This window comes from Flaviflexus huanghaiensis (assembly GCF_014118685.1).
Lineage (GTDB): Bacteria > Actinomycetota > Actinomycetes > Actinomycetales > Actinomycetaceae > Flaviflexus > Flaviflexus huanghaiensis.
Map to the genome: position 1 here is coordinate 114419 of NZ_JACFAK010000004.1, position 57671 is coordinate 172089.

The following is a 57671-nucleotide window of genomic DNA, read 5'->3' on the forward strand; positions in this document are numbered from 1 at the left end:
TCGCGGCTGGGATGATCTCGCGCATGGCGACAAGCTCGAGCTCCGACTGGAGGCCCTCGTAAGGTCGCTCAACGAAAGGTACCCGCTTCTTCTTTGGTGCTTTGTCTTTGAGGCGGCTCTTCTTGCCCATGGCTATCCTTACGCGATCGTCGGGATGTCGCCGTCGGACGACACAAGGGGGAGTCCGTTGCTCTGCCAGGCCGCCATGCCGTCGGTGAGGACCCATGCCTCGATGCCGTGCTCAGCGAGGATCTGTGCGGCATGTGCGCTACGGCGACCCAACCGGCAGATAAGGATGACGTCCGAATCTGGGACGTCTTCGATGCGGTCAGCGAGCTCGTCGACAGGGATGTGGACCGCCCCCGGCGCATGCCCCGCATCCCACTCGTCCTCACTGCGGACATCGACGAGTACAAATCCCTCCGGGATGGGGTCGTCAGCGTCAAGATCGGTCGTGACGAGAGGTCCCGGATGAAGTGGAATAGCCATGCGTCTAGAGTACGGTGAAAGGATGATGGGACGAAACTTCTCACCGTACGTGCTCTTGGTTATCCTCGCCGCATTCCTCTTCGGTGCATCGCCCGCACAGGCCCATGACACCGTCATTGACATCAGCCCCGAGGACGGCGCCCAGGTAGATTCCGCGCCGGCAGAGGTCGTCCTGACATTCTCGGGTGCGCCACTCGATGTGTCCCCGCAGGCCATCCTCCAAAAGGACGGCGAGATCATCGAGACGGAGCCAGTCACTCTTGACGGCTTCGATGTCATCCTTCCACTACCGGAACTCGACGCTGGCGACTACACGGTTGTCTATTCGATCGTGTCCTCCGACGGTCATAGGATCGACGGAACGACGTCCTTCGCTGTCGCCAGCGGTGCAGAAGAGACCCAAGGATCGACGCCAGACGAGACGAACATCGACAGTCAAGCGCCGACCGCGACAGCGACAAGCGATGACCAAGCAACAGACTCCTCGGAGTCAGACGGCGCTGATGATGGAGTCGTGTCGGGAATCCGCTGGGCGGGGATCCTGATCGTTACCCTCGGCATCGCAGTCATTATCTCTCGCTCCCTGCGTAATCGCAGGTGAAATCGGCGTTAGCAAGATCTCTATTCGTCCCCTTATGAGGCCGGATTGACGGGAGTATCTTGGCGTGGGAGACGGAAGTGAAGGAGAGTTGTGGAGAAGCGGCGCAGGGACCTGACCTCGAAGCGAGCTTATCGCGGGATGACGCCCGAGCAGGCAGAAGCAGCCGATAAGAAGCATCGCGAAATCCTCTCCATCCTTACCGGCCTCCTGCTGGTCCAGTTCCTTGGCATGCTCGCCAACACGATCGTCTCCAATGCGATGCCGATCATCGTGGCAGAAATCGGCGGAAACCAGTCCCACTACACGTGGATCCTTACCGCCGGGATTCTCGCGAACACTGTCATGACCGCGCTGACAGGCAAACTCGCTGACCTGTTCGACAAGAAGCGGCTCTTTATCGCCTCGATGCTCATCTTCATCGTCGGTTCGGCCCTGTCCGGTGCTGCTACTAGCCCAGAGATGCTCATCGCGTTCCGCGTCATTCAAGGTCTCGGCATGGGCATGCAGGTCATGATGTCGATGGTCATCATGGCAACGATCATCCCGCCGCGCGAGCGCGGCCGCTACAACGGCTACATGGGCGCGACATTGGCGCTTGCCACGGTCTCGGGCCCACTCCTCGGCGGCCTCATCGTCGACACCCCGTGGCTTGGCTGGCGGTGGAGCTTCTGGTCGATGATCCCGTTCATGCTCGCCGCCATCTGGGTCATCGTTCGCAAGCTTGAGGTGCCGAGCATCCGCACCGGCAAGGTTCATCTCGACATTCCCGGGGCCGCCCTCATCGCCATCTCCGCTGTTTCCCTCCTTCTGTGGGTCTCTCTCGTCGGCCGCGGTATCCCGTTCACCGACCCCGGTGCCCTCGTCCTCATCGCCGTCGCTATCATCACCGCGGCCGTGTTCGTCTTCGTCGAAAAGAGGAGCCCGGAACCCCTCATCCCCATGGACATCCTCACGCACCGCAATACCGTGCTTGCGATCATCGCCGTTATGGGTGCGGGAACGATGATGTTCGGGGCCTCCGTCTTCCTCGGCCAGTACTTCCAGTACGGGCGCGGTTACTCGCCGTCGGCGGCTGGCCTGCTCACCCTGCCGATGATGATTGGCATCGTCATTGCCTCGACCTGGATCGGTCAGCTCATCACCCGCAAGGGCATCTGGAAGCGCTATGTCGTCTCAGGCATGATGCTCATGACTGCGGCCTCGGCTGCTCTCACGTTCACACGGCAGGACACGAACCTTATCCTCATAGGACTTGCTCTTTTTGCTGCCGGATGGGGGCTTGGTGCCGCCAACCAGAACCTCGTCCTTGCCGTGCAGAACACCGTGCCGCTGAGACAGATGGGGGCGGCGACATCGACCGTCACGTTCTTTCGTAATCTCGGTGGCGCCGTTGGCATCCAGGTTCTTGGTGCCGCGTATCATGCCGCGACGGACAGCTACATGGTGCGTGAGTTTGGCGAACTCCTTTCCGTTCCGGCAAGCGGCTCTGGTGCCCTCGATCTCAGCGCACTGCCCGATCCTGTCGAGGATGTCGCCCGCGGCGCCTTCGGTAACTCGCTGTGGTCCGTCTTTGCGGCCTCCGCCGTTCTCCTCCTCATCGGCACGATCGCGTCGAGCTTCATGAAGGGCACGTCCCTACGCGACACCGTCGACATCGAGAACACAGTGCACCGCTCACTCGTGAGAGACGGTGGAGTAGCGGAGACAGACGGGCAGCAACAGGAGTTGCAAGACGCCGAACGGCCTGGCTTCGAGCGTCCTGCGCTTCGGCCCGATCATGACCATGTACGGGATAACCGGGTCACTGGGCTCAAGCCGGTCCTCCCTCACGATGAGGACGAGCCGACGACGGACAAGACCGACTGATTCGTCTTCCCTTGGCCGGTAGCCAGTGCGTCTAATGGGACGTGGAGGTGACGCCATGCGCCACACACCGAATTGAAGGCCGCAAGGCTTTAACGGACAGAGGGCCGACAGCTGTCGGCCCTCTCTTTTCACCACTTACACGATCAGTCGACGACGCCGTAAAGCCTGTCTCCAGCATCTCCAAGCCCGGGCACAATGTAGCCCTTCTCGTTGAGCTTCTCGTCGACGGCTGCGAGAACGACTGTGACGTTCGCACGGTCACCGACGTGGTCCTCCAGGGCTTTGATGCCTTCGGGTGCTCCAAGGAGGCAGATCGCGGTCACATCCTTCGCGCCTCGCTCAAGGAGGTAATCGATGGAGGCGATGAGGGTGTGTCCGGTGGCCAGCATGGGATCGAGGACGAAGCACTGCCGGTTCGACAGATCATCTGGGAGACGGTTTGCATACGTGACCGCTTCAAAAGTTGTTTCGTCCCTCTTCATCCCGAGGAACCCGACCTCGGCGGTGGGAAGGATCCTCTCCATGCCGGACAGCATGCCGAGCCCAGCCCGCAGGATCGGTACGACGATCGGAAGTGGGGTCGACAGTGCGGTGCCAGTTGTTTTTGCAACCGGAGTCTCAATTTCGAGCGGCTCAACATCGATGTCCCTCGTCGCCTCATAGGCCAGGAGCGTCATGAGCTCTTCAACGAGCTGACGAAAGACCGGCGATGGCGTCTCCCTGCGGCGAAGGGCAGTCAACTTATGGTGGACAAGGGGGTGATCGATGACCTGCAGTCTCATGTCCACTAATCTAACGCAGTAAAAGAGCCGACGCAGGGAACGGAGGGCCTATGAGTCCTGAAAGAGTCCGACATTACGAGACTCACATGCGACGCTGCATCGACCTCGCGCGGACCGCCGCGGGACGCTTGGACATTCCGGTGGGGGCATTGGTGCTCGATGAGGGCGGGAACATCATTGGGACCGGCTTCAACACCCGCGAACACGACCACGACCCGGCCGGGCACGCAGAGATTGTCGCACTTCGCGAAGCGGCGCTGTCAAAGATGAGTTGGCGTTTGGACGGATGTACGCTCGTCGTCACGCTCGAGCCCTGCACCATGTGCGCCGGAGCAATCGTTCTCTCGCGCGTCGCCACAATCGTTTTCGGCGCCTGGGATCCGAAGGCTGGCGCAGCCGGGTCGGTGCGAGATGTGCTACGAGATCCCAGACTCAACCATCAGGTCGAAGTCATTGGCGGCGTGCTCGAAGAAGAATGTTCCGCCCAGCTGGCCGAGTACTTCAGGGCGCGCCGATAAGTCCGCCACAATCGGCTAGGAGGATTTGTGAAAGCCGGTCACCTGCCAGTAATCTGAAGTGCGCTGGTGGAGTGTCCGAGCGGCCGAAGGTGCAGCACTCGAAATGCTGTTTGGTGAAAGCCAACGTGGGTTCAAATCCCACCTCCACCGCCAAAAAATTCCCCGGAATACCGATAAAAGGTAGTCCGGGGAATTCTGCACTCTGCAGGAGAAGTCTCTGAAGTTCCCCTGTTTAGAGTCCTGCCTGATCGACGCCGTAGGTGGCCTGTTCGAGAGTGAATCCTTCAAACATGAGCTGGTCGATGAGGCCCTGGCGGGAGAAACCCGAGAATTCCAGGTACGACTGTGCGGATTCAGCCGCTTCTTGATTCCAGTCAACCGCGATGGAATCGACGCCATAGGTTGCCTGCTCCGGGGTGAATTCTTCATAGATGAGCTGGTCGATGAGGCCCTGGCGGGAGAACGCCGAGAAGCTGAGATACGACTCCGCGGAGCCAGCGGCCTGCTCGTTCCAGTCGACAGAGATCGAATCCACAGCGAGTTGAGCATCGGCGTTTGAGAAGCCCTCGTATTCCAGCTGGCCGACGAGGCCGTCTCGGGAGAAGTTCGTGAACGCGAGGTATGATTCGGCCGACCGCACCGCGTTCTGCTGTTCGAGGGTCAGGTTCGACTCCGGAGCCTCGGTCGTCTTTTCCGGCTCAGCCTGCTCACCCTCGTCTTCCGCGGGCTCCGTTTCCTCAGCCGGTTCCTCAGAGGGGCTTTCTGACTCCGTCGCCACTTCCTCTGTTGTCGCCTCGTCTGTCGATTCAGCGACTTCCGTATCTCCGTCTCCAGAGCAGGCTCCGACGAGTAGTCCAAGAGCGAGAATCGCGGCAAGAGGGCCGCGGAAAAATTTGAGAGTCTTTAGATTGTTCATGTCATGCCGTCCTACTCAGCGTCACGTGAGCGAGATCTGGAACAGATCCAGCGCTTCTACTGAAGCGGCTCCATTGCCGCTCCTTAGTTCTAACGATACGGACCTAATCGGGCGAACATTTTGGGCCAACAGCGGGACGCTGCGACGGCATGTGAAACAGTCAATTGCCGGGGGTGATGGGCGCTCTGCGACAGTTTTGCCGTCGTTTAGTTAAGGCTGTGCTCGGCTCCCATCCGGAAGCCGAGCACAGCATGAATCCCTCAAAGTCGACGGTTGGTTGACGTGAGCCAGCTGCCGCGGAGGGTGGGAACTAATCGGTCACAGCGGCATTGGCGGCTGCGATGATGCGGAGGTTATGGGGAAGGGCTCCGTCGAAGCCCGGCGTGGACAGAGTGAGGATTACCGTGTCACGCTCCGGGTTGTTGACGAACTTTGTGCTGAAGAAGCCCTGCCAGCTGTAGGCACCCTTGCCGCCGAGATAGTGCATCGACCCGGAGGGTGCGTTGACGCCCTCCTGGATATCAAGCTGGTAGCCCCACTTGTTCTGCGTGAGCTGCCAGTTCGTGAGGTCACCGATCTGGTTGGTTGTCATCTGCTCGACCGCTGCACGGCTGACAACACGCACGCCGTCGAGTTCGCCCTTGTTGAGGAGCATCTGCGCGAATCGGAAGTAATCATGGGCGGTGCCATGTAGTCCTCCGGCCCCGCTAAAGTACGTCTGGTGCTCGCTGAATGTGTAGTCAGGGCCGAGGTTGCCCATGCCGAGAGGTGACGTTCCCACCTGCTTTTCATCTTTGCCAGCCCAATATACGGCGGCGATACGATCCCACTTGTCCTTCGGTGGGTAGAACCATGTCTCATTCATACCCAGTGGTTCGAAGATGTTCTTGCGCAGGTAGGTATCGAAGTCCATGCCAGAGACAATCTCGACCATGCGGCATAGCGTGTCGACACTGTTATTGGAATAGTCGAAGGCTTCACCGGGGTGGGACATGAGAGGCATCTGCGCAAGAATGTCGATGTTGCTCTCCAGCGTGATCGGAGGCGCGTTGAGGTCGTCCATGAGACCAGCCTCGGCGTAGAGCTTTGGCACAACACGGTAGTTCTGTGGAGTGAACAGGTCATACCACCACGAGTTCGTCATACCGGCCGTCATCGAGAGCAGGTCGTGGATTGTGATCTCCCGCTTGGGAGTGACGAGCTTGACGACTCCCCAGTTGTCGAGTTCTGCGACCTTGACATCGGCAAAGGCCGGAATGAACTTCGAAATCGGGTCCGACAGTGAAATGAGGCCCCGGTCCCACAGCTGCATTACGGCCACGGCGGCCGGCACCTTCGACATCGATGCGAGCCGGAAGATGCTGTCGGTTTTCATTGGAACATCATCATCGGCTTTGCCGAACGATTTAAAGTAGCAGACCTTTCCGTGCCGGGCCACGAGAACCACCATGCCCTGGTAGGCGTTCTCACTCATGTCCGCTTCGACCAGCTTGTCAATATTGCCAAGGTAATCGCTTGACATGCCTACGTTCTCAGGGTCCACCAGCTCGATGTTGTTCACGTTATCTCCATCCTCGACACTCCAATGTGCCGATCAGCTGCCCGCGGCTCATACAATGCGCGGGATTTCTTGACGATATGCCGAGGCGCGGGCCGGGTCAATGGCTTGGCCTGAATGTTCTGGGCTCACACAAAGCCGCGCACCGTGTCCCTGCCGTGGCAGGGCCAGCATGCCAGGAAATTCGAGGAGCCTTCACATTAACTAGCGCCGATCGCCCGACACAACATGGGATCCTTTTCCGATCGCCCGAGCGAAATCTCGCGCCTTATCGAATGCATGCCGCACAATCTCCTCGGCAATGTGGTTCGTGGTCTATCGGAGTGATGACGACATGAGTGCGGCGGTGAACAGCCTCGTGTGTCTTGCGGAGCTCCGACGACATACCTCAATCTCGAGCCTATGCGGACGGGACCAGCAGCTCAGATCAAGATCCGATCAAGCACGTTGACAGCCTGTGAACGTCTTTCTGCTTCCATGAGGCCGTCATGCATGACTCAGAAACGAAGCTGTGCTCGGCCTTCGAAGGCCGAGCACAGCAACGCCACCTACCTAGGGAGGCTATTCGTGGACGGTCCACCCACCGTCGACAACAAGGTTCTGGCCCGTGATCCCCGTGGTGCTGGGAGAGGACAGGAACAGCACAGCGTTCGCAACTTCGTCCATCTCAAGCAGTCGCCCAACCGGGATGCGGTCTTGCATGTGGGCAAGCCACTCCTCGTTTTGGAGGTTGTGCGCCGTCATGGGGGTGAGCACGTAGCCCGGACTCACCGTATTGACGTAGATCCCGTGCCGGGCCCCCGCGACAGCCATATCTCGCGTGATGGCCTGGATGCCGGCCTTCGTCACCGCATAGATGAGATGGCTACCATCTGTCGTGTGGGCGCGGTGAGACGCGATGTTGATGATGCGACCGGACTTCTGTTCGATCATTTGCCGGTAGCCCGCCTGGGCGACGAAAAACGCCGCCTTGAGGTTCACATCATTCAGTAGATCCCATTCCGCCTCGGTGATGTTCTCATGAGGGGTTCGGTTGGCGAGACCCGCTGCATTGACGACGACATCGATCCGTGTGTGATCGTCGACGATGCGGCTCATTGCGCTACTGATTTGCTCGTGGGACCGCAGATCACATTCGTACGGGTGTGCGCTTCCGGGCCCAGCGCTCGTCAGCTCATCGGCGAGTGCGACTGCCTTGTCATGCTGAACGTCGACAATCGCGACTGTCGCACCTTCAGCGCAGAGGCGGCGGGCAATTTGAGACCCGATCCCGCTCGCGCCACCGGTCACGACACATACTTGATCCGTGAATTGCATGCTCATCGCTTACTTGTTGTCGTGAATGTAACGGAAGTAGCCGCCGCCCGATAGGGCCTCGTAACCCTTGACGAAACGTCCGTACGCCTTGTCGTAGGCCTCGCGGTTATCAGGATTGGGCTGGAAAACACCCTTGATGCGAACAGCGCGGCTGACGGCTTCGTCGAGGTCCTTGTAGACGCCGAGCCCGACACCTGCGTAGAGGGCTGCGCCAAGGCAGCCGGTCTCGGACACCTCAAGTGCTGCGACCGGCACCTGGTACATGTCCGCCTGCATCTGGTTCCACACGTCTGACTGCGTCGCACCGCCAGCTGCGCGGATCTCTTGGACCTCAACGCCCATGTTCCGGATTGATTCGAGGTTGTCCCTCATCTCCAGAGTGATGCCCTCCATGACTGCGCGGGCCATCTCAGCCTTTGTCGTGCCGAGGTTAAGTCCGAGGAAAGCGCCGCGAGCGAAAGAATCAGCGCGGGGTCCCGACCCGGCTCCCTGAAGGTACGGCAGGAAGGTCAGGCCGTTGGCACCCGGCTTGACCGATTCGATCTGCTTGTTGAGGAGACGGTAGGGATTGCCGTCCGTGCCAAATTCCCTCGCCATGGCGACCTCGAGTGAGCCGAGAGTGTCGCGGAACCAGCGGTAGCTCGACGCGGAGGCGATGGATGCGGCTTCGACCGTGTAGTTCTCGGGGCCCGAGTTGTTCTTCACGATGAGAGTCCCATTGGGGTCGCGGACCGAGTTCTCGGTCGCCACATAGATCGCGCCGTAGGTGCCGATGACCGAGACAGCGGTGCCGTCGTGGACGAGGCCGCCGCCCAGTGTCGAGCAGTTCTGGTCCATTGCGCCGACACAGATGAGGGTGCCTTCAGCAAGACCGGTCAGCAGTGAGATGTCACGGCTAACCTTGCCAACAACGGTGCCCGCCTTGACGATGCGGGGGAGCGAGACACCCGTGAGCCCGGTGGCGTCGATTATCTCCTGGCTCCAATCGCCCGCTTCAACGTCAAAAATTCCGGTCCTCGATGCGGTGGCCGTGTCATTGACGAACCAGTCGTCAGCGCCGAACTCTTTGAGGAAGAAATCCTGGTGGTGGCTGATCTTGCGGATCTTCGCCCAATTGTCGGGCTCGTTATCTTTGAGCCACATGTACTTCGTCAGGCACGGGACCGTTGCCGCTGGGTATCCCGAAATCTCGTAGAGGCGATCTGGGTCGATGAATTCTCCCCCGCGAATACGCTCGACATAATCGACGCCACGGGTATCCTGCCAGCCGATGAAGGGGCGGATAAGCTCCTCGTCCTCGTCGAGTCCGCCGAAGACGGAACCCTGCGTAGACATCGCCATGGCCTTGACGTCCTCAGGATCAACATCGGCGTCGCGAATAGCTGCTCGGCACGACTCGTACAGGGCCTGAGTCATGTCTTCGGGGATCTGTTCGACCCAGCCGGGGTTGGGGTAGTAGCAGGGATATTCGCGATAATCGGTTCCGATCATCCGGCCTTCGGTGTCAAAGACGCTGGTCTTACAACCTGTTGTCCCGGCGTCGATGCCAAGGAGGTAGGTGGTCATGTGGTTCTCCTCATAGAATTGAGCGTTCGATTTCTGCATGGAGGAAGCGTGCGACGTCGTCGTCGTCAAAGCTCCTACCATCGTGAGGTCCTGCTCGATTGCACGCCGCCATGGCGTGCACGTTTCGCCCGAGCCCTACCTCCGCCGGATGCGCAAAGGCGCACCGGAGGCACTGCACAGGTGCTGTCCCATGCAGTGACAGTCAGTGTTTCGGGCTAAACAGTCAGACCTGCGTCGACATAGTCCGAATACTGCTTAACAAGCTTCGCAGCAGAGCGGGTGCCGATAAGAGAGACCCCGTACTTCTCGATGAGCCACAGCGAAGCTGGCATTGCGAACGTGCGCGGCACGCCCGACACCTTGAGCTTCGTCGCGGGGTTCGTGATGTTGTCCCGCATGATCTTCACCTGAGACTCGGTGGGAAAACCTTCGGAGCCGGTCGCCGTCTTCACATAGTCAATGCCCGCATCGGAGCACATCTTCGTCAGCGTAGCGATCTCCTCATCGCTGAGGAAGCACACCTCGTAGATGAGCTTGCTGATGGCCTTGCCTTGACAGCGTTCGACGAGGCCGTCGAGCTCTTTCTCGACCAACGCGTAATTCTTATCGCGCAGGGCACCGATGTTGAGGACCATGTCAACGGCAGTCGCACCGAGCTCCAGGCCCTCGTCGATCTCAGCAAACTTCATCGCCGTCGACGTGCAACCGTATGGGAAGGAGATCGCAGTCCCGACGTGCACGTCGGATCCGGAGAGGACCTCGGCGACGACGGGGGTCCAATAGGAGTTCGTGTAGCAGGCGGCCACATTCGCATCCCGTGCGCCTTGCGCGTGCTCGCGGATGTCCTTCTCTGTTGAGCTTTGCAGGTGCAGTGCCATGTCGAAGTGCTTGGCATATTCCGCGACGCTTAACGTCATGTTTCTTCTCCTTTGAAGAATCAGTTCCGCCCGGCGGGGTCCCGAGCCTAAGAGAGAGCATATCGCCTATACAAGTATAGTCAAGCCTATTCAAGACATTGATTGCTGTGACTCTGCATCTTCCTGCCGGCCGGGCGTAAGAAGCAGATTCTCGACATCTGTGGCGGGGCAGGGCGTCGTAGCCATAGCGCCCATCGGCAGGGCCAATCCCGCCAGCATCCCAGCGTCGACCCAAGATCGCGACGCTGTCCGGGGAGCAAGACGGGACCGAAAGCACCGGAGGTTGAGGGCACGTCCCAGACCATGGCTCGTCCGCCATGCCGAACGTATCTCGTGTTCGACACGGCGCCCGCACGACGAACGATCGATGTGTTCGTGGCGGGTCGATCCGTTCAGTGGGCCTCTCGCATGTTAGACGTCCGGACTCGCGCTTCGAGGCGATTTCCGATCGTCATCCGTCTCGGTTCGCGCACTGGCGGAGCTCTCACGCAACTCACGGCCGTCCGCGATGAGCTCCTCCTGCCTCTCTTTCAGCTTGCGCACCTTCTCCGTATCTCGTGGGGGAAGCTGAATAGAATCCTCTGCTTCCATCCCGCTTTGAAGCTGCCGTGCGCGTTCGACTTCGGCGTCGATCTCGACTCCGAGCAGGATCATGATGTTGAAGATCCACAGGGCGAAAAGGAGCGCCATGACGGAGCCGATCGTTCCATAGGAGCTGTAGCCGGCAAAGTAGGAGAAATAGAAGTAGAGGGCGGCGGACGCGATCATGATGCCAAGGATGGCGACGGCTGAGCCGATCGTGATCCATCTGAACTTCGGCATCTGAACATTCGGTGTGAAGTAGTAGAGCACCGCGATGACAATGATGACGAGAGCAAGGATAACGAGCCACTTCAGCCACGCCCAGACCGGCAGGAACGTATCGGTGAGGTACGTGAGGACGCCGCCAAGACCAAGAGGCTCCGCGATCGGGCCGAGCACCGCCTCCACCAGAGTGGCGTTGAGTGCGAGTGAGACGAGGATGAGGATGGCACCGAAGAGCATGGCGAGTGTCGTAAGTAGCATCGTGCCAGTTGCCTTGACGAAGCCGCGGCCCTCCTCACGCTCGTAAATGATGTTGGCCGATCGGGAGAACGCCCTGACGTAAGCGGAGGATGCCCACAGGGCGGTCGCGATACCAATGATGAGGGCGATGACACCGCCGCTGGCAGAACCTGCCACAGTGGTGACGATGTCCATGACAAGGTCCTGCTGGTCACCGGGCACATTCTCTCTCACAAGGTCTTCGACCGCAGTCATGACCGTATCGGCTTTCGATGAGAGCACGAGCGTGATGAGGGAGAAGATGACGAGAAGAGAAGGGGCCAGCGACAGCACCGTGAAGAACGTCAGCATGGCCGCCAGATCAGTGCCACGGTCGGATATGAACTCGTGAACGGCTCTCTTGAGGCCGTAGGTCCACGAGCCTTTGTCGAGATGTGGGGGCGAATCGGGCTTCGTGTCGCTGTCAGGGGCGGGGGCGCGCTCCGCGGCGAGTGTCCGATCGATATTCTCGCTATTTGCCATATCTCTCCCCTTTGTCGTCAAAGCCGCTCGGGCCACCGATAGTACCTACCAGCCCGAGCGTGAGTGGGGCGTTCGAGTACCTCTGCCTCTCATCCTTCTGGGCCGCGCTCTACGAATCATTCTAGGGATGAAGGGCGCCGCCTTGACTCTGGGACGCGTGCGGCGCCCTCGGAGGCACCTTTGTGCACAGACGTCGTGGCAAGCTCGGCCTGCCTCGTGAGCTGTTCGCCAGCCTCGTACGACATGTCGCTCGCTCCGTCCCCATCGAGTGATGCCTCTGCCGTCATCTTCTACGCTTGCTCAGCTGTCGTCTTCTTCGCGGAAGTTGCATTCACCGCTCGTCCTTGCATGTCGACGTGAAGGTGCGACGTGCACAGGCTCCGTCAGGTACGACGACGATCGGTGCCGCCGTTACCAGACTCTGCAGTATCAGGCTCCGTGTGGGTGTGTTCACGGATACTGTCGAACGGCTACGTCTACGTGTGCTTGCGGAGTCGGGAACTGCCGTCTGCGTCGCCGTCATCGTCCGTCGGGTCGCCTACATGCTCGCCGCTACGGTCACCCTCGCTGTAGTCGATTCCGTAGTGATCCCAGATACGGAGCTCTTCGCTGTGATCGATGGGACCATCAGCGCCGATGTTCGGCGCATCCTTGATGAAATCTTTCTCGAATGGAACCGTCAAACGGTCCTCGGAGAGCTCCGCATTCGCCAGTGGAATGAACGTCTCCTTCATGCCGAAGAATCCAGTTCGAACCGTGACGAAGCTCGGATCGTTGGTGCGCGCATCGAGGTAGACCTGCTCAACACTCCCGACCTTGTCGCCGTTGACGTCGTAGACAACCGCATCCTTCACTTGGTCAAGCGTGAATTCATTCATCCGCTTTCTCCTTTTTGGGTGATGCACCCGAGTTTCAGGGGCGCCGCCGGCCCGTGATATGCCGCCAGTCTGTGCCCTGATCAGTGGGTTCGCAATCTTTCCTCGCGAGCTCCGGAGGGAACTTCAAGGAAAGGCACCCGCGACACCCAGATTCGTCCTCCCCTGGACATCGCCTGGCGACGCCCTGTCAAAGTTATGCGCGTGAGTCGACCATGAGGGACAAAAAATCTGCACCGTCAAAAACGGTGCAGATTCTTCTTCACTCAGCTACTTCGACAGACTCCGCGAGAAGTCCGCCGCCGAGCGGGTGACAGACGTGCGATCTGAAGAAGTCGAACCGGAAGCTCGGGGAGCGCTTCCGCGCCGACGGCGCGGCCTGCCCGCCTTCCCTGCGGCATTGCTGCGGGCTGGCCTGTTGCGAGTCGCCGTGCCTGACCTGCCTGCTGGCTGGGCGGGGGCAAGTGCAACAGCTTCGGCAACACGCTCTGCACTGAGGAACACGCGCTTGCCGGGGGCGAGCTCAGTGAGAATTGCGTGATCGGGGTCAGCGTCGGTGAATGTCGGGCGGATCTTCGCCTTGCGGAGGAGGTCCTTGACATCTCTGCGCTGTTGCGGGAGCTCGAGGGTGATGACGATTCCGGACTTGCCGGCTCGCGCCGTCCTGCCTGACCTGTGTAGGTATGCCTTATGCTCGACCGGAGGGTCTGCGTGGATGACGCGCGCGACGTCCTCGACGTGGATGCCGCGGGCGGCGATATCTGTAGCGACGAGCGTTCGGACACGTCCCGAGTGGAACGACTCAAGGTTCCGCGTCCGGGCGTTCTGCGAGAGATTGCCGTGAAGGTCGACAGCTGGAACGCCTGTCTTTAACAGTTGCCGTGTCAGCTTCTTTGCACCGTGCTTTGTGCGGGTGAAAACGATGGTGTTACCTGGCGCTGCGGCGAGGGCAGCGACGACACCCGTCCGGTCGTCCGCGCCAATGCGGAGCACGTGATGCTCCATCGACGCTATCGGCGACAGGGCAGAGTCTGCCTCGTGGGTGATCGGCTTGTGGAGGAACTCCTGCACAAGGGTGGAGACACCGGCGTCGAGCGTAGCTGAAAACAGCATGCGTTGGCCGCGGGCGGGGGTTGCCCTCATGATCCGGCGAACGTTAGGGAGGAAACCCATGTCAGCCATGTGGTCCGCCTCGTCAATGACGGTGATCTCAATCGCCGACAGATCGGCGAGGCCTTGGCCCATGAGGTCCAAAAGGCGTCCTGGACAGGCTATGAGAACATCGATGCCCTGCTGGAGGGCGCGTGCCTGCGGATTCTGGTTGACGCCGCCGAATACGACGGTCGAGTTCAATCCAGACGCCTTCTCAAGGACAGTGAGGGACTCGTGGAGCTGGAGCGCAAGTTCGCGTGTTGGCGCGAGAACGAGGGATCGCGGTTTACGCGGCTGGCGCGGCCTGTTCGACTCCGCGAGTCGGGTGACGAGCGGGAGAAGGAACGCGAAAGACTTGCCGGAGCCAGTGCGGCCACGGCCAAGTACGTCCCTGCCGACAAGCGAGTCAGGAAGGGTCGCTGCCTGGATGGGGGTGGGGATGGTGATGCCACGGTCCTTGAGTGCGGACACGAGGCTTGCGGGCACGCCGAGACGTGCAAAAGAGGATGACATTCAGTACCAATCGGGAGTTGTCTCACCGGGCGTCAATGATGCTAAGCAAAGTCGGCGTCATGCAGAATTTCGATTGACCTGCGCGCCAGCGGTCCGAGGCAAGACTGAGCGGACCGATACGTCGACCTTATCAGGTGAAGGTCGGGCCCCTGTGGTGGGATAGTTCACCCCGAGGAGCCAGCACTTACGTGTCAGCTGCAGCTGCTAAATGCCAGCGCGAACGCCATCATCCAAAAAATGACGAGTGCGAATTCAACGTCCTTATCGAGGCCACCATTCATGTCAGCTCCGCTCTCCGAGGACCGGTCGCATCGACGCTGACGCTCCCTGGCCGGACCCTTCAATTAACCGCCAGACTAGAGCGCATCAGGGACAGAATCTGTCGGCAAAAAGCTGGGGCGCGGCTCATCTCTTTCGGTAGAGCTTCTTCACCTGATAGACGGGTTCCGAGGTGACGGAGACACCGAGGTTGCGGAAGATGTCTTCATCGACCGGGCCAAGAATCGTTGTCGTGTGGACATCGCATCCGCGAAGGTTCCTCAGCTCTGCGAGCGCCCGCTGAGCGTGTTCGTTCGTGCTCGCGGAGACGGATAGAGCAATGAGAACTTCGTCCGTGTGAAGCCGGGGATTTCGCGACCCCAGATGCTTTGTCTTCAGGTCCTGGATCGGTTTGATCGCATCGGGGGAAAGAAGCTGAACGCTGTCGTCAATATCGGCGAGGCTTTTCAGCGCATTGAGCAACATCGCGGATGAGCAGCCGAGGAGCTCGGATGTCTTGCCGGTGATGATGGTGCCATCCGCTAATTCAATGGCCGCCCCTGGTGCCTTTGTCTTCCGCTCGATCTGCAACGCCGGTTCGACGGTGCGCCGGACACGCGTGTCAATGCCGAGTCTGCCCATGATAATTGCGATTCGGTCGGACTCGACCGGATCAAGGTCATCGCGATGTTCGGCGACAACGGCCTTGTAGTAGCGGCGAACCACTTCTTGTTTGGCCGCTTCCTTGCACGCCTCGTCATCGCTCATGCAGGAGCCGACAAGGTTGACACCCATATCGGTAGGAGACCGGTAGGGAGATTCGCCCAGGATCTGCTCGAGGAGCTGCGCGAGAAGCGGGAAGACCTCGAGATCACGGTTGTAGTTGACGGCCATTTCCCCGTAGGCCGCCAGGTGGTAGTGGTCGATCATATTGACGTCATCCAAGTCGGCGGTCGCCGCCTCGTACGCGAGGTTAACCGGGTGGTCGAGAGGCAAATTCCACACTGGGAACGTCTCAAACTTTGCATAGCCTGAAGGAATGCCCCGTTGATGGTCGTGGTACAGCTGTGACAGGCATGTCGCGAGTTTGCCCGACCCCGAGCCGGGTGCCGCCACGACGACAACGTCGCGGGAGGTCTCGATGTAGTCGTTCTTTCCGAACCCGTCCTTCGACGCGACGTGTTCCGGATTCGCCGGATACCCCTTGATTGTGTGATGGCGGGCGACTTTGAAACCAAGCCGCTGCAGACGTGCGCGAAATGATTTGGCGAGCGAATTTCCATCGTTCATCTGGGTGAGGACGATGTTCTCCACGAGAAAACCGCGCTCGCGGAAGACGTCGACGAGCCGCAGGACGTCCTGTTCGTAGGTGATACCAAGATCCTTCCGCATTCGCTGCCGTTCAAGATCTTTCGCATTGAGGACGATGACGATCTCGACCTCATCGCGGATTTGCTCGAGCATCGTGATCTTGTTGTCAGGTGTGAATCCGGGCAGGACGCGGGATGCGTGATTGTCATCAAAGAGCTTTCCGCCCATCTCCAGATAAAGCCGGCCGCCGATCTGGGCTTTGCGTTCGTTGATGTGCTGCGACTGAAGCTCGACATACTTGGCGCTGTCGAAACCCACTGCTCTTTTTCTCATCATGCTCGCTTCCACGCGTCTGTTCGGGGGAGCCCTCATGAATCTTAGGTCGAATCACTCGAGAAGGAGAACAGCGGCGTGCCAGCTCACTGCCGTCGCAAAGACCACTGGACGTCCCCTGAATGGTAAACACTCGCCGCTTGGCAGACGCTCCGTGGTCAGGGATGGTGGAAGTGAAACCGAGTGAAAGGGATACCAATATGGATCTGACCGGACACAAGATTGCATTCCTCACGAAGAGAGGTGTCGAGCAACCCGAGTTGACCGAGCCCTGGAAGGCCATCGAAGAGGCTGGTGGCGAGCCGGTACTCGTCAGCGATGAGCCCGGCACCATTGTCGCCATGATCGGGGACTGGGACCACGGGGAAGAGTTCGCTGTCGATGTGACGCTCGACGAAGCCAACCCCGATGATTATCTGGCGCTGGTTCTGCCCGGCGGTACGATCAACGCCGACAAGCTCCGAAGCAATGAGAAAGCCCAGGCCTTCGTCAAGGTGTTCATGGACGCGGACAAGCCCGTTGCCCCCATCTGCCACGGGCCGTGGGTTCTCATTGACGCCGGGGTGATCGAGGGACGAACCCTCACATCAACACCTCGCATTAAGCACGACCTCATCAACGCGGGAGCTCACTGGGTTGACGAAGAGTTCTGCGTTGACGGCAACCTCGTATCAAGCCGTAGCCCGCGCGACCTTCACGCGTTCAACCCGGGCATCGTCAAGGCCTTCTCGGAGGCAGCTCAGAAGAAGTGATTATCCATTAGTGGCGGGGGTACGGTTCGCCGTGCTCCCGCCATTTTGTTGCCATTTTGCGCACATGGCTTGCCCTCCTCGAACCAGGCTGTGACGGCGGGTTTGGAGCCAGTCATTCCGGCGGACGATTAAGCCTGGCTGGGAATGGCAATCGGTCGCTTCGCCGTAAGGATATCTGCGCCGAGGCACGGAGTAGTTGGTTTACAGTCAGGCTATCGCGACGATTGTGCGACCGGTGAGGAGCTGCCATGAGAATCAGGTATACGCAGAAGACGCGCGTCAGTCCGACTGAAGCCGTTCGACGCATTACGACCCTGCGAGACCATGCTGTGCCATTTACCCACATCGAGCAGGTCGGTAGCGACGTCAGCGCGATCACCCGATTCGGACGGATCGTCATCGAGGACAACATGAAGATCGGAGCGATTCACACGAGCGGGGATAACGTTCGCGGCTCAATCGTGAAAACCGGGCCGGTTCTCGGTGGGACGCTGTCCTTTGCGGCGGTCAAAACGAGTAGCGGGACCGTTATCGGCTGGGAACAGGACCTGCACTTTTTACCGCTTCCATTCCTCGATCCTGCGCTTGCTGTCATCATGCGAATCGGCTACGGAATAGCCTTCAGCAAGCTTCTGCGCTCCCGCTGATTCCCGCGGGCCGAGCCAGCTATCCAGAACCGCTAGACCGTCGAGCCGCTTTCAGGGACGTGGCCTTGTCGCCTGAGCGTAGACATCGGCGCTTTGCCTGCCGGTGCGATGCCAGCGCCCCGTCAGCGTCGGCGGATCGCCATGCCGGACCTCGCCCGCCCACCGGTAGGTCGTAGGCCAGCGGCGGAACACGGGAATTATCCGCGTGACGATCCGCATGAGCCAGGGCAAGGGGCCGGGCTTCCACCGTTCGTCAACCTCAAGGAGCATGCGAGCGCCCGAATACGTGCTCCGGCACCGCCACACCCCGCCCGTGAGCCGAACATCGTCGACTGTGACATGCCATCGTCCAGACCGCTCTGACACATCATCGCCAGTGAGGTCGGGTAGCCCAGGTTCGAGGACGAGCTCAGCCTCATGTTCCCCGATTTGGGTGCTTACTCCGGTGAGGAGCCCACTCCGCCAACGCTGTGACTGACGAGGCGGCGTTGTGAGATGTGAGTGGGCGACCGGGTTCACCTGAAGTGCAACGAGGGGAGCGGCATACTTGATGAGGTGACGGCGGTGAAGTTTCGCTCCGGGCAGGACGCCGAGATGTGCGTCGACGCCGTCGATTCGAATGACGGGCGAGGAGCCGCTGTCCCTCACGAGATCGAAGACGGGCATCCAGACGAGTAGCAGGTTCGTCGGGTGCTCGATGTTAGCTCCGACGGGAGCCAAAAGCCCACCTCGGTGACGAGCACGACCGTCGCGATCATCTATTCGGATGTCAATGCTCCGACCGTCGACGTCCGTGAAGCGGACCTCCGCATGGACTCCATCGTCGGCCACGTCGAACTGCGCGGAGTCGAAGTCAATGACGTTCCATGACCGCGTTCCACCGCCAATCTCGTAGCCGGAGCGATCGATGGTTAGTCCGAGTTGTTGATAATAGTCGACCCGGCGATCGTCCCTCCGTGACAGGAAGACGAGCATGCCCGTGCCATGGCGATCATCATCGAACCACTGCAGTTCGAAGCCGTCATAGACAGGGTTGTCGGGCAACTCGGCGTTGAGCATCCCGGCAATGAGATCGAGCTGCAGTGACAGCGGAATCAGTGGCGCTCCGTGTGGGTTGATCATTGGTTCCGTCATCGTTCCTCCCCTGTGCGCGAGAACCTCGGTCGCCTCACCGACATCTTTGGGCGAAAGCGCATCGCTCGTGTAGTCGACTCAGCGAGCGTCGTTTCCCGTGCCGCTCGCGCTCTTGGGTATGACCATCTTCGTACACTGTTCAGCCGTCCGTCGCAGATGCGAGTGTGGTGACAACATAGGCGAATGCTCGAGCGAGCACCAGTGGTAATAAGTCCTGACCTGCTCGGAGCTGGTCGATGGAACACCGTCTACCGCCCGTACCTTCCCAGGACGATGTTGTTCGCATGGGCGCGCTCTAGTAGCGCCGTCATCTCCGCCTCGTCCGTGACGAACGGACGGAGGATGTCGCGAATTTCGCGCAGGTCAGCACGCTCGCCTTCAACGACGAACGCGCGGCCCTCCGATTCAAAGTTCAGGTGTCGGAAGATGTGGGGAGCGGCGTAATGGACGACGCCTTCCCAGAAGGCGCCGTTCGGCTCCTCACCAGCTCGTTCCACGACGAGCCTCGTCGGGACATCATCCAGATCTAGGGTTAGCGATGCCCTGTCTTCGGCTTCATATGACAGCCGAATCGAGGGATCTGGATCGACGTGATCATGGCTATGCGACCCGGATCGAAAGCGGTCCAAGAAACTCATGCGCGAAGCGTACACCTCACGCACCGCGAGCTTAACGATCCTGGGGGAATACGCCGTTGTCATCCTCGTGTCGGTCTGTAGCACGGTGGGTGATAACGGCGGTTAAATGCTTCGGCCCCGGCACGCAGAGCCTCCTCATGTGCACTGCTCTGTCGAAGATCGGCCAGTCAAGGGGAGTAAGAACCCTCCATCCGTGAGCGTTGTCTGGTCGCGCTCGTACCGGCCTCGCGACGACGCAGACAGGCTCTTTTGCCGATGACGGAATGACCGCTCTGCGCAGACTGAGCGGGAATATTTATGGATAGGGTGCTCCGCCTATGTCAGCTCACATGGACCTGGCCAGGTCACTGAGCGTGAGCCAGCCGAGTACGCGCCCGGTGGTCTTTCCGTTGCTCGTGATGAAGAGGTCCTTCGCGGCGGGTGTCTTCTCAAACTCTCGTCGTGCATCACCGACCGTCGCAGACTCCGGCAGGGCGATGAATGCTTCCAGACGCTGCCTGAGTTCGGGCGTTGCGAGCATGCGGGACACAGTTTCATCGGCCGCGAGGCTGGCGGCGCTCCTGCCGTTGAGTTGCGCGTACTTGTCGATATCGGATTCGTGGACGACCATGAGCGCTACGCCCGAGGTCGTGAGAATTGGCACTCGGCTGTACTTGCTCTGACGCATCGAGTTGTACAGATCCTGGAGTCTCAACTCTCCAGCCTCACCCTTGTCGGCGACCCTCCTTATCGGACTGATCTTGCCGACCGAAATCATGACATCGGCGGCCTTCGTTTCTTCGCTGAACACTCCAGATAGTTTGAGGGTCTCGAGCGTCGTGGTGCTGGCGGCCTGCAGATTCTCCTTCGCGAAGTAGAAGGCGAGAATCGTCCCGATCCACGTACCAATGAGAGGGAGGACGGACGCGTACACGAGCCGCGCCATTTCAGGCCTGTCTTCGTCATTGGAGAAGGCGAGGAGCACGACGGATATGAGGCATATTCCAACAACGCCGACAAGGGAGACCAGTAGGGCCAGCCTCGAGCGAACCGCCGCATCATCATTGACTACTTTTGCCATGTGCTCGTCTCCCCGTCGGAGAAGTATAAGTGGACATACTGTAGTGCTCTAGATCACCCTGCGCAATAGGGTTTCGACTTTAGGATTGGCGCGTGTTTGTCCGCGTTGCGCGAGGGTGACCCGGTCCGGTCCCGACAACAGGTGTAATGCGTCGGTCGACAGTGATAGCGCACCGGTCGACATCGCTCGCCAATTTGCATAAATTACTGGCACACCGAAGGAGTGACCATGGCACAGATCAACGATCCTGAAATGTACGAGAGTCTCCGCGAGGATGGGGCATCGAAGGAGAAGGCCGCCCGCATCGCCAATGCCGCAGCAAATGAGGGCCGGTCGACAATGGGCAAGCGCGGGGGGAAATCGGGCTCCTACGAGGACTGGACGGTCGACGAGCTTCGTGACCGGGCTAAGGAGCTTGGTCTGAGTGGCTATTCGAATCTCAAGAAGGACGAGCTCATCGACATGCTGCGCAACCACTGAGCCCAACATCGCCACGAGCTTTCATTGAAGCGCCACGTGTCGACGTCGATGACGGGACACGTAGCAGCGCTATCGTGGAAGACATGACTACACGGACCGGGCGCCTCTCATGATCGCTCTCGGCGTCGGTCTCGGAATAGGCATCGTTGTTGGGCTCCTGGGCGCGGGCGGCGGGATCCTCTCCGTGCCGGCCCTCATGTACCTGCTCGGTCAGTCACCCTACTCGGCGGCAATTGGGTCCCTCATCGGAGTGGCTCTCACATCGGCGAGCTCGTTCATCATCCACGCGCGCGCCGGAAACGTCCGAGTGCGGGCAGCCCTGCTTTTTGGCGGACTCTCGATCGCTGGGGCTCTGGCCGGGGCACGAATCTCACTGCTTCTCGATGATGTGGTGCTTGTCCGCATCTTCTCGATCTTCCTCCTCGTCGTCGGAATCGCATTCGGCATACGGACGTGGAAAGGCTCGACGGATGACAGTGCCCAGCCCGGAGGGGACACCAGTAAAGGAAATGTTGTCCGCCTCGTCATTGTCGCCACCGTCACAGGGCTATTGACCGGGGTCTTCGGAGTGGGAGGCGGTTTCATGATCGTGCCGGTTCTCGTTCTCGTCGTGTCGATACCGATGAAAGAGGCCGTCGGGACGTCGCTCCTCGTCATGGTTCTGACATCGCTCGCAGGGTTAGCGGGGCGGTTGCCGCTACAGAACGGTATCGACTGGCCCCTCATCGGACTGTTCGTCGCAGGTTCCGTTGTCGGAGGACTTGTTGGATCGGTGTTTTCCGAGAAGCTCCCCCCACGCCTCCTCACCGGGATCTTCGCTACCCTCGTCACCGGCGTCGCCGTCTATTCCGGATTCCAGAGCTGGCTCTGAAAAGCGCCGATTGTCGTGCTGTTGTCACGGTAGCGTCTGCTCACGACGCCGCAAGACGTACTCGGAGCCGAGATGAGCGGCTGTGAAATGCTCGTCGCCCGTGGGATTGGGCAGATCCCCACGACGGGCGAGGCGGATTCGAGGCGGCCATCACGCGCTCACGTGCACTCCGGTGCTTCCCTGCGGCTATGTCACGTTCCTTATCGACCAGCCATTTCTCGCTCGTCGGCGTGCGAAATGGACATGTGAGCAATTCTGCGTGTGTCATCAGCAGAGGTGCCAATATTAGGCGCTCTGAAGGCTAGCGTCGCAGTGCTGGCAGGAGTGGACACGGTGCCCGATTGGGCGTCGCGGCGGAGCCATCGCGCTGATAATGCTTGCTCCGGACTGGTATACAGTCCTCAGGGGCATCACCAAGTGGGCCCTGCAGAGGCAAGGAGGCCCAAAATGAACTATGTGGTCATTCAGGTAACACTAAAGGAGAAGTTCCTCGGAACGGGCTCGGGGAACCTGTCCGAACTCGAGGGCGTGCTCAACGAGCAGGCGGCGAAGGGTTACCGGCTACACACAATCACAACTGCGTCCGCGAAGAGCGCCGGGTTCGGGGGTGGTGACCGAATCCAGGCGACGATGGTCTTCGAGAAACTGGTCTAAGACGACGTCACCGCGTCGCGGCCTTGGCGCGACGCGGTGACGCTCTCAACCCGAGACCGCGGTGAGGGCACAACGCCGGTTGCGTTAGATCGGTGCAGCGGATCGTGCGGCATCGCATTGTTAACAAGTCCTGATGCAGACTCCGTACTCGCGCGACCCGTGCGCGGCTTCAGGAGACTCGCCGATGGCTATGCGTGCCGCAAAACCAGCCTTCGGAGGAAAGTGCCTCAGCGTTCCTCGACGCCGAGGTGCACCCCATGTTCGACGAACTGCGCCAGCCCTTGGTTGCCATGAAACCATACGATCCAGCCTTCTGGGTAGCGTTCTGCGGGCTGATTCGGGATCCTCGTGTCGCAGATAAACCTGGTCCCCGCCTTCGCAGGAGCTGGCCGATTAAACCCAGCGTCGGTTGGGGTGAAGTGTGTATTGCCCGCACACGATCGCTGTTCATCCGGCTCGAATCCCCATCTGCCGAGAGTCTCGGCATGCCGGCAGAAACAGCGCGCCGGTGCGGACTAGCGCACGACCAGGATAACGAGAAGGGCCGTTGCTCCCGCGTTTCCGCAGGCCAACGGCCCTTTGTACACATGGTCGGGGTGACAGGATTTGAACCTGCGACCTCTTCGTCCCGAACGAAGCGCGCTACCAAGCTGCGCCACACCCCGTGCAACTCATTCATGATAACGAATGAACGTCAGTTACAGAAAACGGGCTCCTTGATTCTCAGTGACTGATTCGTCACGCGAGATCAATGACCTGAACTTCTGGTCTACACGCCAGCCGGATCGGGGCGTAGGGTGATGTGCCCAGCCCGCGCGAGATCGCAACGCGCGTTTTACCGTTGCCTGCGGGCGGCCATGGGAACACCCCGGAGACATGATACGTGTCGAGATCGCAATTCGTCACGAGCGCACCATAGCCCGGAACACAGACCTGGCCGCCGTGGGTATGACCCGCCATGATGAGGTTGACGCCCTCGTCCGCCATCGCATTGAGCACCCTCGTGTAGGGGGCGTGCGTCAGCCCGATCGCTAGATCGGCTGTGCTTTCCTCGGGTGCCGGGTACACGTCGAGATCAATATGCGGGTCGTCGACGCCAACAAGAGAGATGCGATGGCCTCGCACCGTGATCTCGTCACGCCTGTTGCGAAGATCAACCCAACCATAATCTTTTAGTGCGGCTGTCATCTCCTCGTCGGGCAGATCTTCGGGGTCCGGCAGGTCACGTCCGAGTGGTGGAATGATGTAGGCGAGAGGATTCTTCCAGACCGGCGCGTGGTAATCATGCGAGCCGTAGACGAAAGCTCCGGGTATTCCAGCGAGGGGCTGAAGAGCCCGGAGAAGGGTAGGAAGTGATGCCGACGACGACAATTGGTCGCCGGTAAGGAATACCGCGTCCGGTTTGAGTTCAGCGAGGTCGCGGACGAACTCCACCTTCTTCCCATCGCCAGGCAGGAGATGCAGGTCCGAAATATTGATGACCCGCATCGGCTCCCAGCCTTCCGGAAGGATCGAAAGCGGGTAGAAGGATCGCTGGTAGGACCGGGCTTCAACGAGCGACCATGCGGCAACGCCAGCACCTAGCGCCGTGATTCCCGCGGCAACTGCCCGGATCAATCGTCATCTCCGTCGTCTGGCTCCTCTGGCGGGGGCTCCGGTGCGGGCTCCGGTTCAGGGGCGAGCTCAGGCGGCGGTTCGGGGGCGGGCGCGGGCTCCGGAGCGGGCGCTGGTGCGGGGGCCGGCGCTGGTGCTGGAGCGGGCGCTGGCGCGGGTCGCACGGCAGGGTTATCTCGGCCCTGCGGGAGAATTGTCACTCCGTCCCGAGACATCGTGGTCCGTAGATCGAATGTCTGAGCTGGCGTACCTTCGAGAATCCTTGAATGGTAGGCGGAGAAGACCATGGCGGGATAGAGACCGCCGTAAACCTCGACGTGGTACTGGCCATTGATCGTCGTGTAGAACATGGAGACGTTGCCTTCCATGTGTCCGAGCCAGATCGCGGTCGCCTCAATCGGTGTGTACCCCATGAACCACGCATGGTAATCCATGTTTGCCGTGCCTGTTTTGCCAGCCGCCTCGTGTCCGGGAATGGCGGCGCGGAAGCCTGTTCCGCCCGTGTCCACAACGCTCTTGAGAGCCTCCGTCGTCGTATCGGCGACCTCTTCGTCGAGAACCCGTCCGCACGTTGGGTTGATCTCGGCGAGGACGTCGCCGTCCTGGCTCTCGATCTTCGTGAACGACATCGGCTCGCACATGATGCCGCCAGAGGCGAGTGTCGCCATCGAGACCGCGGTCGACAGCGGGGTCACGTTGTTCGTGCCGAGTACGGCCGAGGGGCGTGGCAACAGCGGATCTCCGTTGCCGGTCTCAACACCCATCTGAGCCGCGACGTCCGTGATGTTGCACAGATCCAGCTGCGTGGCCATGTCGATGAACGACAGGTTGACGGACTTCCGCGTCGATTCAAGAACCGTCATCATGCCGGAGCCGATGCCCTCGATATTCGATGGGTTGTAATCATCCGCCAGGTCCGGGGCGCAGGAAATCGTCCAATCTTCGCGAGCGAATTGATTACGGGAGGCGTTCACCCGCTCCTCGAGGCTACGGCCCGAACGGATCCATTCGATCAGCGTATAGACCTTGAATGTCGAGCCTGACTGGAAGCCTTGACCGCCACCTCGGGTGACGCCAGCGTTGAGGTTGACCGTTGTCGCATTCGGGTCTTCAGCAGTGGCGCTGCCGTAGTTCGTGTTTTGAACCATCGCGACTATTTTCCCAGTCCCAGGCTCAACCGAGGACATCGCCATCTCGACTCCAGAGGGGTCGTTGACCGGCACATTGACCGTCACTGATTCGTAGGCCGCCTGCTGCTTGCCGGTGTCCAGGGTGGTGTGAATGATGAGGCCGCCGCGGTAGAGCTTGTTGAGCCGGTCTTCATGCGATTCACCCCAGGAGTCGGACGCGAGCAGGTCCTTGACGACGTAGTCGCAGAAGTAGACGGAGATGCCAGCCGACTCGCAACCGTTGACCGGTGGCGACACATTGAGCATCTCCTCGATCGGCACGTTGACCGAGTCCCGGAACTCCTCCTCAGTGATGTAGCCGAGCTCGTACATCTTGGCGAGCACGGTATCTCGGCGGGACGTCGCTTGGTCCGGGTTCGAGATCGGATTCCACCGCGCGGGTGACTGGGTGATGCCGGCAAGCATCGCTGCCTGCGGAATGGTGAGGTCACTCGCGGGAACCGAGAAGAAGTACTGGGATGCTGCCTCAGCTCCGTACTGGGAGGGACCGAACATCGCGATGTTGATGTAGCCGGTGAGGATCTCGTCCTTCTCCATTTGCTTCTCCATCGCCATGGCGATGCGGGCCTCGGAGAGCTTGCGGGCAATCGTCCTCTCTGTCGCTGCTGCGATGAGCTCAGGATCGTTTGAATTCCGACCTTCCTCGATAAGGAGGTTCTTCACATACTGCTGGGTAATGGTCGAGCCACCGGCGAGCTGGCCGCCAGAGAAGTTGTTAAAAGCTGCACCGATGAGACCTTGCGGATCGATTCCGTTGTGGTCATAGAACCGTTCGTCCTCAATGGCGACGACTGCGTCCTTCAGGTACTGCGAAATGTCCTCAGAACCGACAACGACCCGGTTTTCCGCATAGAAGCGAGCCAGCTCTGTCCCGTCAGCAGACATGATGACGGATTGTTCGGATGGCTCGGTGAACGTCAGCTCGGTCGGTAGGTCATCAAACAGAGAGGTGGACGCGTTTGACACTGTCCCGGTCGCCGCGACAAACGGCATCGCCAGGCCAGCCAGCACAAGGCCGCCAGCTGTGCATGCCAGGAGAAAGGCCAGCAGAGCTGACACCATCTTTGCTGGTGCCGCCTGGGAGGGTCGTTGAGTGCTCGACATAGTGTCGAGTGTAAAGCCTTCGGTCCTTGATGTCCGAGACGGGGAGCACAATCATCACGGGTAGCTGTTCTCTTACCAGATCCGGTTGAAGAATATTGGTTTTTACGTGGCCAATTTCGCATTTCTGCTGGTGAGCGATATATTGGGGGAACAGGTGACACCGGTCACGCCAACGAAGACCGCCGGAGTCGATGACGCCTCGGGTGAAGGAGCCTTAATGTCGCTTTTGTTAGAAGGACAGACATGGGCCGCGCAAGCCGCGTGCTCAAACGTAGACCCCGATAGCCTCTTCGTCAGAGGTGCCGCACAAAGACAGGTGCGTCAGGTCTGCTTCAACTGTCCCGTCCGAATCGAATGTTTAGCCGATGCGCTGGACTCGAACACGACGTATGGAGTGTGGGGCGGGCTAACCGAGCGGGAACGTCGCGCACTGCAGCGCCGCTTCCCCAACGAGCAGAACTGGTATCGCCGTTTACATAATTCGCCCGATCCGATTTCTGTTGAGCTACGCGCAGGTCGGGTGCCGCGCCTGTCGGCTCGGTAGCGATCACGCGGATCGAGTTAGGTAACCTGTTGACATGACTCAATGGGAATACATGACAGCACCGCTCCTTATCCACAACACGAAGACAATTCTCGATAACTTCGGTCGGCAAGGCTGGGAGCTCGTGACAGTGATGCCAGGACCGCAAGGCACAGAGAACGTCGTGGCCTACTTCAAGAGGCCAAAGGAAACCGAGTGACGGCGCCAAGCGTCCGACTGGCTGAACTCGGTATCGAACTTCCCGCGGTTGCCGCTCCGCTTGCAAGCTACGTTCCGTCAAAGGTGACGGACAGTATCGTGCGAAGCTCCGGCCAGCTACCGTTCGTCAAGGGGCAGCTCTCTGCCACTGGGCGACTTGGTGGGGGAGTCTCGATCGAAGAGGGACGCCAGGCCGCTCGGGTCTGCGTCCTCAACGCGCTCGCAGCCGTTGCAGAGGCCGCAGGCGGGATCGACAACATTGACTCGATCGTCCACGTCACGGGCTATGTTGCCTCGGATTCGTCATTCTTTGACCAACCGGCCGTTGTCAACGGAGCCTCCGATGTGCTCGGTGAGATCTTCGGCAACGACGGCCAACACACCCGCTCGGCGGTCGGCGTCGCCGTCTTGCCAATGAATGCGCCAGTCGAAATCGAGATCACCTGCCGGCTCACGAGCTGACGAACTCAACCGGCTTCTGCCCACGCGAGTGGGTCTGATCTGTTTGACCCCGGCCCACCTGGCCTCGATAAAGTGATGCGGTGTGACCAGAAGGTCACACCGCATCATCGAGAATCTGACGACAGACTAGGATGCGCGCTTCTCCAAGCGGCCAATCTCAATGAGTGTGACAGCCCGACCCTCGAGACGGATCCAGCCGCGGGACACGAAGTCGGCGAGGGACTTGTTGACGGTCTCGCGGGAGGCGCCAACGAGGTGGGCGATCTCCTCCTGCGTGAGGTCGTGAGCGACGTAAACGCCCTCCTGCGTACGCTCACCGAAGCGGCGCGCGAGGTCGAGAAGAGCCTTGGCGACGCGGCCCGGAACATCAGCGAACACGAGGTCCGCCATCTGTTCATTGGTCTTGCGCAGACGCTGCGCGAGCTGGGCGAGCATGTGCTTTGCCATGTCAGGGTTGCCATCGATGAAACGCATGAGGTCGACATGCGACAGCGCAAGCAAGGTGGTCGGTGCGACGGCAGTAGCAGACGTTGAGCGCTTGCCCTTGTCGAAGAGGGAGAGCTCGCCGATGATCTCACCCGGACCGAGGATCGCGATGAGGTTCTCGCGCCCGTCATCGGCCGCGTGTCCGAGCTTGATCTTGCCGTCGACAATAATGAAAAGGTGTTCGCCGGAATCGCCTTCGTGGAAGAGTGACTCGCCCCGGCGGAGGGTCTCCTCAGTCATCAGCTCGGCGAGCTGCGCTTGATCCTCCTCAGACAGGCCAGCGAAGAGCTGTACCGAACCGATGATGCTGGTCTCCAATGCTTTCTACCTTTCGGGTTCGTCTTGACGGCGCTGACCGGACGGCCAGGGACGACAGTTCACAGATAACAGTATCCTATGTGACAGGGGGCATAATATAATTCATGACTGGCGAGAAGCAGAAATTCCCTCCCCGGCCACGGTCGAAGTCGGCCCGGATTGAGCAGGCGATGGCCGTCAATGACGCTCTCGCCGCATTCTATCCCGACGCTCGTTGCGAGCTCGATCATAGGGGTCCGCTCGAACTCTTGGTGGCGACGGTTCTTTCAGCTCAGACTACGGACGCGCGGGTTAATACAGTCACCCCCGAGCTCTTCTCGACTTTCCCCACAGCGCAGGCCTACGCGGAGGCGGACAGGGAGTCGCTTGAGTCGATCCTTCGCCCGCTTGGCTTTTACCGATCGAAGGCACGGGCACTGATCGGGATCGGCCAGGAACTCGTCGACCGATTCGACTCCGAGGTTCCGGACCGGCTCGAGGACCTTGTCACGCTTCCCGGAGTGGGTCGAAAGACCGCCAATGTCGTCCTTGGTAACGCCTTCGGCGTTCCCGGCATTACCGTCGATACCCACGTCGGTCGGCTCGCGCGGCGGCTCGGATGGTCGCGACACACGGACCCGGTCAAGGTTGAGAAAGACATCGCTGAGCTACTTCCCGAAGAGGAATGGACGATGGCGTGTCATCGGCTCATCTTCCACGGCAGACAGATCTGCGTCGCCAGGCGACCCAAGTGCGACATCTGCCCGATCACAGACCTGTGCCCGTCCTATCCGCTCATACAAGCGGGCAAGCTCTGACCATCTGCCAGCGAACCTCTCAAACGCCTCGAAGGAAGTCGAGGAGGAGCCTATTGACATCTTCCGGTTGTTCTTCCTGCACGAAATGGCCAGCCTCGGGGACGACAGCATGGCTGTAAACACCGGTGACATGGCGTCCGGTGCGCGACCAGGCTCGCGCTGGCAGGAGTGGGTCCAGGTCACCTCTGATCGTCATGACCGGTACGGCAATGCGCTGGGAAAGCTCCTCCAGGTGGCGCCTGCCAGAACGACGCCGAGCGGAGGACCACGTCCAACGCATCTGATGAACTTGAGTCTTTGCGGCGTTCGGCAGTTGCAACGCATCTACATAGTGCTGCGTGGCCTCCACCGCGCCGGTGTTCCCTGGGGCTGAGAACTCAGCGAGCACCTGTGCCAGCAGGGCCGGCTTCTGTAGCCGGCCCTTGGCGATTCTCGGAAGGAACGACATGAGGTGGTGTCGCCACGACCTGAATGTCACATGAAATCCGAGCCGGTACGTATCGACCGGGTGTGGCGCTGAGATCGTGACGAGGCCCCTCACGAGGCTGGGCTCGCGGCTCGCCGCCGACCAGGCGAGATAACCGCCCGTGCCGCTGCCGACAAGAACAGCTTCGGATGCGCCGAGGGCGCGGATGACGCCGATGACGTCACGAGCCAGAGTTGGTGCGTCAAAGGTGTCGCGCGTGCGGTCGCTCCCTCCTGCCCCTCTGACATCCATCGCAGCCACCGCGTAACCCGCCTCAGCGAGCACCGGGATCTGCTTCCGCCATGCGTACCAGTACTGGGGGAAGCCATGAAGAAGCAGGACGAGTGGAGTGCCCTCCTGCAGTTCACCCGCTGATGCAACGTGGAACTGCGCGCCGCTGGCTCGGACGAGTCGATGCTGCCATGGTCCGGGCAACGTCACACATGAATTATCAGCAGGCACAATCCTCCTCAACGGGTTGCAGGCACAGGTCGCAACCTGCACCTGCACTGGGATACTCCGAGGATAGCCTAGGAGTCCGTCCTCCTTGCGAGTAGCACATCCCGACGGCCGAAGGCCTCCCCGCGCTCGGCACCGAGCTGACGGGCCTTGTGCGAGACGACTCCTGTCATGAGGAGGAGGAAGCCGAACACGGCGAACCTGCCCGATGCGAGGTCGTTCGTGAGGTGGTACCCAACATTGCTCGTGAAGTCGTTGTAGGACGTGAAGTCCTGCATCGCTGTGCTCTGCAGGACGTCCTGCGCGATGGTCGGAGCGAAGATCGCGACGAGTCCGACGATCGCGATGATGGCGCCGATGATGATAGGCCCAAGCGACGAGAAGCTCGCGACAAACCAAAGGACAGCGAGGCACAGGAGCGCTCCGAGTAGCTCAAGAACAACGATCCAGTCGACCGTCCCTGTGTTCCAAGCAGAATTCTTCATGCCACTGAGTCGTACTCCAGCATCGGCGACGAGATACCACGCGAGCGGAGCGAGAAGCAGGGTGGCGAAGAACACCCCGACGTGAGCCCACGCTCGACTCCGAGGCTCCTCAGGAATTGGCTCTTCGAAGGTGTGGCCAAAGTCGCGGTCAGCGGGGAAAACCGCGGATCGAGGTGCATCCGGGGGAGTGGACGCAAAGGGGCTGTCTTCATCTTGGTCGGGCGGACGTCTAAACACGGACGTGCGCGTCGGATAGGAGCCGGTGCCTGATGTGGGCGCGATAACCGTCCTGTCCGGATTCGCGTCCGGTGCGCGAGATTCGGCAGGGGGCACCGTGACGGTCTCGTCCGGGCGCCTTACAGTCACGTCCTCACGCGAACCGAATTCGCGCTCCCAGCGCTCGCGGTCCGACTCCGGCTTTGTCTCCTCTTCGGTTGGGTCATCATCGAGGAAGTCAGGCCGCCAGGAGCGGGTCGACTCTGTCTCGGAGTCCGCGTCAGAGGGTAGTGACGTCTCTCGTTGAAGCGGGGCAGTCGACTCGTCAGCCTGAGCATGGTCCTGCTCGTCCACTGAACTTTCGGCGCCATCAAGGCCCGGACTGCTCGCCTCCCGTTCGGGAAGCGGGTCGAGAATATCGTCGTTGCCGTCCTCATGATCGGGGCGCGAGTAAGGATCGGTTGGTGTCGACACGGTGACCTCCTAGTTGGGGATAAGTCGACGCTATAACGAACAGCACGTGAATTGTGGATCACGCGCCCGCCGTTCTACCGTTGCAGGCATGGTAACGGGTGATTCGCCACTGGTAGGAGCGCTGAGCACGCTCGGTCAGCTTCCCGAGGCGTCCGCTGGCACGGCTCGTGTCGCGCAGGCCGTGAGGTCCGTACGTTTCTCAACCGGTTTGCGGCGCGGATGGGAGGCGGCGAGAGCAGAAGCGAGCATCCATTGGGTCGTCTCCGACTGCAGGGCAGCAAACTTCGACGTGAGCGCCACGGAGCTACGCGAGCAGATCGCCCGCAACCGTGAACCGGAGCATCCTCGTGCCGCGGCGGCGTGGCGCTGTCACAGCGACGCGACCGCTGATATGCCGCCGCTCAACACACAGGACAGGGCTCCTTCCCCACCGTCGACCGTGCGCGCGATGCTTGCTGGTCTGCACCGAGACGCCTCCTCCGTAGATCCGGGCCGGCGCGAGGGTGCTGCGATCTTCTCCGTTGACGATGCTGCTCGCCAGGAGCTCATCATCGACATCGCGGAGGCGCCCGCACCTGCCATCGTCACTCTGTCGGTTCTGCTCGGCCAGTGGCTCCTTGACCCGCTGGTCGCGCGGGAGGACTCTCTCGTGCGAGATAGTTTTGTGCGTTGGCTCGGCACCATCCGCGGTTTTGAGCCGACTGGCACCGCCGTATTGGATCTTGCAGGTCTGTCGACCAAGCTGGATTCGTACGGGGCGGGGACGCCAGCGGGGATGTCGGATTGGATGTCAGCCGTGGCCGATACGTATGTCGAGGCGATGAACACCTCGCTACGGATCTCCCAGTCGATCCTCGCCGGGCGTACTGATCCCACCTTGGGCTGATTCGGTCCACAGCCACGATTCAGGCGGCGCGTCCCGGTCCTCCGGTGGCCCGAGAATCGGGCCATGAACGACAGAGTCTCCCACCGTCGCGTGCGGACCCAGCCGCTCACGACCGTCCTGCTCCGTGCCTCAACGCCAGAGCTTGTCACCGATATCGAGCGGCTGTCGCACGTGGCGGGCGTTGATATGACAGCGATCTCGCCCGACGGTGATTCCCCGCCTGCAATCCTCACACTCGTTGAGGAGTCCGGCACGTCCCGCACCGTGCGCGCAAGCTTCAATGAGCTTTTCCAGCCGGAGTTCGCTGGCCAGCATGTGAGCGTCAACCCGCGGACTGAACCTGCCGACTTGCTCGAGCTCTTTGTGGCGGCCGGCGCGACCCAACGAGGTCGCATCGTCGGCGTTATTGGCGCCCACGGTGGGGCTGGAGCGACGGTCCTCTCCGTCATGCTCGCTCGCCAACTTGCCCAGGACGGCACGGCCTCCCTCATCGATATGGATCCGCTCTCTCCAGGCCACAGCATCCTCCTCAGCCTCGACGGCTCTGGAAAGCGATGGGCCGACATCGCCAAGGAGAGCGGGACACTCCTCCCCGGCAGACTTGTTGATTCCCTGCCGCTATGGAAGGGGGTGCGCGTCCTGACTGCAGATGAGAGAGGAGCTGCGCCCTTCACGGGACGTTCCGGCATCCTTGCAGCCTCCGCGGTCTCGCAAGTCAGCGCCGTGACTGTCATCGATTTACCGCGGTTTGCTCTGTTGCGCCTCAACTCATCGTCCGAATGGCTGTCGTGGCTCGACCACCTCGTCATTGTGTGTTCGGCAGGTATCACGTGCTTGGCTACTGCGCAGCGCGTGCTACCGCTCGCTCCGCAGAACCTCGACACAACTCTCGTCATCTCCGGAGTCAAAGCTGTTGGACAGGCGGAAGATGCTGGCCATCAGCTCGGCGCCGAAGCTTGCCCGCTGAGGTTCGAGCGCACCTTCGACGGAGATATCGATCATGGGATGACGCCGGGTGACCGGCTTCGGTCCGGGTCTGCGCGCGATATCCGCCGCATCGCGACGAGGGTGCTGTCATGAGCCGCGCCTCGGACATTGCAGCCGCCCGGGCGGCCGTCGTCAGCGGTGCCCACGTGGGCTCCGTTCTTGCCGGCGCTGCTCCGAATGCGATTTCGATCGCGTCTGTCGCGTCCGCCGGGCAGGGAATTCTCCAGCAGTTAGAGGGCGCAGGGCCTGTGCTTCAACCGCTCCTGGAAGACCCCTCTGTCACCGATGTCCTCGTCAACGGTGCGGAGGGTGTCTGGGTCGATCGAGGAAGCGGCCTTGAGCTCATCTCTCACGAGGTCGACGAGCTAAGAGATCCTCTCGAGGTGCGCAAGCTTGCCGTCAGGCTTGCGGCGACGTGCGGGCAAAGACTTGATGATGCCTCACCTATTGTCGATGGGACGTTTCCGACGGGGGTTCGGCTCCACGCGGTCCTACCTCCCCTTGCAGCGGAAGGAACGCTCATCTCCCTGCGCACGCAGCGATCAGTTGCTCTGACTCTGGCTGACCTCGTGCGGTCAGGAACTGCGACGACGCCGATGTCGACAATCATCTCTGCGATGATCTCCCAGCGAGCGAACGTCATGATCTCAGGGGCGACCGGATCCGGGAAAACCACGCTCTTGTCTGCTCTCCTCGGTCTCGTGCCACAATCCGAAAGGATTGTCGTCATCGAAGAATCGGCCGAGTTACGACCGACGCATCCCCATTGCGTACACCTCCAGGTCCGTCACGCTAACGTCCAGGGGGCCGGTGAGGTATCTATGAGCGATCTGGTCCGTGCGGCTATGCGAATGAGACCCGACAGGCTCGTGCTCGGCGAATGCCGTGGGGCCGAGGTTCGTGATGTTCTCGCCGCACTGAACACGGGGCATGAGGGAGGCTGGGCGACTATTCATGCGAACGCCGCGAGCGATGTCCCGGCACGGCTCGTCGCGCTCGGGGCTCTTGCAGGAATGTCCGAGCCGACGGTTGCCGCACAGGCTGCGGCAGCTCTGGACGCTGTCATCCACATCAAGCGGACGCCTGAGGGTCGCAGGATCGATCATGTGGCAACGCTGACACGGGATGGTTCGCGCCTCGTTCCGATACCCGCGGTCTTCATGCGCGAGGGGATGACAGTGCCTGGGCAGGGTTGGGGTCCCCTTGCTGACCGGCTCGGGCTCGCGAAGGATCTGCTGTGATCTGGGCGGCGCTGGCTGGCGTCGCAACTGCGGGAGTGGCGCTTGTGGCGAGTGAAGCGCGGCGCCTGCCACGCCCCCGCACGCTCAGACCGAAGTCGAAGCGCGAGATCCGGCTACCGCGCAGGCATGACATTGACCTCGGGGTCCTCGCCACCGATGTGGCAACACGACTGCGCGCCGGTCTCGGCGTCGAGCAAGCCTGGCGGATCGCCCTCCAGCGAGCTGGCATGCCCGATCGAACGCCCGTGCTGGACAGCTACGGCTCACCGCTAGCCCTGGTCGAACTCGACTCCCGCAGAGGACCCCTCGACGAGCTACGTGCCCTCGTCAAAGGTGAGCCCCTCATCACAAGCATCACGCGAATCGCCCTTCCATCGCTACTGGCGGCGACCCGACTGACGTGGCAGACGGGCGCGCCGATGGCCGACGTGCTCGATGAATGCGCGGCGGGGTTGACCGAAGCTGGCGAGGCCCAGTCGGCCCGGGAGATCGCCCTTCAAGGGCCGAAGTCGACAGCGACAATGCTCGCATGGCTTCCGCTGGTTGGACTCGGTCTTGGTCTCGTCATGGGAGTGGATCCGCTGAGCTTCCTCCTGGGAACGACCGTCGGAAAACTATTTCTTATTGTCGGCCTCATCTTCGAAATTGCGGGGATCGTCATCGTCCGCAGGATGGTGTTCTCCGCCCAGATGGAGGGCGCTGTGGGGAGAACACCGTGACCGCCCTTGCGATCGCGCTTCTCATCGCGATCCTCCTGTGGCCATCCAGGCGGCTACCCCGACCATCGAGCACACCATCCTCGGTACCGAAGCCGATCGATGAAGCAATGGTCGTCGATCTCGCTTCTGCTCTTGTCTCAGCGGGGTCAGCCATCCCATCAGCGCTTCACGCGCTTGGGTCATCACTTCCCCCGGGGGACGAATCGGACGATGCGCTCCGTGCCAGCCGCTCTTTGCTCATGGGTGCGTCCTGGGAGGAAGCTTGGGCGGGTAGCTCCGGTCGGCTCGTCCGGTTGGCCAGCGCGCTCGAGCCGGCGTGGGTCGACGGTGCCCCGCCCGTTGTCATGCTCCATCGGGCCGCAGCAAGCATTCGGGCCCGCCGCCTCAAGGACTCTCAGGAAGCGGCGGCTAGGCTCGGGGTGCGGCTCATGATTCCGCTCGGACTCTGCTTCCTGCCCGCGTTCTTCCTCATTGGGGTCGCACCCGTCATCGTCTCGATGGGTATGAAGGTTTTTGGCTAGAACAGGGCGACTTTCGGGGCGGGAGGGAAAATCTTATCGAGCTCGTCCATGTCCTCCTGCGTCGGCACCCAGGAAGCTGACGCAGCATTCGTCGCCACCTGCTCGGGTCGCGTTACCCCGGCGATGATCGAGGTGACGGGGTTCGATGCGAGGAGGAAGCCGAAGGTCGCCTCCAGCTCGGTGATGCCGCGCGCGCGTGCGAAGTCGCGGTATTTCCTCAGCTGTTCGAAATCAGTTGTCTCCATGAGCTGCGGCTTCGTCACTGCAAGTCGGGAACCATCCGGCGCGATCTCGTCGGTGTACTTGCCCGTCAGCAATCCATTCGCAAGCGGGTAGTAGGGCAGGACGCCGAGACCGAAACGAGCGGAAGCAGGCAACACCTCGAGCTCGGCCCGACGGTCAAGCAGGTTGAAATGGTTTTGGGCGGCGATAAAGCGCTCCGTGCCCAGCTCGCGTGCAATGTGGTCAGCGTGAGCGATCTGCCAGCCACACAGGTTCGAGTGCCCGATGTAGCGGACCTTGCCAGAGCTGACGAGATCCGTCAGCGCTGACAGGGTCTCCTCGACAGGGGTGAGCGGATCTGGCGTGTGGTAAATGTACAGGTCGATGTAATCCGTGCCGAGCCGGTCGAGCGAGGCTTCTGCGGCGTTGATGATGTAGCGGCGCGAGCCGCGCGCCCCGAAGTCGGGGCCATTGATCCCCTTTGCATCGAGACCGAACTTCGTCGCGATTACCACCTCGTCGCGGTGGCCGCGCAGTGCCCTACCGACGTACTTCTCTCCAAGACCTGCCTCCATTCCGTACATGTCGGCAGTGTCGAACAAGGTTATTCCAGCATCGAGGGCCGCGTGAATCACCGCTGCAGTGCCGTCGTAGCCCTCGGTTGCAGAGTTCTTCCGACCAAAGTTGTTGCCTCCGAGCCCCACAGTCGAGACGGTTAGGCCTGAATTTCCCATACGACGCAGTTCCATGACCCAAGCTTAGACCTCGGTCCACAAGGGTGTGAAGCGAAGCGACCTCCACAGTGGTGCTTCGGTCTCGTGCCCGCTTTGAGCGTGGGAGCGACATTGGAGTCGTGCCCAATCGGGCGCGTGTCAACGAAAGGACAGCACCATGAACACCACGACCGAATGTGACGACATCCGCTTTGACGATCCGGAGGCCGGCATGGCGACGGCTGAGTACGCGATCGGCACGGTCGCCGCCACGTCCTTCGGCGGACTCCTCGTTTGGATCATCCAACAACCCTGGGTGCGGGACGCTCTCGAAAACATCTTCAGGACGATCTTCTCCTCCTTCATCTGATCCCCTCGGTCAGCACTCGCTGGCCGAGAGGTAACCATGAGACAGAGAAGAAAGTCCGGAGCGGACGACGGGGAAAGGGGCATGGTGACAGCTGAGCTCGCCATGACCCTCCCCGTCGTTATGGCAGTGCTCTTCCTCGTGCTCAGCTTTGGCCTTGCACTTGTCACGCAGTTGCGGGTCACAGACGCCGCTCGCGAAGCCGCACGGGCTTGCGCGATGGAAATGAGTCATGACGAGATTCTTGACATCGTCTCCGATCGTGCAGGCGATGAGGCAAAAATGCAGGTGGAGACTAGCGGGGAATACGTCACGGTCACCGTCACGGCGCCTGTGCGCGGGCCGTGGAGCTTGCTCGACCTCACGGCCGAGTCATCAATGACTGCGCTCGCGGAGGGATCGCCATGAGGGAGGATCGAGAGCGTGGTTCAGGCACAGTCCTCTCCCTGTTCATCATCGCTGGCATTGCAGGTATCGCGTTCATCCTCGCGTCACTCGCGGCCGGGTTTGACGCGAAGCACAGGGCCGACAGTGCGGCAGACTTCGCAGCGCTGGCGGCAGCGCAGACCCTCCATAATCCGGGGAGCGCGGACGCGCCATGCGCGGCTGCTGAAAAAGTTGTACGCGATGTCGAGCTCGTCGACTGCACGGTGCGCGGATCAAGGGTTGTCGTAACGACGCGAGCGACGGTCTCCCTCGGTGTCATGAACTCGTGGACGATCACTGGTCAAGCAGAGGCGGGTCCCGAGTAAGCCATGTCCTCCACCAGTGCTCTCCCGAGAAGTAGTGCGCCGGTCTTCGACAGCGGCGAGTTTCCGTTGCCGCACTTCGGGGATTGAATGCACGAGGGGCAGCCTTCTCTGCACGGGCACGACTCGAGCCGGCTCACCGTCGCAGCTAACCAAGATCTAGCCGCGCGGAACCCGCGCTCCGCGCAACCGGAGCCACCGGGAATCGCGTCGTGGATGATGATGGTCGGACTCGCCGTCTGAGCATGCATAGCCGTCGACAGTCCGCCAATGTCCCATCTATCGCACGTCGCAAATAACGGAAGCAGGCCGATCGCCGCATGTTCGAGGCCGTGCAGGGCCCCGGGAAGGATATCCGGGGTGAGCCCAACATCGGCGCATCGTTTCTCCGACACGGTCCACCAACATCCCTGGGTCGGCAACTGCCGCAACGGCATATCGAGCGGCATGCGGCCAAGATAGAGACCGTCGCGGCTACGGCGTGTGTCGTACCCCGTGACACGGGAGGCGACGAGGACATCCCCGAAGGCGAGCACGCCGTGGGGGAGTGCTCTCTCTTCGCGGGTCTCGATGATCTCGACAGCAGACTCTGTGACCGCGAAGGTGCGGATCTCCTCCTCGCGGAACGGCTCGACGACGGCACGTTCATCGTCAAGGGAGATGACGATGAACGGTTCGCCCTGGTGAATGTAGATGGCGTTGGGGTGGACGTGGCGATCAGCTTGACCCGCCGAGACGGTGCCGAGGAGGACACCCGTCGTGCCCTCAATGATGGAAATCTCGGCGCCGCCCCCGCGAATGTCAACCATGTCGTGGGCGGAGACTCCGAGGGCTACGTTCCATCGCCACGAGTCACCCCTACGCGTGAGCAGACCGGCCTCGACAAGCTCTTCGAAATGGTCGGTCGAGTTGAAGCCGAAGACAGCCGCATCGGCCGCTGACAGTGGAAGCTCGGATGCTGCTGCGCAGACCTGGGCTGAGATGACGTACGGGTTCCCGGGATCGAACACCTGTGCCTCGAGCGGCTGCCCCAGAAGGCTGTCGGCGTTCTCAGCAAGGTACTGGTCGAGGGGGTCGTCCCTGGCAATGAGGACCCCGATTCCGTCCTGACCGCCACGACCAGCGCGGCCAAGTTGCTGACGGAATGAGGCGTGAGTCCCCGGCCATCCCGACATGACGACCGCATCAAGGCCCGAGATATCGATGCCAAGCTCGAGAGCATTCGTTGTCGCAAGGGCTCGGATGGCGCCGTCTCGGAGTCCGGCCTCGAGTTCGCGCCGCTCCTCGGGAAGATAGCCGCCGCGATAGGCGGCTACTCGGTCCGCGAATGGCGAGAAACGCTCCACCAACCCCTCTTGGACGAGCTGGCTCACGGTCTCCGCACCTGCCCGAGATCTGCTGAAGATCAGTGTTGACGCCCCGGCTTCAACCGCTCGGACGGCGGCCTCCGAAGCTTCGCGTACGGCGGACCGTCTCGGTGGTTCTTCCGATCCGCCGATGACAAAGAGGTCGCGGTTGTCCTCGTTTCGAGGGATTGGTCTTCCGCGCGCGATAACGAGTCGGGAAGAGGAGTGAGCGGAGTAGTCGGTGTCGACGACCGCGACTAGATCTCTGTCTATCCCGAGAAACCTCGCTGCGGTGGAGCCGGGGTCTGCCGCCGTTGCGGAGAGGAAGATGACGATGGGCTCGGAACCATAGTGCCGTGCGATGCGGAGCATACGGCGCACGACGAGGGCGACTTGTGCGCCGGTCATTCCGCGATAGGTATGGAACTCGTCGACGATGATCGCCGACAGGCCGGACCAGAGTCGTGACCAACGCTGGTGCCCTGCCATGAGTGAGAAATGGGCAAAATCTGGGTTGGTCAATACGAGGTCCGCGTGGCTACGTGCCCACCGCCTCAGCTCCCCGGGGGTGTCACCGTCGACTGTCGCGGGCTGTGCTGGATTGGCTGTCGCAGAAATCATCCGATCGAGTGAGTCCAGTTGATCGGCGGCGAGAGCCTTCGTTGGTGCGAGGTAGAGGGCGGTCGGGCGTCTGCGGATGTCGGAGAGACTGCGGCTGGTGGAGAACTCGGCAATCTGGGAAAGGACCGGCGCCCACGCGATGAGCGACTTGCCGGACCCGGTGCCTGTTGCGATTACCGTGTTCATGCGCTCGTGGACGGCGTTCATGCCCTCAGCCTGGTGCTTCCATATGCTGGGGATACCAAGTTCTCCCATGCCGAGGGGAATACTCGGGTGGAGCCATTCGGGCCATGACGTCCGCACTCCCGGACGCGCGGGTGTCACGTGCGTGCCTGCCACCTGATCGGCGGTGAAGCCGTCAAGGATCGCGCCCCAGATACTCATGCGATCAATGTAGTCCCAGCCGAGGCATTGTCGATCAGAGGGACGTAGGTCCCACATGTCCACGAGCTCGGTGCGATATCCGAATAACCACTAGCAGTTGTGCCGTCCGGGCGTGTCGCCACTACATGTAGTGGTTTGCGGCGTAGCGTGTTGTCATTCGCGCTCACTGAGGAGTGCGGGGAGTGGAGGGAATACCATGGTTGAAAGACCCGTGAAGAACGTCGATGCGATCGCCACCATCAGCGAGTATCTGGACCGGTCAGACTGGCGAGTGAACGCCAATGCTAACCAGGATTATTCGCTTGGCGGCATGATCCTCAATACCTCGGGAAAGGTGGTCGCCAACTACTGGTTGACCGAGGTGTATTCGCCAGAGGCTGCGTCAGCCCATCGCGAGGGAGATGTTCACATCCACGATCTCGACATGCTCTCGGGCTACTGTGCCGGCTGGTCGCTGCGCCAGCTCATTGAGCAGGGTTTCAACGGAGTGCCCGGTGCCATCGCGTCGAAACCTCCGAAGCACTTTTCGTCTGCCTGCGGTCAGATCGTCAACTTCCTCGGTACTCTGCAGAACGAGTGGGCGGGCGCTCAAGCGTTCTCCTCATTCGACACGTATATGGCACCGTTCGTTCGGCTCGACTCCATGACGTACGACGAGGTCAAGCAGAATATGCAGGAGCTCATCTTCAACCTCAACGTGCCGTCCCGCTGGGGGAGCCAGTGCCCCTTCACGAACCTCACCTTCGACTGGACCTGCCCGGAGGATATCGCGGACAACCAGCCCATGATCGGCGAGGAGGTCTGCGACTTCACTTACGGCGATCTCGCCGAAGAGATGGCGATGATCAACCGCGCCTACATGGAGGTCATGCTCGAGGGAGACGCGGATGGCCGCGTGTTCACATTCCCGATTCCGACGTACAACATGACCAAGGACTTCGACTGGGACAGCGACCTCGCTAACTTGCTGTTCGAGATGACGGCGAAGTACGGCCTGCCCTACTTCCAGAACTTCATCAACTCCGATCTTGATCCAGGGATGATCCGGTCAATGTGCTGCCGCCTTCAGCTCGACATGCGGGAGCTCCTCAAACGCGGCAACGGACTGTTCGGCTCCGCCGAGCTGACTGGATCCATTGGTGTGGTGACAATCAACATGGCGCGCCTCGGATACCTCTATGCGGGTGACGAGCCGGCTCTCATGGCCCGGATTGACGAGCTGATGGACATGGGACGCGACACGCTCGAGGCGAAGAGAGCCACGGTCCAGCAGTTCATGGATGGCGGGCTCTACCCGTTCTCGCAGCGTTGGCTCGGCACTCTTGACAACCATTTCTCGACAATCGGCGTCAACGGCATGAACGAAATGGTCCGCAACTTCACTCTCGATGAGCATGATCTCGCTGATTCCTGGGGCCAGGACATGAGCCTTCGCATCCTCGATCACGTCAACGACCGACTTGTGGCATTCCAGGAGGAGACCGGCAACCTCTACAACCTTGAGGCCACTCCAGCGGAGGGCGCAACGTATCGGTTCGCAAAGGAGGATGCGAAGAGGTTCCCGACGATCATCCAGGCAGGTACGCCCGAGAATCCGTACTACACGAACTCCTCCCAGCTTCCGGTCGGCTATACCGATGACGCATTCGAAGAGCTCATGCTTCAGGACGAGCTTCAGAAGAAGTACACGGGCGGCACCGTCTTGCATCTCTACATGAATGAACGGATGAGTTCCGGCGAGGCATGCAAGCAGCTCGTCAAGAGGGCGCTCACGCGCTTCCGCCTGCCCTACCTGACGATCACTCCGACGTTCTCGATCTGTCCGACCCACGGATACCTCGCTGGCGAGCACTTCACGTGCGAACGGTGCGCGCAACAGAACCCATCTGCGGAGCCAGTTGAGTGTGAGGTGTGGACCCGCGTCATGGGCTACTTCCGGCCCGTCCAGTCGTTCAACATCGGCAAGAAGGGCGAATACGCTGAGCGGCTCATGCTGACCGAGAATGCTATTGGATCGCGGCTACCGGTCGAGTCGGGACTGTGATGACAGCGGTCGCGGCGGATCTGTCGATAGCGGGGCTTGTCCCGCTATCGACAGTGGACTGGCCGGGGCGGCTCGCCGCGACCGTCTTTCTCCAGGGCTGTCCCTGGTCGTGTGGCTACTGTCAAAATGTCGAAATTCTCGATCCTCGGGCTCCTGGAGCAGTTCCATGGGACGCGGTCACTGACCTTCTTTCTCGACGATCTGGACTTCTCGACGGAGTTGTCTTCACCGGCGGTGAGGCGACGCGGCAAGTAGCTCTGAGCCCCGCAATCGATGAGGTTCGTAGCCACGGCTTTGGGGTTGGGCTCCACACGGCAGGTGCTTACCCGGCCCGACTCGCATCCCTCATTGAGCGCGTCGATTGGGTCGGTCTCGACATCAAGGCACTGCCATCGGACTACGGCAGCGTTGTCGGCGTCGACGTGGGGTCGAAGGCGTGGGATTGTCTCGACATCGTCCTTGCCGCGGACGTCGACTACGAGGTGCGAACCACCGTCCATCCAAGCTCGCCCGCGGCTGAGCGTTTCGAGGAACTCATCGGTCGACTGCGTCAGCTCGGGGTCGCACGGTTCGCGCTTCAGGACGCGCGACCGACGGGGACAACACAGGCCTTCCAAGATCTCGCGAAGGCGTGGGATGGCTCCGCCTGGAAGACGCGTTTCGACGAGCTGACCGAAGTTGCGCAGAGTGCTGGCTTCGACAGCGTTGAGATTCGCGCGTAGCTCAGACGGTGTCTTCGCCGCGCCCCTTGAACGCGTCGAGCAGGGCAATAGCAAGCGCGAGAGTCATGAAGCCCATGATGAGTCCGAACCCCCACAGGAGGGCCACGGCGTAGCCCGCCGAGACCTGGCTGAAGAAGAGCGCAGTGACGGCGGCTGTCCCCATGGACGTACCGATCCGCTGGCCGGTCTGCATGATGCCGCCAGCGGTGCCGCCGTGGTTGGGCGGGACTTCCCGCAGGGTCAGAGTCTGGTTGGGAGACGTGATCCAGCCGGCTCCGAAACCGATCGGCAGGACACTGACAGTGAGTAGCCACACCGGTGCCCCGTCCATGATGGCGAACGCTGCCGCGACCGTCAGGGCGAGGCCGATCATGTTGAGGACAAGGCCAGTGACGACGAGCCACCGGCCGTACTTCACAACGAGCCTGCCGCCGATGTACGACGTATAGACGGAGAGTATGGCGGCTGGCAGTCCGATCATTCCTGCGATGAGAGCAGTCTGACCTGCCCCTTGCTGAACGAACTGGGCTAGGAGAACCCAGATCGTCGTCGTGCCCGCGAAGAACACTGTGATCATCGCCGAGCCGAGGCTGAACGATCGGATGCGGAAGAGTGAAAGATTGACCATGGGGTAGCGGCCCACCATCCGGTAGTGCTGCTCCCACATGAGCCACGCGACGCCGACGACGGCGCCAAGTAGCAAGAACCACCACGCTCCCGGATGGTCGCTCCCGATCATGAACGGCAGCATCGTGAACAGCACAGCCAGTCCGAGGAGAATGGCGCCAATCGGATCCAGATCGTGCTTCGTCGCCTCCGAACGAGGTGTCTTCGGCAACCACATGATGGCGAGGACGATCGACAGGGCAGAGAGTGGAACGTTGATCCCCATCGTCCACCGCCACCCCACCTCGACAGGGAACCAGTCGATGATGGCGCCGCCAAAGACAGGACCGATTGCGACCGCAAACCCGACGACAGCGCCAAAGATGCCGAAGGCGCGGGCGCGGTCCTTGCCCCGGTAATACTGCTGAATGATTCCAGTCGTCTGCGGGTTCATGATGCCGGATCCAATACCCATGATCGCGCGCGCAACGTTGAGCACGATGGCGTTCGGTGCGAGCGCCGCGACGAGGGAGAAGAGTCCGAAGATTGCGACGCCGACGATAAAGAGCCGCTCCCGTCCCAGCAGGTCCCCCGCTCGGCCAGCAGCGACCAGAACAATACCGAAAGTCAGCGAATAACCGGTGAGTACCCACTGCAGGTCGGTTGACGACGCTCCCAGGCCCTCCTGGATGGAGGGAAGAGCCACGTTAATGATCGATACGGCGACAAGCGCGGTGAAGAGTGAGGAGAGCAGGACGACGAGGACTTTCGTGCGCTCCTGCGGAGTGAGGGTTTCGTTCACAACTAGATACCCTAGTCGCCAATCCTGAACACTATTCGGTCACTAGCAAGATTAACGGCAGAAATTGGATAGCATGCGGAATAAAGTACCCGAAAAGTAAAGATAACGGTCAGGAGTGGCAATGGAACTCTCACGATTGGTCGACCGACTGAGGGGTGAGCTTGAAGGTTACACAGTCGCCGGTGTCGCGGAGTCCGTAGGAAGGGTGGGCCTCGCGGCGCTCGACCGCGAGCAGCGAGCCCCCGCTATCCGGCACGCGTGCGCACTGCCGGGCAGGATCCCGCTCCTCACGAGACTGCTTCTTCTCGGCCACCAGCTTACGGAGGAGGAGTACACCGAGGCGCTACCGACAATTCCGCTCGATGAGGCAATTGACGCGGGCTTCATGACCGAGCACATTAAGGCGGCGATCGCGGTCCGACCGGTCGCAATCCCGGAGCGGCACGGCTCGGGCGAGCTTCTCATCGCGTCCGATCTCGGTCCGCTACAGGACTGCCTGCCAGCGCACGATCACGTCATGCCAGTCGGCGGGGCGACAAAGACCCTTGCGGCGATGACTGCGTTTGACGCGAGCCAGCACGTTCTCGATCTCGGGACCGGATGCGGGTACCACGCTCTGGTCGCGGCACGGTCCGGCGCTAACGCCGTCGCCGTGGACATCTCGGAGCGAGCCCTGGCCTTCACGCAGTTCAACGCGGCGATGGCAGGACTGACTGTTGAGACGCGGCAGGGCTCCCTCTTCGAGCCGGTCCCCGAGAAGTTCGACCGCATCGTCGCCAACCTCCCGTTTGTCATCACTCCGCCCGAAGTGCGGCGCGTCATCGGCACGTACGAATATCGCGACGCGGGAGCTGAAGGCGATGACATTCTCATGGAGGTTCTCGCCAACGTCGGAAACCACCTGTCGGAGAATGGCATTGCCTGGTTGCTCGGCAACTGGCTCATCCATGCGGACCTCGATTCTCCAACGTTTGCGACCACATGGTCGAAGACGATCGCCACCGCAATCGGCAATCGGGAAGCCTGGATCGTGCTTCGAGACGCGGTTGATCCAGCTCAGTACGCGGAAATGTGGCTGAAGGACACCGGTATGACAGGTTCGGCTTTCACGATGGCGTACTTCGAGTGGCTCAAGAATATTGCTGCCGAGTCGATCGGGTTCGGCTGCCTCACACTCGGCCCGCAGGACGGTCCGCAACGTTTCGAGGACTACCGAGGCTCGATGGCGGACTCGTTCGGAGATGCGTGGCGCAACCGCCATCTTGCGGCATCTGAGGATGACGCTCTGCTCGCGACGCACCTCGTTGCGAACGGGCTCGTCGAGAAGCGGTTGCACACGCCTGGAGTGTCCGATCCGTGGCACATTTCCCTCCTCGGTCTCGGCCGAGAGGTGCCCGTGTCGGGCGAAGTCGCAGGCTTCGTCGGGGCGTGTGATGGTGAGCTGAGCGTGGGCCAGATCATCGGAGCGCTTTCCGGTCTTCTCAACACTCCGGTGGATGAGATGATGGCGGCGATCCTCCCGAGTGCTCGAGAACTCATCGGAGCGGGACTTCTCGTCGAATACAGTAGCTAGGCGTACGCGACTTATGTGGAGGGATTTGCTGGCAAGGCATCCACTCCTTATATATTGTGGTCAGTCCCTACCAGGGGTCCGCTAGCCGAAGGAAGTCCATTGACCAAGCTTGTCATCGTCGAGTCTCCCGCCAAGGCGAGGACTATCGGCGCCTATCTTGGCACCGAGTATGTCGTCGAAGCGTCAATTGGTCATATCAGGGACCTTGCCGAGCCCCGGGATCTCCCAGCCGATATGAAGAAGGGCCCTTACGGACGGTTCGCAGTCAATACGGAAGATGGATTCGACCCGTATTACATTGTCGACGCTGGCAAGAAAAAGAAGGTGTCTGAGCTCAAGGCGGCGCTCAAGGATGCTGACGAGCTTTACCTCGCAACGGATGAGGACCGTGAGGGCGAGGCGATTGCCTGGCACCTCCTTCAGGTTCTCAAGCCGAAGATCCCGGTCAAGCGTATGGTGTTTCACGAGATCACCCGCGAGGCGATCGACAGGGCCCTCGACAACACTCGCGAGATCGACACGAAGCTCGTCGATGCTCAGGAATCTCGCCGCATCCTCGACCGACTCTACGGTTATGAGGTCTCGCCTGTGCTCTGGCGTAAAGTCAACCAGGGCCTGTCTGCTGGCCGCGTCCAGTCCGTCGCCACCCGACTCGTCGTCGAACGGGAACGTGAGCGAATGGCATTCGTTGCGGCCTCCTACTGGGGAGTGCGCACCAAACTCAGCGGGGGCGATGAGGGGGCAGTCGAAACATTCAAGGCCCGCCTATCCAGTCTCGACTTCAAACCGGTGGCGCAGGGCAGGGATTTCGGTGACGATGGCAAGCTGACGTCTGCGGCCGCCCGGAAGGACGTTGTCGTCCTCGATAGAGAAAGGGCTGACGCGGTCGCGGCAGCACTACGGACCGCGGCTGTTGGAGTGACGAGTGTTGAGTCAAAGCCGTCGAAACGTCGCCCGTCCCCGCCATTCACGACGTCGACCCTCCAGCAGGAGGCGTCCCGGAAGCTCGGCATGAACTCCCGTGAGGCGATGAGCGTCGCCCAGCAACTGTACGAAAACGGCTTCATCACGTACATGCGAACCGATTCGGTCGACCTGTCGAAAGAGGCCGTCGCTGCCGCTCGCGCACAGGTCAAGGAGCGCTACGGAGCGGACTATGTTCCGGACAAGCCCCGCTTCTATTCGAAAAAGGCAAAGGGTGCGCAGGAGGCGCACGAGGCCATTCGGCCCGCCGGTGACAAGTTCCGTAGCGCTGACGAGGTGCGCTCCTCACTCAACCCCAAGCAGTTCAAGCTCTATGAGCTCATCTGGAAGCGCACACTCGCGTCTCAGATGGCGGATGCGAACCTCCTGACCGTCTCCGTCCAGATGGCGTCGACAATCGACTCGGCCGGATTCGGCAGAGCAGGTCTCACAGCCTCTGGCACGGTCGTCACATTCCCCGGCTTCCTCGCTGTCTACGAGGAGGGCAGGGACAAGTCCCGTCACGATGAGAAGGATGGGGAGTCACGGCTTCCCGACCTGTCCGAGGGTGACGTCGTCGATGTCATCGAGACGCTCGCCGAGGGGCATGAGACGAACCCGCCGCCACGGTACACGGACGCGTCGCTCGTGCAGAAGCTTGAGGAGCTTGGCATCGGCCGGCCCTCGACCTATGCGTCGACCATCTCCGTCATCACCGATCGTGGCTATGTCGAGCGTCGTGGCCAGGCCATGATCCCAACATGGACGGCATTCTCTGTTGTTCGCCTCCTCGAGGAGAACCTGCCCGGCTATGTCGACTACGACTTCACGGCACAAATGGAGGAGGAGCTCGATTCGATCGCGAGGGGCGAGGCCGATCGCGCGGCATACCTCGAAAGCTTCTACTTCGGTGACGATGACCATCGCGGTTTGCTCCACGAGGTTGAGAACCTCGGCGAGATCGACGCGCGTGCGCTCAACACGGTCCCGCTCGGCGATGGTATCGAGCTTCGCGTTGGACGTTTCGGTCCGTACGTGCAGAAGCAGGAGGGCGAGGGCGATCCGATCCGAGCCAGCGTGCCCGAGGATGTTGCGCCCGACGAGCTCACGCTCGAGAAGGCGAGCGAGTTGCTCGAGAAGGGCCGGGAGGACGGCCGCATCCTTGGCCACCACCCCGAGACGGGACTGGAGCTGACCGCGAAGAACGGCCGGTTCGGTCCTTACATCCTCGAAGAGCTTCCCGCTGACGCTCCGAAGGGGACGAAGCCGCGGACGGCGTCCCTGTTCAAGTCGATGGACTTGGCCACAGTCACCCTCGAGCAGGCCGTTCAACTCATCGCGCTTCCGCGCGTGGTCGGCACAGATGCTGAGGGCACAGAGATCCTCGCGATGACGGGTCGGTTCGGTCCCTACATCAAGAAGGGATCGGAATCTCGAAGCCTCGAAAATGACGACCAGATTCTCACGATCACACTTGAGGAAGCTGAGAAGCTACTCGCCCAGCCGAAAAGCCGTGGCAGAGCCGCGGCTGCGGGGCCGCTCAAAGAGTTCGGCGAAGACCCGGTCTCGAAGAAGCCGGTCGTTCTGAAGAACGGTAGGTTCGGGCCGTACGTGACCGACGGCGAAGTCAACGCATCCCTTCGAGTCGCTGACTCGATTGAGACGATAACGGATGAACGCGCCTACGAGCTCCTCGCGCTGCGGCGCGAATACGTAAAGAACAACCCGAAGAAGACAAAGAAGGCACCCGCGAAAAAGACCGCGGCGAGGGCTACGAAGAAGACGACTACTCCGAAGAAGCCCGCAACGAAGAAGACGACAACGAAAAAGGCGGGTTCGTGACGGGAACCTTCATCTCGTTCGAAGGAGGAGACGGCACCGGCAAGACGACCCAAATCAACATCCTTGCCGAGCACGTGCGGTCGGACGGCCTCGAGGTCGTGACAACCCGTGAACCAGGTGGAACCGAACTCGGGCGGGAGATCCGCCAGGCCCTACTCCACGGCGAAGACCTGTCGCCTCGCACCGAGGCGTTGCTCTACTCAGCGGATAGAGCCCACCACGTCGCGACCGTCATTCGTCCCGGACTCGAACGGGGTGCCACCGTCATGACCGACCGGTTCGTCGACTCGTCCGTCGCCTACCAGGGCGCGGCCAGGCAACTCGGCGTTGACGAAATCCGCTCGCTCAATATGTGGGCGGTCGGTGGGCTTGTCCCGCACATAACACTCCTCCTTGACCTTGACCCCGCCGTCGGAGCGGCCCGTCTCGACAGGGAGAAAGACCGACTCGAATCCGCGGGAAGCGACTTCCACCAACGGGTGCGGCAGACGTATCTGGAGATGGCGCGGGCGGAACCCGATCGTTTTATCATCATCGATGCCAATCGGCCCATCAGCGACATCGCGGAAGACGTCAGGGCAGCTTATGACCGTCTTCGATAACCTCGCCGGCCAAGATGCAGCGATCGCCGTTCTCACGCGGGCCGCTGAAGCGGCACGAACAGGCACTGTCGGGATGGCCCAATCCTGGTTGTTCACCGGACCGCCGGGCTCGGGCAGGAGTACGGCAGCGACCGCCTTCGCTGCGGCATTGCAGTGCACGGGTGTCGAGATCGGATGCGGGGAGTGCGAGGGGTGCTCGCTCGTCATGGCAGGCTCCCACCCGGATGTCGAGACGCTCGCATCGGAGGTGACGACGATCTCCGTTGCGTCCGTGCGGGAACTTGTGTCCCGCGCGCAAGCAACGCCGACGCTCGGGGCGTGGCGCGTTCTCATCGTCAAAGAGGCCGATCGAATGCTCGAGCGGACGACGAATGTCCTTCTTAAAGCGATCGAAGAGCCCCCGCCGCGCACGGTCTGGATCCTTTGCACGCCCTCACCTCGCGACGTCCTCGCCACGATCAGGTCCCGCTGCCGCGGACTCAACCTCGTCATACCATCCGCGGAGAAGGTGGCCGCGCTACTCGTCCGGCGCGACGGAATCGACCCGGAACGCGCCCTCATCGCGGCACGGGCCGCTCAGTCCCACGTCGGTGCAGCGAAGGCGCTCGCGACTGATCCAGAGGTGCGGGAGCGGCGCGAGCAAAACCTGCGGAGCGCGTACGGTGTTCGCACGACGGGCGATGCCATCATCGCCGCCAAGGCGCTCGTCGACCGTGCAGAGACGCAGGCGAAGAGCACCGGTAGCGGACGCGGCGAGAAGGAAGAGGCCGAACTTCGACGGACTCTCGGCCTTTCTCCCGACGAGCGGGTGCCCCCGCAGATGCAGGGGCAGTTCCGGGCCATTGCCGAGGCGGCGAAGAAGCGGGAAACACGCCAGAAGAGGGATGCTCTCGATCGGGCTCTTATCGACCTGCTGTCGTTCTACCGCGACGTCCTCGTCGTCCAGCTCGACGCTGGAACAGAGCTCGTCAACCCGGATTTCGAAGCTGAGATCGGCGAGATTGCCGACTCCATCGTGCCCGTGAAAACTATCGAGACTCTTGATGAGATTTCACTCGCACGTGAACGCATCGGAGCCAATGTCGCTCCCCTGCTCGCCGTAGAAGCGATGATGGTGTCGTTTCGACGGTAATGAGATCGCGTATTACAGTCGAACTGGTCTAACCTGAAATCGTGAAACGTACTCTCGCGGCGCTGGCATCCTGCGCTTTGCTTCTCGGCGCCTGTTCATCGACGGTTGAGGATGATCCGACTGATACCGCCGAGCCGCCCGCCCCGACGCTGGAGGCACCCGCTGGCCTTGAGGACTTCTACGGCCAGAACGTTGAGTGGGGCGCGTGCGAGGACGGAACGTCCAACGCAGCGAAGTGCGCCGACATCACCGTGCCGCTCGACTACGAGGATCCAAGCGGAGAGACGATCGACATAGCTGTTCTTCGTGTCCCGGCCAGCGGTGAGTCGCACGGTTCACTCTTCGTCAACCCGGGTGGTCCCGGAGCATCGGGCATGGAAATGGCCGACAATGCGCGCTCCTACTTCGGCTCTAACCTCGTCGAGAACTACGACATCGTAGGCTTCGACCCAAGAGGAGTGGGACAGTCGGCACCGGTCAAGTGCCTCCCTGACGAGCAGCTCGGTTATTTCCTCGACAAGGCTTATCCCGATACGCCAGAGGGCGAAGCAGATGCGCTCAACGACACGAGGGCAATTATCGCAGGCTGTATCAAGACCAGCGGTGACCTGCTCGAGCATATGAGCACGATCAACACGGCACGAGATATGGACGTCATGCGAGCGGCGCTCGGCGAGCCGCAGCTCGATTATCTGGGCTTCTCTTACGGTACCCACCTCGGTGGTCAGTACGCTGAGCTATTCCCAGACATGGTCGGCCGCATGGTTCTCGACGGCGCAATCGACCCAGCCGAATCGCCGCTTGATTCTTCCTACTTCCAGGCAGTTGGGTTCGAGAACGCACTGGGGGCTTACCTTGAGTCCTGCCTCGACGACGAAGATTGCCCATTTGACACGGACGATGTCGATGAGGCGAAGTCGCTTCTGCAGGCTGAAATCGAGGCAAGCCTCGACAGCCCGATACCGACATCGATTGATGACCGTGTTGTCAATCCGGGGATCTTCTTTACCGGCATCGCCACGACCCTCTACTCGGAGGACACATGGCCGTTCCTCACGGAGGCGCTACGGATGGCGCTCGAGGAGGACGACGGCACGCTGCTTCTCACGTTCAATGACCTCATGCTGGGCAGAGACACGTTCAGCGGGGAGTTCATAGACAATTCCCTCGAAGCCCGGTGGGCCATCAATTGCCGCGACTTCCCGGTAGTGGAGGATGAGGCTGCGATCGAGGCCAATGACGCCAGGCTGAATGAGAATGCTCCGACATTCGCCCCCTTCTTCGAGGGTGGGGACATATTCTGTGCCGAATGGCCCTATACGGCCGATGAAGTGCCAGGACCTTTCATCGCCAAAGGTTCTAACCCGATCATCGTCATTGGAACGGAAGGTGATCCTGCCACCCCGTACCAGTCGGCAGTCGATCTCGCCGAGCAGCTCGAGAATGGCGTCCTCATGACCTGGGAAGGCGAAGGTCACACGGCTTACGGCACCGCAGGCGCATGCATCGACGACGCCGTCGACCGCTTCCTCATCGACGGTGAGCTCCCCACGGACGGTCTCAGATGTCCTGCGTAACGAACGCCGCGCAGTGTCGAGCGTCATAGGTGCGTATTTGAAAAGCCGCGCCTCGCTTCGGTAGGCTCGTTCTGCTGATATCAGCGCCGCCTTAGCTCAGTCGGTAGAGCGATTCACTCGTAATGAATAGGTCGAGAGTTCGATTCTCTCAGGCGGCTCGCATTTTCTCCCCCCGCTTCGGCGGGGGGATTTGCGTATCCGGGCTTAAATGGGGCCGGGATCCATCCTCCATCCTCGCCCCGAGTGGGTACTAGGTCAGCGATTGTAATGCCCAGTGTTTCGGCGGTTACCAAGAGATCTTCTGCGCTCCAGTCAGCGCGTCCATGAATACGCGTTGAAATATTTGGTTGGGAGACTCCAAGGGCTTGTGCCAAGGATGTCTTCGTCATGCCTGCATCGAAAAGCGTCGCACGCTGGATTGAGGTGGTCTACAACCGCCGACGCCGACACTCTGCACTAGGAATGGTCAGCCCCGTCAGCCTCGAATACCACGTCCCCTTCCCCAAAGCCACCACGAAGAAGGAACGGCTGCCTCACGACTCGGTAGTTCCACTACGTGTCCACAATATTCGGACAACCCCTCTCAGTACACTTCAGTTGGGTTAGTTTCGTCGTCATCGTCATCCTCAATCTAGGTGTGGCTGGCTTCCGAGCATGCGAAAGATAAGAACGGCCGTCATAGGACTCGAAGTAACGGATTGCGGGCGCTAGGCAGTGTGCCCCCTGGAGACCGGAGAAAGTAAAAAGAGTGATTCGGGAAGCCATCCCGATATGCGAGTAGTACCGCCCTTTGTACGTAGGGGTATCCACGAATCAAAGTATGCGTCGATACCGAGGGAAACACCTGCATAGTGCTTAGATAGCTGGAACCACGATGGCAGTTCCTCATACCCAAACTGTCCCCACCACCAGGAGTCCTGATGCACGTCACATCGAGCTGCCTGCGGAAGCCGATCAGTAATGTTGACAAAGCTCGCTGCCGAGTCGAGATGAAGGACGGGCTTCGCGAAGGTGGTCGGATCGATAAACATAACGGGCCCCCGGTCTTCTTGACGCTTCCACAGCTCGACCTGTTCGAGGACTGTCATGATCGAATCGTCTCCGAGAATACTCGACAGCGGAACTCCCCCGAGAATTTGATAATTGCGACGAAAACACCGCGTGATAACGTCGCCATCTGCCAAAGTGTTCGGCGTAAAACCCCTCAAGCTCGGGGAAGACCACCACATCGAGCCATCTGAATAATCTGTTACAGGAGCCTCGGGGGTATCTCCCTGGGGCTGAAGGTGGATGAAGCGATCATCGAGCATGCGATCCAAGACCTGTCGGAAACTCTCTCGAAGCCTAAGCACATCGCGTTCAGTTGCATGGGCGAGAGTGACCGGCTCAGCATAGGGGCTGACTCCACTCATCAACTCTCCCAAAATAAGAAGCGCACATTCCTCCTGGTCAAGACTGCGGGGTAATTGCTCTATCACCTGCTGGGTGAGAGCCCTGCCTGTCTCAACCTCCTCAGCGAGAGCATCGGCCCAGAATTCATCACCGATACCAGCAATCTCCAACGCAGTAGCCCAAAAGATGGCATACGGACCAATCGTAGTTACCACCTCACCCTCCTAGATTCCATAACGTCGACAGCCCTATGCAGGCCGCCTGAGAGCTGGCTTCCGGTTCTATCTTCTATCGTTAAAGTCCGTACGCCTCGATGTGAGGGTGAGGTGCATGGTGATCGCAAGAATAAGGCAGAAAGAAGCAGTTATTGGGCTGATGATGCTGGTGAGTTCATTGAAAATGAAACGTAAGGTTCCCGCTAAAGGCCGGTTGTGCTCTCCGACGATGCTTGGAACAGCGGTGAAATACGGTCCGACAATGCGGAGGAGTAGGGAGACCACGTAAATAATAGCCGCAGTCAAGTAAAGCCTTTTCACAGCAATTCGTATATTAATGCCCTCAAAATCCATCAAATATGTCACCACCGTCTGCACAAAACTGATTGATACTGTGTGAATGGTTGCCAAGCAGTATGAGGACTTCAGGTGAATCTTGTGAATACTCCTGGAGTTTTCCAGTTTCGATCAAATCTGAGAATGACGACTCAAACAGGTCGCGGGCTGTATCTGACGTGTTGTCGGGAAGATCGATACCTTCATACGCGTAGCTGAAAGAGAGTGCTGATGCGAACTGGGCACAGGTCTGCGGACCGTAGCCGTAGGGATCGTCTTCCTCGTCATCGGGGATGCCAAGGTCTTCGAAGGATTGGCCTGGTATCACATCTTCTATTGCGCGCCTATTGTCGTCATTTGCCAGGATGAACCAGTCTGGGCCGCGCGTTACGTAGAGAGGTGCTGCGGGTGTGGGATACCAGGTTTGCTCTGACATATGCAGAATGTCGTCCTCGGCCGCTGTGCGGTAGACAAGCTCGATCCCATTGTTGGCGTCATAGCAGTCAATCCCGCGTATTTCCCCGGGTATTGCGAGTTCAGCGGTGATGTCGAACTCTCTCGTGCACGTTGCTGCCGCGATTAATTTGGTAGAAGGCTCTTCGTCGGCTGTCTCTTGAGAACACCCAACAAGCAGAAGGGGGAGCACAAGAGCAAGGGCTACAGCCTGCTTGTCAGATTCTATTGCCAATTGACGGTGACTCCAGCAGGTGGATTCATGGATCGAACCTTGACATGCTTCGTGGCCATGGTGGCTAAGCCCCAGCCAGGCTTAACGTATGGATTTGTTGCATACCACGGGACGTTGAAGCCGCCGCTTTTTCCATTGCCTCCGCCCCGCCATACGATTTTGCCGTCTTGAATGCCTCGACCAATCACGTTTGCGTTACTGCCACTGGACCAGTGAGTACTCCATGAATAGCCCATGATCATTTTACTCTTAAGGTTGGCAGCGACGATATGTCCAGTCTGGTCTCGGCAGGAAACCTGTATTCCTGCGGGAGCTACGCAGGAATGGATCGGGTTGCTACGGGCTTGCACGCTGGGTGATTCTGCTTCATTTCCAGATGACACCTCAATTCGATCAAAGGTTCCGGGCTCAAAGACCTCAACATAATCGAGGTCATATTCCTCGGCGATATCATCAGCGTTCTCAACACCTGTTAGCTCGCTGAGCGATTGAGGAGAATCAGGTGTCCACTCCTCACTATTTGCATCACTGGCACTTGCGAAAACGGGAGTGAAGACTAGAAGAGTAGTAATGAATGCACACTTGAGGAACATGATGCTTCCTCTCTAAAAGGGATGGGCGTCGTTGCCTCTCCTGTTGTTAGCAAATATTTTAAGGGCTGGGTCTGAGAAGTCAAAAAATGTTTCTTACTGAACGATCCCAACTGCGTTGGGTCGCGTCTCGTGTGGTGGTGTAATTTCTGGGGCTTGTGTGTCGTCGTGATCGGCGAGTGAGCCATCGTGGGATGGTCAGTGAGAACGACCAAGTTACTCACGAAAGGACACATCCCACGATGGCTCTCAACCAGTCTGCCTTGATCGAGCTTTTAAAGGAACTCGAACTCACGGAAACAACTGAACGTATTCGACTTCTCACCGAGCGCGCCTTCCAGGAACTCATCAACGCCGAAGCGACAGCAGTGATCGGTGCTGGCCGTTATGAACGCTCCAACGACCGGGCCACCCAGCGTAACGGGACCCGGCCCCGGACCCTCTCAACGACTGCCGGTGATCTTGAACTACGTATCCCGAAACTTCGCCAAGGATCATTCTTCCCCTCACTATTGGAACGCCGCCGCCGTGTTGATAAGGCATTGTTCGCGGTGGTGATGGAAGCCTACGTCCATGGTGTCTCAACCCGGAAAGTTGATGATCTGGTCCGCGCCCTGGGAGCAGATAGTGGGATCTCAATATCAGAAGTGTCACGGATCTGTCAAGACCTCGACCAGGACGTGGCTGAATTCCAAGGACGCAGTCTTAGTGACACCACCTACCCGTACGTGTTTGTTGACGCAACCTATTGCAAAGCCAGGGTCGGACGCAGGGTCGTCTCCTAGGCGATCGTGATCGCGATCGGCATCGCAGCAGACGGACGCAGGCAGGTCCTCGGATTCCAGGTTGGGGACACCGAGGCGGAACCGTTTTGGACCGAGTTTTTCCGTGATCTCAAAGCCAGGGGCCTATCGGGGGTGCAGTTAGTCATCAGTGACGCACACGCTGGCCTGGTCCGGGCGATCCAGGTTGCTTTCCAGAGCGCTGCATGGCAGCGTTGCCGGGTACATTTCATGCGGAACGTGCTTGCTCGGGTCCCGAAGGTTGCCTCCCAAATGGTTGCGGCAATTATCCGGACGATCGTTGTGCCCCGTGGGAAACGAGAGCTCGTGCACGCCCAGTTCACAGACGTCGTTGCCATGCTCGCCAAGAGTCACCTGAATCGCCCTGGGTTTGATGGAGACTCTTTCTATTTGTTTCCTACCATCACATCAGTGGTGCCGATAGCAGTGTAGTAGGTGTTCTCGTACTCGAGCGACGGTACATGGTCGAGGTAGCTGTGAAGGTGCTCGGTGTTGTGCCAATGAACCCACCCCAGGGTTGCCAGCTTTAGATCCTCGATCGTCTTCCACGGACCGTGGTTCGGTCCTCGCACGAGTTCGGTCTTGTAGTAGCCGTTGACAGTTTCGGCCAAGGCGTTGACGCTCCTATATCTGTCAACTCGCTTTCTGAAGAGGGATGGCGGTAGCTGGTTGAGCTTTGACGAGGTGGTAGACCTCGCGGATGACGTAGCGTTTGAGGCATCGGATGATGTCGCGTTTGGACTTGCCCTCGGCGGTTCTTCTAGCGACGTAAGCTTTTGTCGGTTCGTGGTGTTGCATCCGGACAATGACGGTGCGGTAGATCGCGGCGTTGAGCTGGCGGTGACCGCCGTGGTTGATCCGGTGCCGGCCGCTGGTCTGTCCCGAGCCGGTGGGGATCGGGCTGATGCCTGCGAGTTTCGCGAAGGCTGCTTCTGATTTGATACGTTCGGGATTATCGCCGACCACGATGAGGATTTCCGCGGCAGTGTCGGCACCGATTCCGAATTGCTCCAGTAGTGCTGGGCGGTAATCAGTCACGAGGGCATTGATCTGTGATTCTAGTTCTTTGATCTGAGCATCGAGGAAGAGCCAGCGCTGCGCCAAGGCCCGTAACGATTACCGCAGCGTCCCAGCAACAGTAGTCAGATCAGAGGGGCGTAACCGTGCTAGGTGGCGGGCAAGCTTGATTCTTGTCAGCTTGTTCGTGGTTGCTCGTAGGTGGTCATCGCCGTGGACCAGTATCGCTTTGAGCGTGATCATCACGGCACTGCGGTCTTTGACTGCAGTGCCGTGGACAACCTTAAGCTGGCGCAACATCTCGACTGTGCCATCAGCAGTTTTCGGGGTTGCAGTAGCCATGCCTGCCAGTGCTGCCCGAGCAGCATTTTCCGCATCCATAGTGTCGGATTTACCGTTCATTCTCCGAAGCCGGCGATCAGGC

The 57671-nt window shown here is 60.4% G+C and carries 56 protein-coding genes, 3 tRNA genes and 2 pseudogenes (2 of these 61 running past the window's edge); 30 read left to right on the plus strand and 31 right to left on the minus strand.

Translation table 11 applies throughout. From position 1 onward, the window contains the following. On the minus strand, positions 1–130 hold the 5' portion of the coding sequence (locus H7E91_RS04360; protein ID WP_182353877.1) for a DUF5926 family protein. The gene continues 725 nt to the left of window position 1, outside the view; 130 of the gene's 855 nt are visible here — the first part of the coding sequence; the start codon lies at positions 128–130; its stop codon lies off the left edge, out of view. 8 nt (positions 131–138) lie between these two features. Next, positions 139–489 (minus strand): rhodanese-like domain-containing protein, encoded by a 351-nt coding sequence (locus tag H7E91_RS04365; RefSeq protein ID WP_182353878.1) that lies wholly within the window; start codon positions 487–489, stop codon positions 139–141. A gap of 22 nt (positions 490–511) precedes the next feature. On the opposite strand from H7E91_RS04365, the gene H7E91_RS04370 reads away from it, so the two are divergent. Together H7E91_RS04370 and H7E91_RS04375 are read left to right on the plus strand one after the other, a co-directional pair. Beyond that, positions 512–1090, plus strand: coding sequence for a copper resistance CopC family protein (locus H7E91_RS04370; protein WP_182353879.1), 579 nt, complete (start codon positions 512–514; stop codon positions 1088–1090). 90 nt (positions 1091–1180) lie between these two features. Beyond that, positions 1181–2956 (plus strand): MFS transporter, encoded by a 1776-nt coding sequence (locus H7E91_RS04375; RefSeq protein WP_182353880.1) that lies wholly within the window; start codon positions 1181–1183, stop codon positions 2954–2956. Positions 2957–3099: 143 nt separating this feature from the next. Here H7E91_RS04375 and upp read toward each other — a convergent pair whose 3' ends face one another. Then, positions 3100–3738 (minus strand): uracil phosphoribosyltransferase, encoded by a 639-nt coding sequence (gene upp, locus H7E91_RS04380; protein ID WP_182353881.1) that lies wholly within the window; start codon positions 3736–3738, stop codon positions 3100–3102. A gap of 50 nt (positions 3739–3788) precedes the next feature. Here upp and tadA point away from each other — a divergent pair, with 50 nt between their 5' ends. Further along, positions 3789–4256, plus strand: coding sequence for a tRNA adenosine(34) deaminase TadA (tadA, locus tag H7E91_RS04385; RefSeq protein ID WP_182353882.1), 468 nt, complete (start codon positions 3789–3791; stop codon positions 4254–4256). Positions 4257–4321: 65 nt separating this feature from the next. Further along, a tRNA-Ser gene (locus H7E91_RS04390) sits at positions 4322–4409 on the plus strand. 79 nt (positions 4410–4488) lie between these two features. On the opposite strand, the gene H7E91_RS04395 is transcribed toward H7E91_RS04390, so the two are convergent. The 9 genes from H7E91_RS04395 to H7E91_RS04435 all read right to left on the minus strand — a co-directional run bounded on the left by H7E91_RS04395 (position 4489) and on the right by H7E91_RS04435 (position 16541). Further along, complete coding sequence (locus H7E91_RS04395) at positions 4489–5172, minus strand: Ltp family lipoprotein (protein WP_182353883.1); 684 nt, start codon at positions 5170–5172, stop codon at positions 4489–4491. A gap of 310 nt (positions 5173–5482) precedes the next feature. Beyond that, complete coding sequence (locus H7E91_RS04400; RefSeq protein ID WP_206680347.1) at positions 5483–6733, minus strand: serine hydrolase; 1251 nt, start codon at positions 6731–6733, stop codon at positions 5483–5485. A 558-nt stretch (positions 6734–7291) separates the two neighbouring features. Beyond that, complete coding sequence (locus H7E91_RS04405) at positions 7292–8053, minus strand: SDR family NAD(P)-dependent oxidoreductase (protein WP_182353884.1); 762 nt, start codon at positions 8051–8053, stop codon at positions 7292–7294. Between the two features lie 3 nt (positions 8054–8056). Beyond that, positions 8057–9613, minus strand: coding sequence for a xylulokinase (locus H7E91_RS04410; protein ID WP_182353885.1), 1557 nt, complete (start codon positions 9611–9613; stop codon positions 8057–8059). A gap of 215 nt (positions 9614–9828) precedes the next feature. Continuing rightward, positions 9829–10530 carry a deoxyribose-phosphate aldolase gene (gene deoC, locus H7E91_RS04415; protein WP_182353886.1) on the minus strand — a complete coding sequence of 234 codons (702 nt, stop codon included), beginning with the start codon at positions 10528–10530 and terminating at the stop codon, positions 9829–9831. Between the two features lie 411 nt (positions 10531–10941). After that, a complete protein-coding gene (locus H7E91_RS04420; protein ID WP_182353887.1) occupies positions 10942–12096 on the minus strand; it encodes a YihY/virulence factor BrkB family protein in 1155 nt (384 codons plus the stop codon). Positions 12097–12572: 476 nt separating this feature from the next. Further along, entirely contained in the window at positions 12573–12974 is a 402-nt protein-coding gene (locus H7E91_RS04425) for a PRC-barrel domain-containing protein (protein WP_182353888.1), read from the minus strand. A gap of 267 nt (positions 12975–13241) precedes the next feature. Then, complete coding sequence (locus H7E91_RS04430; protein WP_182353889.1) at positions 13242–14636, minus strand: DEAD/DEAH box helicase; 1395 nt, start codon at positions 14634–14636, stop codon at positions 13242–13244. A 405-nt stretch (positions 14637–15041) separates the two neighbouring features. After that, positions 15042–16541 (minus strand): DUF1846 domain-containing protein, encoded by a 1500-nt coding sequence (locus tag H7E91_RS04435; protein WP_241698379.1) that lies wholly within the window; start codon positions 16539–16541, stop codon positions 15042–15044. Positions 16542–16738: 197 nt separating this feature from the next. Here H7E91_RS04435 and H7E91_RS04440 point away from each other — a divergent pair, with 197 nt between their 5' ends. Both H7E91_RS04440 and H7E91_RS04445 read left to right on the plus strand, forming a co-directional pair. Next, a complete protein-coding gene (locus tag H7E91_RS04440) occupies positions 16739–17290 on the plus strand; it encodes a type 1 glutamine amidotransferase domain-containing protein (protein WP_182353890.1) in 552 nt (183 codons plus the stop codon). Between the two features lie 248 nt (positions 17291–17538). Then, positions 17539–17937, plus strand: a complete 399-nt coding sequence (locus tag H7E91_RS04445; RefSeq protein ID WP_182353891.1) for a hypothetical protein — start codon at positions 17539–17541, stop codon at positions 17935–17937. A 51-nt stretch (positions 17938–17988) separates the two neighbouring features. Here the strand turns inward: H7E91_RS04445 and H7E91_RS04450 are convergent, their stop codons facing one another. From H7E91_RS04450 to H7E91_RS04460, 3 genes are all read right to left on the minus strand, one after another. Next, positions 17989–19071 (minus strand): hypothetical protein, encoded by a 1083-nt coding sequence (locus H7E91_RS04450; RefSeq protein ID WP_182353892.1) that lies wholly within the window; start codon positions 19069–19071, stop codon positions 17989–17991. A gap of 248 nt (positions 19072–19319) precedes the next feature. Next, positions 19320–19568, minus strand: coding sequence for a hypothetical protein (locus H7E91_RS12270; protein ID WP_479682476.1), 249 nt, complete (start codon positions 19566–19568; stop codon positions 19320–19322). Between the two features lie 466 nt (positions 19569–20034). Continuing rightward, the gene (locus tag H7E91_RS04460) at positions 20035–20769 is read right to left on the minus strand and encodes a CBS domain-containing protein (RefSeq protein ID WP_182353894.1); all 735 of its coding nucleotides are present in this window, start codon (positions 20767–20769) and stop codon (positions 20035–20037) included. Between the two features lie 228 nt (positions 20770–20997). On the opposite strand from H7E91_RS04460, the gene H7E91_RS04465 reads away from it, so the two are divergent. From H7E91_RS04465 to H7E91_RS04475, 3 genes are all read left to right on the plus strand, one after another. Continuing rightward, entirely contained in the window at positions 20998–21249 is a 252-nt protein-coding gene (locus tag H7E91_RS04465; protein WP_182353895.1) for a DUF7218 family protein, read from the plus strand. Between the two features lie 109 nt (positions 21250–21358). Next, a complete protein-coding gene (locus H7E91_RS04470; protein WP_182353896.1) occupies positions 21359–22120 on the plus strand; it encodes a sulfite exporter TauE/SafE family protein in 762 nt (253 codons plus the stop codon). Between the two features lie 447 nt (positions 22121–22567). Further along, entirely contained in the window at positions 22568–22774 is a 207-nt protein-coding gene (locus H7E91_RS04475; RefSeq protein ID WP_182353897.1) for a DUF4177 domain-containing protein, read from the plus strand. Positions 22775–23362: 588 nt separating this feature from the next. Here H7E91_RS04475 and H7E91_RS04480 read toward each other — a convergent pair. From H7E91_RS04480 to H7E91_RS04490, 3 genes are all read right to left on the minus strand, one after another. Beyond that, positions 23363–23439 (minus strand) — tRNA-Pro (locus H7E91_RS04480). 73 nt (positions 23440–23512) lie between these two features. Continuing rightward, positions 23513–24391, minus strand: coding sequence for a metallophosphoesterase (locus tag H7E91_RS04485; protein WP_182353898.1), 879 nt, complete (start codon positions 24389–24391; stop codon positions 23513–23515). Further along, entirely contained in the window at positions 24388–26682 is a 2295-nt protein-coding gene (locus tag H7E91_RS04490) for a transglycosylase domain-containing protein (protein ID WP_182353899.1), read from the minus strand. The genes H7E91_RS04485 and H7E91_RS04490 overlap by 4 nt, the downstream gene beginning before the upstream one ends. A gap of 85 nt (positions 26683–26767) precedes the next feature. Here H7E91_RS04490 and H7E91_RS04495 point away from each other — a divergent pair, with 85 nt between their 5' ends. The 3 genes from H7E91_RS04495 to H7E91_RS04505 are packed head-to-tail and all read left to right on the plus strand — an operon-like array spanning position 26768 to position 27886. Then, positions 26768–27226, plus strand: coding sequence for a WhiB family transcriptional regulator (locus tag H7E91_RS04495; protein WP_422111030.1), 459 nt, complete (start codon positions 26768–26770; stop codon positions 27224–27226). Between the two features lie 34 nt (positions 27227–27260). Next, positions 27261–27425, plus strand: coding sequence for a Sp36 family protein (locus H7E91_RS04500; protein ID WP_182353900.1), 165 nt, complete (start codon positions 27261–27263; stop codon positions 27423–27425). Further along, the gene (locus H7E91_RS04505) at positions 27422–27886 is read left to right on the plus strand and encodes an Atu1372/SO_1960 family protein (RefSeq protein ID WP_182353901.1); all 465 of its coding nucleotides are present in this window, start codon (positions 27422–27424) and stop codon (positions 27884–27886) included. Before H7E91_RS04500 ends, H7E91_RS04505 begins: the two co-directional genes overlap by 4 nt. Positions 27887–28012: 126 nt before the next feature. On the opposite strand, the gene H7E91_RS04510 is transcribed toward H7E91_RS04505, so the two are convergent. After that, positions 28013–28690 carry a Crp/Fnr family transcriptional regulator gene (locus H7E91_RS04510; protein WP_241698380.1) on the minus strand — a complete coding sequence of 226 codons (678 nt, stop codon included), beginning with the start codon at positions 28688–28690 and terminating at the stop codon, positions 28013–28015. Between the two features lie 104 nt (positions 28691–28794). Here H7E91_RS04510 and nth point away from each other — a divergent pair, with 104 nt between their 5' ends. After that, a complete protein-coding gene (nth, locus tag H7E91_RS04515; RefSeq protein WP_182353902.1) occupies positions 28795–29487 on the plus strand; it encodes an endonuclease III in 693 nt (230 codons plus the stop codon). A 19-nt stretch (positions 29488–29506) separates the two neighbouring features. Here the strand turns inward: nth and H7E91_RS04520 are convergent, their stop codons facing one another. Both H7E91_RS04520 and H7E91_RS04525 read right to left on the minus strand, forming a co-directional pair. Beyond that, entirely contained in the window at positions 29507–30394 is an 888-nt protein-coding gene (locus H7E91_RS04520) for an alpha/beta fold hydrolase (RefSeq protein WP_182353903.1), read from the minus strand. A gap of 89 nt (positions 30395–30483) precedes the next feature. Then, positions 30484–31587 (minus strand): hypothetical protein, encoded by a 1104-nt coding sequence (locus H7E91_RS04525; RefSeq protein WP_182353904.1) that lies wholly within the window; start codon positions 31585–31587, stop codon positions 30484–30486. An 88-nt stretch (positions 31588–31675) separates the two neighbouring features. Here H7E91_RS04525 and H7E91_RS04530 point away from each other — a divergent pair, with 88 nt between their 5' ends. The 5 genes from H7E91_RS04530 to H7E91_RS04550 all read left to right on the plus strand — a co-directional run bounded on the left by H7E91_RS04530 (position 31676) and on the right by H7E91_RS04550 (position 35941). Continuing rightward, on the plus strand, positions 31676–32473 hold the full coding sequence (locus tag H7E91_RS04530) for a hypothetical protein (protein WP_182353905.1): 798 nt from the start codon (positions 31676–31678) through the stop codon (positions 32471–32473). Positions 32474–32536: 63 nt separating this feature from the next. Then, complete coding sequence (locus H7E91_RS04535; protein WP_182353906.1) at positions 32537–33553, plus strand: CpaE-like family protein; 1017 nt, start codon at positions 32537–32539, stop codon at positions 33551–33553. After that, the gene (locus H7E91_RS04540; protein ID WP_182353907.1) at positions 33550–34701 is read left to right on the plus strand and encodes a TadA family conjugal transfer-associated ATPase; all 1152 of its coding nucleotides are present in this window, start codon (positions 33550–33552) and stop codon (positions 34699–34701) included. Before H7E91_RS04535 ends, H7E91_RS04540 begins: the two co-directional genes overlap by 4 nt. Then, complete coding sequence (locus H7E91_RS04545) at positions 34698–35420, plus strand: type II secretion system F family protein (protein ID WP_182353908.1); 723 nt, start codon at positions 34698–34700, stop codon at positions 35418–35420. Before H7E91_RS04540 ends, H7E91_RS04545 begins: the two co-directional genes overlap by 4 nt. Continuing rightward, on the plus strand, positions 35417–35941 hold the full coding sequence (locus H7E91_RS04550; RefSeq protein ID WP_182353909.1) for a type II secretion system F family protein: 525 nt from the start codon (positions 35417–35419) through the stop codon (positions 35939–35941). The genes H7E91_RS04545 and H7E91_RS04550 overlap by 4 nt, the downstream gene beginning before the upstream one ends. On the opposite strand, the gene H7E91_RS04555 is transcribed toward H7E91_RS04550, so the two are convergent. Next, positions 35938–36912, minus strand: coding sequence for an aldo/keto reductase (locus tag H7E91_RS04555; RefSeq protein ID WP_182353910.1), 975 nt, complete (start codon positions 36910–36912; stop codon positions 35938–35940). The genes H7E91_RS04550 and H7E91_RS04555 overlap by 4 nt on opposite strands. Before the next feature lie 142 nt (positions 36913–37054). Here H7E91_RS04555 and H7E91_RS04560 point away from each other — a divergent pair, with 142 nt between their 5' ends. From H7E91_RS04560 to H7E91_RS04570, 3 genes are read left to right on the plus strand one after another with little or no spacing between them, the layout of a single operon-like run. Further along, positions 37055–37246, plus strand: a complete 192-nt coding sequence (locus H7E91_RS04560) for a DUF4244 domain-containing protein (protein WP_182353911.1) — start codon at positions 37055–37057, stop codon at positions 37244–37246. Positions 37247–37282: 36 nt separating this feature from the next. Continuing rightward, positions 37283–37651, plus strand: a complete 369-nt coding sequence (locus H7E91_RS04565) for a TadE family protein (RefSeq protein ID WP_182353912.1) — start codon at positions 37283–37285, stop codon at positions 37649–37651. Then, a complete protein-coding gene (locus tag H7E91_RS04570; protein ID WP_182353913.1) occupies positions 37648–37995 on the plus strand; it encodes an Rv3654c family TadE-like protein in 348 nt (115 codons plus the stop codon). Before H7E91_RS04565 ends, H7E91_RS04570 begins: the two co-directional genes overlap by 4 nt. Here H7E91_RS04570 and H7E91_RS04575 read toward each other — a convergent pair. Continuing rightward, positions 37971–40343: a DEAD/DEAH box helicase gene (locus H7E91_RS04575; protein ID WP_182353914.1), complete on the minus strand. Its 2373-nt coding sequence runs from the start codon at positions 40341–40343 to the stop codon at positions 37971–37973. The genes H7E91_RS04570 and H7E91_RS04575 overlap by 25 nt on opposite strands. A 196-nt stretch (positions 40344–40539) precedes the next feature. Between H7E91_RS04575 and H7E91_RS04580 the strand changes: the two genes are divergently transcribed. Further along, positions 40540–42387: a ribonucleoside triphosphate reductase gene (locus H7E91_RS04580; protein ID WP_182353915.1), complete on the plus strand. Its 1848-nt coding sequence runs from the start codon at positions 40540–40542 to the stop codon at positions 42385–42387. After that, on the plus strand, positions 42387–43109 hold the full coding sequence (locus H7E91_RS04585) for an anaerobic ribonucleoside-triphosphate reductase activating protein (RefSeq protein WP_182353943.1): 723 nt from the start codon (positions 42387–42389) through the stop codon (positions 43107–43109). The genes H7E91_RS04580 and H7E91_RS04585 overlap by 1 nt, the downstream gene beginning before the upstream one ends. 1 nt (position 43110) lies before the next feature. Here the strand turns inward: H7E91_RS04585 and H7E91_RS04590 are convergent, their stop codons facing one another. Next, complete coding sequence (locus H7E91_RS04590) at positions 43111–44517, minus strand: MFS transporter (protein WP_182353916.1); 1407 nt, start codon at positions 44515–44517, stop codon at positions 43111–43113. 121 nt (positions 44518–44638) lie between these two features. On the opposite strand from H7E91_RS04590, the gene H7E91_RS04595 reads away from it, so the two are divergent. The 6 genes from H7E91_RS04595 to H7E91_RS04620 all read left to right on the plus strand — a co-directional run bounded on the left by H7E91_RS04595 (position 44639) and on the right by H7E91_RS04620 (position 52364). Further along, positions 44639–46090: a DUF7059 domain-containing protein gene (locus H7E91_RS04595; RefSeq protein WP_182353917.1), complete on the plus strand. Its 1452-nt coding sequence runs from the start codon at positions 44639–44641 to the stop codon at positions 46088–46090. A gap of 99 nt (positions 46091–46189) precedes the next feature. Further along, positions 46190–48895: a type I DNA topoisomerase gene (topA, locus tag H7E91_RS04600; RefSeq protein ID WP_182353918.1), complete on the plus strand. Its 2706-nt coding sequence runs from the start codon at positions 46190–46192 to the stop codon at positions 48893–48895. Further along, positions 48892–49497 (plus strand): dTMP kinase, encoded by a 606-nt coding sequence (tmk, locus tag H7E91_RS04605; protein ID WP_182353919.1) that lies wholly within the window; start codon positions 48892–48894, stop codon positions 49495–49497. Before topA ends, tmk begins: the two co-directional genes overlap by 4 nt. After that, entirely contained in the window at positions 49481–50629 is a 1149-nt protein-coding gene (locus H7E91_RS04610) for a DNA polymerase III subunit delta' (protein WP_182353920.1), read from the plus strand. Before tmk ends, H7E91_RS04610 begins: the two co-directional genes overlap by 17 nt. Before the next feature lie 41 nt (positions 50630–50670). Continuing rightward, a complete protein-coding gene (locus H7E91_RS04615) occupies positions 50671–52206 on the plus strand; it encodes an alpha/beta fold hydrolase (protein ID WP_182353921.1) in 1536 nt (511 codons plus the stop codon). 85 nt (positions 52207–52291) lie between these two features. Further along, a tRNA-Thr gene (locus tag H7E91_RS04620) sits at positions 52292–52364 on the plus strand. Here H7E91_RS04620 and H7E91_RS12220 read toward each other — a convergent pair. The 4 genes from H7E91_RS12220 to H7E91_RS04640 form a co-directional block, all read right to left on the minus strand. Next, complete coding sequence (locus tag H7E91_RS12220; protein ID WP_182353944.1) at positions 52320–52595, minus strand: helix-turn-helix domain-containing protein; 276 nt, start codon at positions 52593–52595, stop codon at positions 52320–52322. The genes H7E91_RS04620 and H7E91_RS12220 overlap by 45 nt on opposite strands. 318 nt (positions 52596–52913) lie before the next feature. Further along, a complete protein-coding gene (locus H7E91_RS04630) occupies positions 52914–53813 on the minus strand; it encodes a hypothetical protein (RefSeq protein ID WP_182353922.1) in 900 nt (299 codons plus the stop codon). Between the two features lie 343 nt (positions 53814–54156). Next, positions 54157–54837: a hypothetical protein gene (locus H7E91_RS04635; protein ID WP_182353923.1), complete on the minus strand. Its 681-nt coding sequence runs from the start codon at positions 54835–54837 to the stop codon at positions 54157–54159. Next, positions 54828–55430, minus strand: a complete 603-nt coding sequence (locus H7E91_RS04640) for a hypothetical protein (RefSeq protein ID WP_182353924.1) — start codon at positions 55428–55430, stop codon at positions 54828–54830. The genes H7E91_RS04635 and H7E91_RS04640 overlap by 10 nt, the downstream gene beginning before the upstream one ends. A 239-nt stretch (positions 55431–55669) precedes the next feature. Between H7E91_RS04640 and H7E91_RS11695 the strand changes: the two are divergent. Then, a pseudogene (locus H7E91_RS11695) lies at positions 55670–56578 on the plus strand (IS256 family transposase); the annotation flags it as partial. Between the two features lie 38 nt (positions 56579–56616). Here the strand turns inward: H7E91_RS11695 and H7E91_RS04650 are convergent. The 3 genes and pseudogenes from H7E91_RS04650 to H7E91_RS11510 form a co-directional block, all read right to left on the minus strand. Beyond that, positions 56617–56847 (minus strand): annotated as a pseudogene (locus H7E91_RS04650) (integrase core domain-containing protein); the annotation flags it as partial. 16 nt (positions 56848–56863) lie between these two features. After that, positions 56864–57268, minus strand: coding sequence for a transposase (locus H7E91_RS11505; RefSeq protein WP_206680349.1), 405 nt, complete (start codon positions 57266–57268; stop codon positions 56864–56866). Between the two features lie 78 nt (positions 57269–57346). Beyond that, positions 57347–57671 carry the 3' portion of an IS110 family transposase gene (locus H7E91_RS11510; RefSeq protein ID WP_206680350.1) on the minus strand. 272 nt of this gene lie beyond the right edge of the window, so the window shows 325 of its 597 coding nt (coding positions 273–597); its start codon lies off the right edge, out of view — the gene reads right to left on this strand; the stop codon is at positions 57347–57349.

Coding starts and splice junctions, on each gene's coding strand:
- H7E91_RS04535 (WP_182353906.1), top strand. CDS start 32,537: ATGAACGACAGAGTCTCCCACCGTCGCGTGCGGACCCAGCCGCTCACG.
- H7E91_RS04560 (WP_182353911.1), top strand. CDS start 37,055: ATGAACACCACGACCGAATGTGACGACATCCGCTTTGACGATCCGGAG.
- H7E91_RS04540 (WP_182353907.1), top strand. CDS start 33,550: ATGAGCCGCGCCTCGGACATTGCAGCCGCCCGGGCGGCCGTCGTCAGC.
- H7E91_RS12220 (WP_182353944.1), bottom strand. CDS start 52,595: ATGACGAAGACATCCTTGGCACAAGCCCTTGGAGTCTCCCAACCAAAT.
- H7E91_RS04440 (WP_182353890.1), top strand. CDS start 16,739: ATGGATCTGACCGGACACAAGATTGCATTCCTCACGAAGAGAGGTGTC.
- H7E91_RS04395 (WP_182353883.1), bottom strand. CDS start 5,172: ATGAACAATCTAAAGACTCTCAAATTTTTCCGCGGCCCTCTTGCCGCG.
- H7E91_RS04555 (WP_182353910.1), bottom strand. CDS start 36,912: ATGGAACTGCGTCGTATGGGAAATTCAGGCCTAACCGTCTCGACTGTG.
- tadA (WP_182353882.1), top strand. CDS start 3,789: ATGAGTCCTGAAAGAGTCCGACATTACGAGACTCACATGCGACGCTGC.
- H7E91_RS04610 (WP_182353920.1), top strand. CDS start 49,481: ATGACCGTCTTCGATAACCTCGCCGGCCAAGATGCAGCGATCGCCGTT.
- H7E91_RS04370 (WP_182353879.1), top strand. CDS start 512: ATGATGGGACGAAACTTCTCACCGTACGTGCTCTTGGTTATCCTCGCC.
- H7E91_RS04475 (WP_182353897.1), top strand. CDS start 22,568: ATGAACTATGTGGTCATTCAGGTAACACTAAAGGAGAAGTTCCTCGGA.
- H7E91_RS04465 (WP_182353895.1), top strand. CDS start 20,998: ATGGCACAGATCAACGATCCTGAAATGTACGAGAGTCTCCGCGAGGAT.
- H7E91_RS04365 (WP_182353878.1), bottom strand. CDS start 489: ATGGCTATTCCACTTCATCCGGGACCTCTCGTCACGACCGATCTTGAC.
- H7E91_RS04430 (WP_182353889.1), bottom strand. CDS start 14,636: ATGTCATCCTCTTTTGCACGTCTCGGCGTGCCCGCAAGCCTCGTGTCC.
- nth (WP_182353902.1), top strand. CDS start 28,795: ATGACTGGCGAGAAGCAGAAATTCCCTCCCCGGCCACGGTCGAAGTCG.
- H7E91_RS04445 (WP_182353891.1), top strand. CDS start 17,539: ATGAGAATCAGGTATACGCAGAAGACGCGCGTCAGTCCGACTGAAGCC.
- H7E91_RS04585 (WP_182353943.1), top strand. CDS start 42,387: ATGACAGCGGTCGCGGCGGATCTGTCGATAGCGGGGCTTGTCCCGCTA.
- H7E91_RS04500 (WP_182353900.1), top strand. CDS start 27,261: ATGACTCAATGGGAATACATGACAGCACCGCTCCTTATCCACAACACG.
- H7E91_RS04425 (WP_182353888.1), bottom strand. CDS start 12,974: ATGAATGAATTCACGCTTGACCAAGTGAAGGATGCGGTTGTCTACGAC.
- H7E91_RS04435 (WP_241698379.1), bottom strand. CDS start 16,541: ATGATGAGAAAAAGAGCAGTGGGTTTCGACAGCGCCAAGTATGTCGAG.
- H7E91_RS04410 (WP_182353885.1), bottom strand. CDS start 9,613: ATGACCACCTACCTCCTTGGCATCGACGCCGGGACAACAGGTTGTAAG.
- deoC (WP_182353886.1), bottom strand. CDS start 10,530: ATGACGTTAAGCGTCGCGGAATATGCCAAGCACTTCGACATGGCACTG.
- H7E91_RS04420 (WP_182353887.1), bottom strand. CDS start 12,096: ATGGCAAATAGCGAGAATATCGATCGGACACTCGCCGCGGAGCGCGCC.
- H7E91_RS04530 (WP_182353905.1), top strand. CDS start 31,676: ATGGTAACGGGTGATTCGCCACTGGTAGGAGCGCTGAGCACGCTCGGT.
- H7E91_RS04405 (WP_182353884.1), bottom strand. CDS start 8,053: ATGAGCATGCAATTCACGGATCAAGTATGTGTCGTGACCGGTGGCGCG.
- H7E91_RS04490 (WP_182353899.1), bottom strand. CDS start 26,682: ATGTCGAGCACTCAACGACCCTCCCAGGCGGCACCAGCAAAGATGGTG.
- H7E91_RS04595 (WP_182353917.1), top strand. CDS start 44,639: ATGGAACTCTCACGATTGGTCGACCGACTGAGGGGTGAGCTTGAAGGT.
- H7E91_RS04565 (WP_182353912.1), top strand. CDS start 37,283: ATGAGACAGAGAAGAAAGTCCGGAGCGGACGACGGGGAAAGGGGCATG.
- H7E91_RS04580 (WP_182353915.1), top strand. CDS start 40,540: ATGGTTGAAAGACCCGTGAAGAACGTCGATGCGATCGCCACCATCAGC.
- H7E91_RS04640 (WP_182353924.1), bottom strand. CDS start 55,430: ATGTTCCTCAAGTGTGCATTCATTACTACTCTTCTAGTCTTCACTCCC.
- H7E91_RS04460 (WP_182353894.1), bottom strand. CDS start 20,769: ATGGCAAAAGTAGTCAATGATGATGCGGCGGTTCGCTCGAGGCTGGCC.
- upp (WP_182353881.1), bottom strand. CDS start 3,738: ATGAGACTGCAGGTCATCGATCACCCCCTTGTCCACCATAAGTTGACT.
- H7E91_RS04450 (WP_182353892.1), bottom strand. CDS start 19,071: ATGACGGAACCAATGATCAACCCACACGGAGCGCCACTGATTCCGCTG.
- H7E91_RS04470 (WP_182353896.1), top strand. CDS start 21,359: ATGATCGCTCTCGGCGTCGGTCTCGGAATAGGCATCGTTGTTGGGCTC.
- H7E91_RS04575 (WP_182353914.1), bottom strand. CDS start 40,343: ATGAGTATCTGGGGCGCGATCCTTGACGGCTTCACCGCCGATCAGGTG.
- H7E91_RS04570 (WP_182353913.1), top strand. CDS start 37,648: ATGAGGGAGGATCGAGAGCGTGGTTCAGGCACAGTCCTCTCCCTGTTC.